This is a genomic window from Embleya scabrispora (assembly GCF_002024165.1).
Taxonomy (GTDB): Bacteria; Actinomycetota; Actinomycetes; order Streptomycetales; family Streptomycetaceae; genus Embleya; species Embleya scabrispora_A.
In genome coordinates, this window is the sequence record NZ_MWQN01000001.1 from 6,644,169 (window position 1) to 6,699,267 (window position 55,099).

General features: G+C 72.1%; 53 protein-coding genes and 3 pseudogenes (1 of these 56 running past the window's edge). 20 read left to right on the forward strand and 36 right to left on the reverse strand.

Annotated elements, in window-relative coordinates:
- Nucleotides 1-632, reverse strand: a pseudogene (locus tag B4N89_RS51730) (histidine kinase) (its annotated part extends 889 nt beyond the left edge of the window); the annotation flags it as partial.
- Nucleotides 633-878: 246 nt separating this feature from the next.
- Here B4N89_RS51730 and B4N89_RS29190 point away from each other — a divergent pair.
- Nucleotides 879-3,014, forward strand: a complete 2,136-nt coding sequence (locus B4N89_RS29190) for an MMPL family transporter (protein WP_078978750.1) — start codon at nucleotides 879-881, stop codon at nucleotides 3,012-3,014.
- A gap of 51 nt (nucleotides 3,015-3,065) precedes the next feature.
- On the opposite strand, the gene B4N89_RS29195 is transcribed toward B4N89_RS29190, so the two are convergent.
- The 7 genes from B4N89_RS29195 to B4N89_RS29225 form a co-directional block, all read right to left on the reverse strand.
- Nucleotides 3,066-4,526, reverse strand: coding sequence for a sensor histidine kinase (locus tag B4N89_RS29195; RefSeq protein WP_078978751.1), 1,461 nt, complete (start codon nucleotides 4,524-4,526; stop codon nucleotides 3,066-3,068).
- A gap of 10 nt (nucleotides 4,527-4,536) precedes the next feature.
- Nucleotides 4,537-5,265, reverse strand: coding sequence for a response regulator transcription factor (locus B4N89_RS29200; protein WP_078978752.1), 729 nt, complete (start codon nucleotides 5,263-5,265; stop codon nucleotides 4,537-4,539).
- The gene (locus B4N89_RS29205) at nucleotides 5,266-6,045 is read right to left on the reverse strand and encodes a hypothetical protein (RefSeq protein WP_078978753.1); all 780 of its coding nucleotides are present in this window, start codon (nucleotides 6,043-6,045) and stop codon (nucleotides 5,266-5,268) included.
- Between the two features lie 39 nt (nucleotides 6,046-6,084).
- Nucleotides 6,085-7,305, reverse strand: a complete 1,221-nt coding sequence (locus tag B4N89_RS29210; RefSeq protein WP_078978754.1) for an ABC transporter permease — start codon at nucleotides 7,303-7,305, stop codon at nucleotides 6,085-6,087.
- The gene (locus B4N89_RS29215; protein WP_078978755.1) at nucleotides 7,302-8,078 is read right to left on the reverse strand and encodes an ABC transporter ATP-binding protein; all 777 of its coding nucleotides are present in this window, start codon (nucleotides 8,076-8,078) and stop codon (nucleotides 7,302-7,304) included. Before B4N89_RS29215 ends, B4N89_RS29210 begins: the two co-directional genes overlap by 4 nt.
- Entirely contained in the window at nucleotides 8,075-9,619 is a 1,545-nt protein-coding gene (locus B4N89_RS29220; protein WP_161500853.1) for an efflux RND transporter periplasmic adaptor subunit, read from the reverse strand. The genes B4N89_RS29215 and B4N89_RS29220 overlap by 4 nt, the downstream gene beginning before the upstream one ends.
- A 913-nt stretch (nucleotides 9,620-10,532) precedes the next feature.
- Nucleotides 10,533-11,678 (reverse strand): epoxide hydrolase family protein, encoded by a 1,146-nt coding sequence (locus B4N89_RS29225; RefSeq protein WP_078978757.1) that lies wholly within the window; start codon nucleotides 11,676-11,678, stop codon nucleotides 10,533-10,535.
- Nucleotides 11,679-11,959: 281 nt separating this feature from the next.
- Here B4N89_RS29225 and B4N89_RS29230 point away from each other — a divergent pair, with 281 nt between their 5' ends.
- The 4 genes from B4N89_RS29230 (at nucleotide 11,960) to B4N89_RS29245 (ending at nucleotide 15,449) form a co-directional block, all read left to right on the forward strand.
- On the forward strand, nucleotides 11,960-12,571 hold the full coding sequence (locus B4N89_RS29230; RefSeq protein WP_078978758.1) for a hypothetical protein: 612 nt from the start codon (nucleotides 11,960-11,962) through the stop codon (nucleotides 12,569-12,571).
- Nucleotides 12,572-12,639: 68 nt separating this feature from the next.
- Nucleotides 12,640-13,155, forward strand: coding sequence for a pyridoxamine 5'-phosphate oxidase family protein (locus tag B4N89_RS29235; protein WP_078978759.1), 516 nt, complete (start codon nucleotides 12,640-12,642; stop codon nucleotides 13,153-13,155).
- A gap of 99 nt (nucleotides 13,156-13,254) precedes the next feature.
- On the forward strand, nucleotides 13,255-13,812 hold the full coding sequence (locus B4N89_RS29240; protein ID WP_078978760.1) for a TetR/AcrR family transcriptional regulator: 558 nt from the start codon (nucleotides 13,255-13,257) through the stop codon (nucleotides 13,810-13,812).
- 71 nt (nucleotides 13,813-13,883) lie between these two features.
- On the forward strand, nucleotides 13,884-15,449 hold the full coding sequence (locus B4N89_RS29245) for an MFS transporter (RefSeq protein WP_235618841.1): 1,566 nt from the start codon (nucleotides 13,884-13,886) through the stop codon (nucleotides 15,447-15,449).
- 121 nt (nucleotides 15,450-15,570) lie between these two features.
- On the opposite strand, the gene B4N89_RS29250 is transcribed toward B4N89_RS29245, so the two are convergent.
- The 3 genes from B4N89_RS29250 to B4N89_RS29260 form a co-directional block, all read right to left on the reverse strand.
- A complete protein-coding gene (locus B4N89_RS29250) occupies nucleotides 15,571-16,047 on the reverse strand; it encodes a GNAT family N-acetyltransferase (protein WP_078978761.1) in 477 nt (158 codons plus the stop codon).
- An 89-nt stretch (nucleotides 16,048-16,136) separates the two neighbouring features.
- The gene (locus B4N89_RS29255; RefSeq protein ID WP_078978762.1) at nucleotides 16,137-16,544 is read right to left on the reverse strand and encodes a VOC family protein; all 408 of its coding nucleotides are present in this window, start codon (nucleotides 16,542-16,544) and stop codon (nucleotides 16,137-16,139) included.
- 136 nt (nucleotides 16,545-16,680) lie between these two features.
- Nucleotides 16,681-17,541 (reverse strand): helix-turn-helix domain-containing protein, encoded by an 861-nt coding sequence (locus B4N89_RS29260; protein WP_078978763.1) that lies wholly within the window; start codon nucleotides 17,539-17,541, stop codon nucleotides 16,681-16,683.
- A 73-nt stretch (nucleotides 17,542-17,614) separates the two neighbouring features.
- Between B4N89_RS29260 and B4N89_RS29265 the strand changes: the two genes are divergently transcribed.
- Entirely contained in the window at nucleotides 17,615-18,067 is a 453-nt protein-coding gene (locus B4N89_RS29265) for an RpiB/LacA/LacB family sugar-phosphate isomerase (RefSeq protein ID WP_078978764.1), read from the forward strand.
- Here the strand turns inward: B4N89_RS29265 and B4N89_RS29270 are convergent.
- Complete coding sequence (locus B4N89_RS29270) at nucleotides 18,033-18,779, reverse strand: HAD family hydrolase (protein ID WP_143658123.1); 747 nt, start codon at nucleotides 18,777-18,779, stop codon at nucleotides 18,033-18,035. The two genes, B4N89_RS29265 and B4N89_RS29270, sit on opposite strands and share 35 nt — an antisense overlap.
- 107 nt (nucleotides 18,780-18,886) lie before the next feature.
- Here B4N89_RS29270 and B4N89_RS29275 point away from each other — a divergent pair, with 107 nt between their 5' ends.
- The gene (locus B4N89_RS29275; protein ID WP_078978766.1) at nucleotides 18,887-19,648 is read left to right on the forward strand and encodes an AraC family transcriptional regulator; all 762 of its coding nucleotides are present in this window, start codon (nucleotides 18,887-18,889) and stop codon (nucleotides 19,646-19,648) included.
- 18 nt (nucleotides 19,649-19,666) lie between these two features.
- Here the strand turns inward: B4N89_RS29275 and B4N89_RS29280 are convergent, their stop codons facing one another.
- The 3 genes from B4N89_RS29280 to B4N89_RS29290 all read right to left on the reverse strand — a co-directional run bounded on the left by B4N89_RS29280 (nucleotide 19,667) and on the right by B4N89_RS29290 (nucleotide 22,947).
- On the reverse strand, nucleotides 19,667-20,353 hold the full coding sequence (locus tag B4N89_RS29280; protein WP_078978767.1) for a TIGR00266 family protein: 687 nt from the start codon (nucleotides 20,351-20,353) through the stop codon (nucleotides 19,667-19,669).
- 93 nt (nucleotides 20,354-20,446) lie between these two features.
- Nucleotides 20,447-21,514, reverse strand: a complete 1,068-nt coding sequence (locus tag B4N89_RS29285; RefSeq protein ID WP_078978768.1) for a CNNM domain-containing protein — start codon at nucleotides 21,512-21,514, stop codon at nucleotides 20,447-20,449.
- Nucleotides 21,511-22,947: a hemolysin family protein gene (locus tag B4N89_RS29290; RefSeq protein ID WP_078978769.1), complete on the reverse strand. Its 1,437-nt coding sequence runs from the start codon at nucleotides 22,945-22,947 to the stop codon at nucleotides 21,511-21,513. The genes B4N89_RS29285 and B4N89_RS29290 overlap by 4 nt, the downstream gene beginning before the upstream one ends.
- A 546-nt stretch (nucleotides 22,948-23,493) precedes the next feature.
- Here B4N89_RS29290 and B4N89_RS29295 point away from each other — a divergent pair.
- Complete coding sequence (locus B4N89_RS29295; protein WP_126640583.1) at nucleotides 23,494-23,697, forward strand: hypothetical protein; 204 nt, start codon at nucleotides 23,494-23,496, stop codon at nucleotides 23,695-23,697.
- Nucleotides 23,698-23,864: 167 nt separating this feature from the next.
- Here the strand turns inward: B4N89_RS29295 and B4N89_RS29300 are convergent, their stop codons facing one another.
- From B4N89_RS29300 to B4N89_RS29335, 8 genes are all read right to left on the reverse strand, one after another.
- Nucleotides 23,865-24,515 (reverse strand): response regulator transcription factor, encoded by a 651-nt coding sequence (locus tag B4N89_RS29300; protein ID WP_078978771.1) that lies wholly within the window; start codon nucleotides 24,513-24,515, stop codon nucleotides 23,865-23,867.
- Nucleotides 24,479-25,795: a sensor histidine kinase gene (locus tag B4N89_RS29305; RefSeq protein ID WP_078978772.1), complete on the reverse strand. Its 1,317-nt coding sequence runs from the start codon at nucleotides 25,793-25,795 to the stop codon at nucleotides 24,479-24,481. The genes B4N89_RS29300 and B4N89_RS29305 overlap by 37 nt, the downstream gene beginning before the upstream one ends.
- A 128-nt stretch (nucleotides 25,796-25,923) precedes the next feature.
- Nucleotides 25,924-26,664 carry an alpha/beta fold hydrolase gene (locus tag B4N89_RS29310; RefSeq protein WP_078978773.1) on the reverse strand — a complete coding sequence of 247 codons (741 nt, stop codon included), beginning with the start codon at nucleotides 26,662-26,664 and terminating at the stop codon, nucleotides 25,924-25,926.
- A 120-nt stretch (nucleotides 26,665-26,784) separates the two neighbouring features.
- Nucleotides 26,785-27,915, reverse strand: a complete 1,131-nt coding sequence (locus tag B4N89_RS29315; protein WP_078978774.1) for a magnesium and cobalt transport protein CorA — start codon at nucleotides 27,913-27,915, stop codon at nucleotides 26,785-26,787.
- A 235-nt stretch (nucleotides 27,916-28,150) separates the two neighbouring features.
- Nucleotides 28,151-29,083, reverse strand: coding sequence for an SDR family oxidoreductase (locus B4N89_RS29320; protein ID WP_235618842.1), 933 nt, complete (start codon nucleotides 29,081-29,083; stop codon nucleotides 28,151-28,153).
- A gap of 3 nt (nucleotides 29,084-29,086) precedes the next feature.
- Nucleotides 29,087-29,866 (reverse strand): enoyl-CoA hydratase/isomerase family protein, encoded by a 780-nt coding sequence (locus tag B4N89_RS29325; RefSeq protein ID WP_078978775.1) that lies wholly within the window; start codon nucleotides 29,864-29,866, stop codon nucleotides 29,087-29,089.
- 168 nt (nucleotides 29,867-30,034) lie between these two features.
- Nucleotides 30,035-30,421 (reverse strand): VOC family protein, encoded by a 387-nt coding sequence (locus B4N89_RS29330; RefSeq protein ID WP_078978776.1) that lies wholly within the window; start codon nucleotides 30,419-30,421, stop codon nucleotides 30,035-30,037.
- Nucleotides 30,422-30,463: 42 nt separating this feature from the next.
- Nucleotides 30,464-31,237: an acyl-CoA thioesterase gene (locus tag B4N89_RS29335; protein WP_161500854.1), complete on the reverse strand. Its 774-nt coding sequence runs from the start codon at nucleotides 31,235-31,237 to the stop codon at nucleotides 30,464-30,466.
- A 246-nt stretch (nucleotides 31,238-31,483) separates the two neighbouring features.
- Between B4N89_RS29335 and B4N89_RS29340 the strand changes: the two genes are divergently transcribed.
- The gene (locus B4N89_RS29340; protein ID WP_078978778.1) at nucleotides 31,484-32,725 is read left to right on the forward strand and encodes an MFS transporter; all 1,242 of its coding nucleotides are present in this window, start codon (nucleotides 31,484-31,486) and stop codon (nucleotides 32,723-32,725) included.
- A 49-nt stretch (nucleotides 32,726-32,774) separates the two neighbouring features.
- On the forward strand, nucleotides 32,775-33,029 hold the full coding sequence (locus B4N89_RS29345; RefSeq protein ID WP_078978779.1) for a hypothetical protein: 255 nt from the start codon (nucleotides 32,775-32,777) through the stop codon (nucleotides 33,027-33,029).
- A gap of 60 nt (nucleotides 33,030-33,089) precedes the next feature.
- On the opposite strand, the gene B4N89_RS29350 is transcribed toward B4N89_RS29345, so the two are convergent.
- The 7 genes and pseudogenes from B4N89_RS29350 to B4N89_RS53420 form a co-directional block, all read right to left on the reverse strand.
- Nucleotides 33,090-33,557 carry a GNAT family N-acetyltransferase gene (locus B4N89_RS29350; protein ID WP_078978780.1) on the reverse strand — a complete coding sequence of 156 codons (468 nt, stop codon included), beginning with the start codon at nucleotides 33,555-33,557 and terminating at the stop codon, nucleotides 33,090-33,092.
- Nucleotides 33,554-34,522, reverse strand: coding sequence for a DJ-1/PfpI family protein (locus tag B4N89_RS29355; protein ID WP_078978781.1), 969 nt, complete (start codon nucleotides 34,520-34,522; stop codon nucleotides 33,554-33,556). The genes B4N89_RS29350 and B4N89_RS29355 overlap by 4 nt, the downstream gene beginning before the upstream one ends.
- A 315-nt stretch (nucleotides 34,523-34,837) precedes the next feature.
- Nucleotides 34,838-35,206 carry a hypothetical protein gene (locus B4N89_RS29360; protein WP_078978782.1) on the reverse strand — a complete coding sequence of 123 codons (369 nt, stop codon included), beginning with the start codon at nucleotides 35,204-35,206 and terminating at the stop codon, nucleotides 34,838-34,840.
- Nucleotides 35,207-35,628: 422 nt separating this feature from the next.
- A complete protein-coding gene (locus tag B4N89_RS29365; protein ID WP_235618843.1) occupies nucleotides 35,629-35,877 on the reverse strand; it encodes a hypothetical protein in 249 nt (82 codons plus the stop codon).
- The gene (locus tag B4N89_RS29370; protein WP_078978783.1) at nucleotides 35,874-36,146 is read right to left on the reverse strand and encodes a hypothetical protein; all 273 of its coding nucleotides are present in this window, start codon (nucleotides 36,144-36,146) and stop codon (nucleotides 35,874-35,876) included. Before B4N89_RS29370 ends, B4N89_RS29365 begins: the two co-directional genes overlap by 4 nt.
- A 101-nt stretch (nucleotides 36,147-36,247) precedes the next feature.
- The gene (locus B4N89_RS29375) at nucleotides 36,248-36,784 is read right to left on the reverse strand and encodes an NUDIX hydrolase (protein WP_078978784.1); all 537 of its coding nucleotides are present in this window, start codon (nucleotides 36,782-36,784) and stop codon (nucleotides 36,248-36,250) included.
- 32 nt (nucleotides 36,785-36,816) lie between these two features.
- Nucleotides 36,817-38,146, reverse strand: a pseudogene (locus B4N89_RS53420) (transcriptional regulator).
- 167 nt (nucleotides 38,147-38,313) lie between these two features.
- On the opposite strand from B4N89_RS53420, the gene B4N89_RS29385 reads away from it, so the two are divergent.
- Nucleotides 38,314-38,526 carry a hypothetical protein gene (locus B4N89_RS29385; RefSeq protein ID WP_078978785.1) on the forward strand — a complete coding sequence of 71 codons (213 nt, stop codon included), beginning with the start codon at nucleotides 38,314-38,316 and terminating at the stop codon, nucleotides 38,524-38,526.
- 183 nt (nucleotides 38,527-38,709) lie between these two features.
- Complete coding sequence (locus tag B4N89_RS29390) at nucleotides 38,710-39,042, forward strand: hypothetical protein (RefSeq protein ID WP_143658124.1); 333 nt, start codon at nucleotides 38,710-38,712, stop codon at nucleotides 39,040-39,042.
- Between the two features lie 84 nt (nucleotides 39,043-39,126).
- Here B4N89_RS29390 and hpnH read toward each other — a convergent pair whose 3' ends face one another.
- Nucleotides 39,127-40,131 carry an adenosyl-hopene transferase HpnH gene (hpnH, locus tag B4N89_RS29395; protein ID WP_078978787.1) on the reverse strand — a complete coding sequence of 335 codons (1,005 nt, stop codon included), beginning with the start codon at nucleotides 40,129-40,131 and terminating at the stop codon, nucleotides 39,127-39,129.
- A gap of 138 nt (nucleotides 40,132-40,269) precedes the next feature.
- On the opposite strand from hpnH, the gene B4N89_RS29400 reads away from it, so the two are divergent.
- Nucleotides 40,270-40,878: a TetR/AcrR family transcriptional regulator gene (locus B4N89_RS29400; RefSeq protein WP_078978788.1), complete on the forward strand. Its 609-nt coding sequence runs from the start codon at nucleotides 40,270-40,272 to the stop codon at nucleotides 40,876-40,878.
- A gap of 44 nt (nucleotides 40,879-40,922) precedes the next feature.
- Here the strand turns inward: B4N89_RS29400 and B4N89_RS29405 are convergent, their stop codons facing one another.
- The 4 genes from B4N89_RS29405 to B4N89_RS29420 form a co-directional block, all read right to left on the reverse strand.
- Complete coding sequence (locus B4N89_RS29405; protein WP_078978789.1) at nucleotides 40,923-42,392, reverse strand: peptidoglycan D,D-transpeptidase FtsI family protein; 1,470 nt, start codon at nucleotides 42,390-42,392, stop codon at nucleotides 40,923-40,925.
- Nucleotides 42,389-43,765 carry an FtsW/RodA/SpoVE family cell cycle protein gene (locus tag B4N89_RS29410; protein ID WP_078978790.1) on the reverse strand — a complete coding sequence of 459 codons (1,377 nt, stop codon included), beginning with the start codon at nucleotides 43,763-43,765 and terminating at the stop codon, nucleotides 42,389-42,391. Before B4N89_RS29410 ends, B4N89_RS29405 begins: the two co-directional genes overlap by 4 nt.
- A gap of 102 nt (nucleotides 43,766-43,867) precedes the next feature.
- The gene (locus tag B4N89_RS29415) at nucleotides 43,868-44,686 is read right to left on the reverse strand and encodes an ABC transporter permease (protein ID WP_078978791.1); all 819 of its coding nucleotides are present in this window, start codon (nucleotides 44,684-44,686) and stop codon (nucleotides 43,868-43,870) included.
- A complete protein-coding gene (locus B4N89_RS29420) occupies nucleotides 44,686-45,408 on the reverse strand; it encodes an ABC transporter ATP-binding protein (RefSeq protein ID WP_078978792.1) in 723 nt (240 codons plus the stop codon). The genes B4N89_RS29415 and B4N89_RS29420 overlap by 1 nt, the downstream gene beginning before the upstream one ends.
- 206 nt (nucleotides 45,409-45,614) lie before the next feature.
- Between B4N89_RS29420 and B4N89_RS29425 the strand changes: the two genes are divergently transcribed.
- The 7 genes from B4N89_RS29425 (at nucleotide 45,615) to B4N89_RS29460 (ending at nucleotide 54,527) form a co-directional block, all read left to right on the forward strand.
- A complete protein-coding gene (locus B4N89_RS29425; protein ID WP_235618844.1) occupies nucleotides 45,615-46,880 on the forward strand; it encodes a sensor histidine kinase in 1,266 nt (421 codons plus the stop codon).
- Complete coding sequence (locus tag B4N89_RS29430) at nucleotides 46,868-47,527, forward strand: response regulator transcription factor (RefSeq protein ID WP_414646399.1); 660 nt, start codon at nucleotides 46,868-46,870, stop codon at nucleotides 47,525-47,527. Before B4N89_RS29425 ends, B4N89_RS29430 begins: the two co-directional genes overlap by 13 nt.
- 202 nt (nucleotides 47,528-47,729) lie before the next feature.
- The gene (locus tag B4N89_RS29435; protein ID WP_078978793.1) at nucleotides 47,730-49,763 is read left to right on the forward strand and encodes a hypothetical protein; all 2,034 of its coding nucleotides are present in this window, start codon (nucleotides 47,730-47,732) and stop codon (nucleotides 49,761-49,763) included.
- A 1,678-nt stretch (nucleotides 49,764-51,441) separates the two neighbouring features.
- Nucleotides 51,442-52,332, forward strand: coding sequence for an SPFH domain-containing protein (locus tag B4N89_RS29445; protein WP_235618994.1), 891 nt, complete (start codon nucleotides 51,442-51,444; stop codon nucleotides 52,330-52,332).
- A 9-nt stretch (nucleotides 52,333-52,341) separates the two neighbouring features.
- A complete protein-coding gene (locus B4N89_RS29450; RefSeq protein WP_078978796.1) occupies nucleotides 52,342-52,695 on the forward strand; it encodes a hypothetical protein in 354 nt (117 codons plus the stop codon).
- A gap of 47 nt (nucleotides 52,696-52,742) precedes the next feature.
- A complete protein-coding gene (locus B4N89_RS29455; RefSeq protein ID WP_078978797.1) occupies nucleotides 52,743-53,390 on the forward strand; it encodes a GOLPH3/VPS74 family protein in 648 nt (215 codons plus the stop codon).
- A 30-nt stretch (nucleotides 53,391-53,420) separates the two neighbouring features.
- Nucleotides 53,421-54,527: an EamA family transporter gene (locus B4N89_RS29460; protein ID WP_078978798.1), complete on the forward strand. Its 1,107-nt coding sequence runs from the start codon at nucleotides 53,421-53,423 to the stop codon at nucleotides 54,525-54,527.
- 19 nt (nucleotides 54,528-54,546) lie between these two features.
- Here the strand turns inward: B4N89_RS29460 and B4N89_RS51735 are convergent.
- Nucleotides 54,547-54,945: pseudogene (locus B4N89_RS51735) on the reverse strand (class I SAM-dependent methyltransferase); the annotation flags it as partial.
- Nucleotides 54,946-55,099: the final 154 nt, after the last annotated feature.

Genomic DNA, 55,099 nt, shown 5'->3' on the forward strand with positions numbered 1-55,099 from the left:
CCGACCCCGTCGGTCAGGTGCCGGGTGAAGCGCAGCCGCTCGCGGGCCACCTCGGCGTCCGCGAGCGCGGTACGCGTCGCGGCCAGCGCGGCCACCAGATCGGTGAGCCCGGCCAGCGCGTACACCGCGAGCCCGACCAGCGCGGCCTGGCCGAAGACCAGATACAGCGCCTCGACCACGGTGGGCCGCACCGCGAGACCCACCGGCACCTGTACGGCCACCACCGCCGCGAACCCGGCCCAGCCCGCCCACGCGGGCCGCAGCAGCAGCAGCGCGGCGCCGGCCAGGAAGCCCGGATTGCCGTACCAGGTGTCGTGGAACCACCACATCGGCAGATAGGTGAGCACCGCCTGCGCGCCCAGCGTCCAGACCCAACCGCGCGGCCGGGAGCCGTCGGCCGGCCGTACGCAGTTGCGCATGTGCAGGGCGACCAGGGCGAGCAGCAAGGCCAGCGCGACGCCCTGGGCCGTCGTGGACAAGCGGGGCGACTGGACCAGGCCGACGAAGCCGCCGAAGAAGAAGCCGCAGGTCACGGTCGCTACCACGACGCGTGCGAGCAGCGGCGCCCACGCGGCGTCGTCCCGGGGACCGGCGGCGATCCGCGGCACGCTGCGGCGACCCCTCGACGCCATGACTCTCCCGTGCTGATACCGGTGCGCTCGACGGACGCGATGTCGGGCCGCCCGTACACCCGGCCGCTCCCGCAACGGCAGGGCAAACCGTACCGACCGGACATGCGACCGTCACCCCGGGGCCCGGTCACCGCACCGGTCACACGGCGTCACCCGCACGGATCACCCCGCCGGCGGGGCCGACCGGTCCGTTCGATGGTGACGAGAGGTGATCGGGATCCGGCACGAGCAGGAAGCGAGGCGCCCATGTTCGCGGCCCTGGGCGGATTTGTCGTACGCAGGCCCTGGTGGGTCATCCTGGCCTGGGTCATCGCCGCCGGTGTGGTGATCGGCCTGGCGCCGAAGCTGACCTCCTCCACCGACGAGAAGAGCTTCCTCCCCTCGTCCTACGAGTCGGTCCGCGCGTCCGATCTGCGCGAGCGGGCGTTCCCGCAGCAGGAGAACGTGGGCGCGGTGATCGTCTTCCAGCGGGCCGACGGCAATCCGCTGACCCCGGCGGACAGCGCCGCGGTGGCCCGGGTCGCCACGGCGGTGGAGGCGCGGAAGATCAAGGACGTGCTGGGGGTCACGCCCGGTCAGGTCTCCCCGAACGGGCTGGTGCAGACCGCGATGGTGGCCATGCCGGAGGTCAAGGACCCCAACGACGAGACCCCGCAGGACGCGGTCGAGACGATGCGCAAGGAGGTCAAGGCGCAGATCGCCGGGACCGACCTGACCGCCGGGATCACCGGCTCCGCCGCCCAGGCGCTGGACGAACGGGACTCGTCCGAGACCGCCGGCACCCTGGTCGCGGTGGGCACGATCGTGATCATCGTGCTGTTGTTGCTGATCATCTTCCGCAGCCCGATCATCGCGCTGCTTCCGGTGGTGATCATCGGATTGATCTCGCCGATGGCCACCGGGCTGATCGCGTCGGCCAACAAGGTCTTCGACATGAAGGCCGACAGCTCGATCGAACAGCTGCTCACCGTGGTGCTGTTCGGCGTCGGCACCGACTACGTGCTGTTCCTGCTGTTCCGCTATCGCGAGGTGCTGCGCGAGGGGGTCGATCCGAAGAACGGCATGGTGCGCGCGGTCTCCCGGGTGGGCGAGGCGATCGCCTCCGCCGCGGCGGCGGTGATCGTCGCGTTCGCCGCGCTGACCCTGTCCACCCTGGGGATGTTGCGCTCGATGGGGCCGGCCCTGGCGATCGCGGTGTTCGTGACGTTGCTGGCCGGTCTGACGCTGGTGCCGGCCGTGGTCTCGCTGCTCGGTACGCGCGTGTTCTGGCCGTCCAAGTCCTGGCGGGCGGCCCCGCACGGCACCGGCTTCGCCCGACTCGGGCGCGGCATCGGCCGGCGGCCGGTGGTGTTCGCGGTGGCGTCCGCGCTGGTGATGGGGGTGCTCGCGATCGGCGCGCTGGGCTACAAGGCCAACTTCGACCTCGCCGGCTCCTCGCTGCCGTCGAACAAGGAGTCGGTCAAGGCGATGAAGAACCTGGAGAAGGGCTTCCCGCCGGGGACCACCGACCCCACCGAGGTCTACCTCGAGTCCACCGCCGGCCGGCCGCTCACTCCGCAGGAGCGGGCCGCGTTCGAGGCGGAGCTGCGCGGGGTCGAGGGGGTCGGCTCGGTGGCCGAGCCGGTGCTCACCCCCGACCTGGCGACCGCGTTCTACTCGGTGGTGCTGTCCGACTCGCCGGCCACCGACACGGCGCTGTCCACCGTGAAGAACCGGCTGCGGCCGGCCATGCACCGGGCCGCGCCGGACGGCACCCGGGCGCTGGTGGGCGGGATCACCGCGGTCTACGTGGACATCAACCGCGCGGTGGACCGGGACTACTCGGTGGTCTTCCCGGTCGCGGCGGTGTGCATCATGATCATCCTGGGACTGCTGCTGCGCAGCCTGGTCGCGCCGTGGTACCTGATGGCCTCGGTGGCGCTCGGGTTCGGCGCCACCCTCGGGGCGACCTCGGTGTTGTTCCAAAAGATCGGGGACCAGCCCGGGCTGATGTTCATGCTGCCGGTGATCATGTATCTGTTCGTGGTCGCGCTGGGCACCGACTACAACATCCTGATGGTGTCCCGACTGCGCGAGGAGGCCCGCGAGGGGCACGACCCGCACGACGCGGCGGCCGTGGCGGTCAAGCACTCCGGGCCCACCATCGCCGCCGCCGGCGTGATCCTGGCGGGCACCTTCGCCACGCTGATGCTGGCGGGCAACTCGACGCTGTCCCAGATGGGCTTCGCGCTCTCCAGCGGGATCGCGATCGCGGCCTTCATCATGGCGTTGATCTTCACGCCGAGCCTGACCGCGCTGATCGGCCACACGGCGTGGTGGCCGGGGCACGGGGACACCAAGCCGGCGGGGGAGAAGGAGCGGGCGGGCACACCGGTGAGCTGAGGGGCGAGGTGGGCGGGGCGGTCGGGAGCGGGCGGCCCGCCCGCTCCCGGGTCAGGGCAGCAGCACCCGGAACGCCGCGCCCTCGCCGGGGGCCGTGCGTACCTCCACCCGGCCGCCGTGTGCGTTGACCAGGGCGGCGACGATGGCCAGGCCGAGGCCGGAACCGCCGCCGGCGGCGCGGCTGCGCGAGGAGTCGACCCGGTAGAAACGCTCGAACACGCGCTGGGCGTGGGCCGGGGTCAGGCCGGGGCCGGCGTCGGCGACCTCCAGGGCCGCGCACCGCTTTGGCGGCCCGGCCCGGCCCACCGCGATCCGGATCGTGGTTCCGGCCGGGGTGTGGGTCAGCGCGTTGGAGACCAGATTGGCCACCACCTGGCGCAGCCGGGACTCGTCGCCCAACACCGTCACCGGATGCGCCGGGCCGCCGTCCAGGCCGGTCAGCGTCACCGCGCGGTCCGGGGCCAGGGTCTTGATGTCGTGCACCGCGTCGGCGGCCAGGATGCGCAGGTCCACCGGCTCGTTGCACAGCGGCCGCTGCTCGTCCAGGCGGGCCAGTTGCAGCAGGTCCTCGACCAGGCCGCCCATCCGGATCGCCTCGTCCTCGATGCGCCGCATCGTGCGGGCCACCTCGGCCGGATCGGTGAGCGCGCCCATCCGGTACAACTCGGCGAAGCCGCGCACGCTGGCCAGCGGGGTGCGCAGCTCGTGCCCGGCGTCGGCGACGAACCGGCGCATCCGGGTCTCCGACTCGGCGCGGGCCGCGAACGCGGTCTCGATCTGCGCCAGCATGCCGTTGATCGACGTGGACAACCGGCCGATCTCGGTGCCGGGCGCGGGCACCGGGACCCGGTGGGACAGGTCGCCCGCCGCGATCGCCGCCGCCGTCTCCTCGATCCGGCGCAGCGGACGCAGCCCGCCGCGCAGCGCGAACCAGCCGGCCGCGGCCAGCACGGTCAGGCAGGTCAGGCCGATCAGCAGACACACCGTGCGCATCCGGTCGACCGCCGCCCGGACGTCGTTCAGCGGCTGGGCCAGCACCACGCTGCCCTCGCCGCCGGCGGTCGGCACCGCGAGCACCCGCCAGCGGGTGTCGCCGGACACCGAGTCGGTCTCGAACGGATGCCGGTCCAGCGCCGCCACGGTGAGCGCGTCCAGGCGGGGCAGCCGCGGGCCCAACTCCTCCTCGGCGCCCGGCGAGCGCACCCGCTGGCGGGTGGTGCCGTCGGGGTTCAGGTACTCGGCCACGATCCGGCTCGGCAACACGCCGAACGCCCGCCCGCGACCGCCGGGTGGCGGCCCGTTGCCGCGCGGCTCGCCGGGGGGCTCGGGCGGGCGGTACGCCATCCCCCGCGCCGCCTGGCCCAGTTGCCGGTCCACCTGGTCGGTGAGGTAGCCGCGCAGCGAGCCCACCACGACCGTCTGGCTGACCAGCAGGGCGACGGCGACCAGCGTCATCGTGATGATCAGTACGCGGATGCGCAGCGATGATCGGCTCGGGTGCGGGAGGCGCATCCCGGCGCCGTCAGGCCGACGGCTGCGGGCGCCGCAGCACGTATCCGACCCCGCGCACGGTGTGGATCAACTTGCCGCCGTCGACGTCGAGTTCGATCTTGCGGCGCAGGTAGCTGATGTACGACTCGACGATGCTCAGATCGCCGCCGAAGTCGTACTGCCAGACGTGGTCCAGGATCTGCGTCTTGGACACCACCCGGCCGGTGTTGAGCATCAGGTAGCGCAGCAGTTTGAACTCGGTGGGCGACAGCGACACCGGTCGTTTGCCGCGCAGCACCTCGTGACCGTCGGGGTCGAGTTCGAGATCGGCGACCACGATCCGGTTGGAGGAGGTCGGCGGTTCCTCGCCGCCGTGCACCCGGCGCAGCACCGCGTGGATCCGGGCGATCAACTCCTCGAGGCTGAACGGCTTGGTGACGTAGTCGTCCCCGCCCAGGGTCAATCCGGTGATCTTGTCCTTCGTGGTGTCCTTCGCGGTCAGGAACAACACCGGCAACCGGGTGCCGTCCGCGCGCAGTCGGCGGACCACCTCGAAGCCGTCCAGGTCGGGGAGCATCACGTCGAGCACGACCAGGTCCGGCCGACACCGCGCGACGGCGGCCAGCGCGTCGGCGCCGTCGGCCGCCGAGTCGACCTCGAATCCGGCGAAGCGCAGACTGGCGGAGAGCAGTTCGCGGATGTTGGGCTCGTCGTCGACCACGAGCAGGCGGGTACGGGCGCCCTCGGCGGGCGTGGCCACCTAGCCCGCCCCGCCGGTCGCGCCGCCGGCGCCGCCCGCCGTGCCCGGGTTGCCGGTCGTGCCCGCGCCGCCGCGGCCGACGGGAGCGGTGCCCTGGGCGACGGAGGTCGCGGTCACCGCGCCGTCGGCGCCGGTCGCGCCGCGCACCACGACGGTGTCGCCCGGCTTCAGGTCGACGGTGCGCCCGTCACGGGTCACCTGGATCTTCGTTCCGGCGTCGGTCTTCACCTTCACGATGTTGCCGGCCGAATCTGAGACGTAGATGAAAGAGTCGTCCACGACCTTGACCGTCCCGGTGGTCAGGTCCGAGCCGGAGCCCGCGCCCGCGCCGGATGTGGCGCCGCCGGGCGCGGCGGCCGCGCGGCCGCCGCCCGGCTGGGAGCCGCCGGCGGTGCGGGCGGTGAACGGGTTCGCGCCCTGCTGCGCCGCGCCCTGCCCGGTGCCGCCGCCGGCATGGTCCTTCTGTACCTCGACGCCGGCGAGGAAGCCCGCGGACAGGAGCACGCCCGCGCCCAGGGCCAGGGTCAGCGCGGGCAGTCGGCGGCGGGGCGGGGCGGCCAACTCGTCGGCGACGTCGCGGGCGGCGGGCGGTCGGGCGAGGATGTCCTCCGGCGACTCGTCCGGCGTGGCACCGGCGGCCGGTTCGGTGCGGAAACCGCCGACGAAGCCGGTCGGCTCGGGCGCGGTGGGCCGGGGCGCGTCAAAGTCGGGCGCCGGCTCGCCCGGGACGGGGTCGAGGGGGCGGGTGTCGTGCGGGTCGAGGCCGGGCTGCGGCGTCATGGTCGGGATTCTCCTCCGGAACGGCGGTGGGTGGTCGGGCTATTCGTGCCGCAGTGCTTCGATCGGCCGCAGCGCGGCGGCGCGCGCGGCCGGGTAGCCGCCGAAGAACAGGCCGATGGCGACCGATACGGCGAACGAGCCGACCACCGAACTCGGAACCACGACGGGCGTGATCCCGACCACCTCGAAGCGCGCCGCGAACAACCCCGCGGCCACCCCCAGTCCGCCGCCGACCACCGACAACAGCGTGGACTCGGCGAGGAATTGGCCCAGGATCGCCCCGCGCGGCGCGCCGATCGCCTTGCGGATGCCGATTTCGCGGGTGCGTTCGGCGACCGTCACCAGCATGATGTTGGTGATGCCGATCCCGCCGACCAGGAGCGAGATCGCGGCCACCGCGGCGAGCAGCACGGTGAAGGTCTTGTTGGTCTCGTCGTTGGCGCTCAGCAGCGACTGCTGGTTGGTGATCCGGAAGTCGCTCTGCGCCGCATCGGCGATCCGGTGTCGGTTGTTCAGGATCGAGGTGACCTCGTCCTGGGCGAGCGCGGTGTCGTCGGAGGAGGTGGCCTGTACGGCGATCGCGGACAACGAACCGTAGCCGGTCAGGCTGTCGCGCATGGTGGTCACCGGGAGCACGATGGTGTCGTCGGAGTCCGCCGCGCCGTTGCCGCCCTTGGTGCGCAGGACGCCCGCGACGCGGAACGGCACGCCGCCGACCAGGATTTCCTTGTCGATCGGGTTCTCCGTGCCGAACACGTTCTCCACCGTGGTGCTGCCGAGGATCGCCACCCTGCGCCGGGAGTTCACGTCGTCGGTGCCGAACAGCGCGCCCTGGCCCAGGTCGTGGTTGGTGGTGGCGAACCAGTCCGGCGTGGTGCCGACGATCTGGGACACGGTGACCGACTGGCCGGCGTAGGTGACGCTCTGGGACGTGGTCTGCACGGGGGCGGCCGACTTCACGTGCGGGGCCAGGGTCTTGTCGACCAGGGCCTGTGCGTCGTCGGGGGTGAGGTCCTTGAGCGTGCCGCCCTGTCCGGCGGCGCCGAATCGGCCGCCGCCCGCGGTGTGCGAGACGGTGAGCAGGTTGGTGCCGAGGCGCTGGATGGAGGCCTGTACCGACTTGGACGAGCCGTTTCCGACGGCCACCAGCAGGATCACCGCGCCGACCCCGATCAGTACGCCGAGCATGGTCAGCGCGGTCCGGATCTTGTTCGCGGCCAGGCCCAGGACGGCGAACCGAAGCACTTCGACGGGGTTCACCGACGCGGCCCTTCCACGAGCGGGCCGGCCGCGACGGGTTCGGGGACGGTCGGCGCGGATGCGGGGGACCGCCGGCGGTCGGACACCACGAGGCCGTCGACCAGGCGCAGGACCCGTTCGGCGCGGGCGGCGACCTCGTCCTCGTGGGTGATGATCACGATCGTGCGGCCGGCCTCGTGCAGCCGGTCCAGGATGCCCAGCACCTCGCGGGTGCTGTGGCTGTCCAGGTTGCCGGTGGGCTCGTCGGCGAGCAGCAGGGCCGGGGCGGTGACCAGGGCCCGGGCCAGCGCGACCCGTTGCTGCTGGCCGCCGGAGAGTTCGTTGGGCGCGTGGTCGGCGCGGTCGGACAGGCCGACCAGATCGAGCGCGGCGCGGGCGCGGCGGCGGCGTTCCCGGGCGCGCACCCCCGCGTAGGAGAGCGGGAGTTCGACCTGGGCGAGTGCGGTGGTGCGCGGGATCAGGTTGAACGACTGGAAGACGAAGCCGATGCGGCGGTTGCGCACCAGGGCGAGTTGGTGCTCGTCGAGCCGGCCGACGTCGAGGCCGTCGAGGAGGTAGCGGCCCGAGGACGGGATGTCCAGGCAGCCCAGGACGTTCATGAGGGTGGATTTGCCCGAGCCCGAACTGCCCATGACGGCCACGTATTCGCCGACCTCGATGGTCAGGTCGACGCCGCGCAGCGCCTGTACGGCGGCGGGGCCGCGGCCGTACGACTTGGTCACCGCGCGGACGTCGATCACCGGCGCGGGGCGGCCCGCGTGCGGCCCGCTCATCGTGAGCCGCCGCGCGGGAAGCCGCCACCGGTCGCGCCGCCGTTGCCGGCGCTGCCGCCGGGGAAGACCGCGCCGCCGCCCGGGATTCCGCCGCCACCGGTGCCGCCGCGGGTGGATGAGCCGGAGCGGCCCGACGTGGAGCCGGTGCCGCTGCCGGCGGCGACGGTGCCGATCACGATCTCGTCGCCCTCGGCCAGGCCGGAAAGGATCTGCGTGGTCTGGTCGCCCACCACGCCGAGGGTCACCGTGCGGCGCTGTTCGACGCCGTCGACGAGGACGCGTACGGAGGCGCCGGCGCCGGCGCCGCTCGTGCCGCCGCCGGTCACGGCCGCCGAGGGCACCTGGAGCGCGTTGTCCGCCTGGGCGACGACCACCGAGATGTTCGCGGTCTGACCGGTGCGCAGCGTGGACACGTCGCCCTGGAGTGCGATGGTGGCGCCGTACTTGACCGAACCGGCCGATCCGCCGCTGTCCGGGAGCGGATTGACGCTCACCACCTTGGCGTTCAGCCGGATCGCGGAGTTCACGTTGAGGGTGACCGTGGCCGGCTGTCCCGCCTTCACCTTGGCCGCGTCGGCCTCCGAGAAGGACACCCGGCTCTCCATGCCGGTCGGATTCGCGAGCACCACGAACCCGCTCGCCGTGCTGTTCGAGGTCGCGGCCGAGCCGCCCTGGCCGCCGCCGGAACCGCCCGAGCCGGTGGTATTGCCGGTACCGCCCGAGCCGCCGGCGGTCACGCTGTCGCCGACCTTGCCCGACACCGAGGCCACCACGCCGTCGGAGGGGGCGATCAGCGTGCAGCCGTCCAGGGCCCGTTGTGCGTCGGCGACCTTGTTGTTCGCCGCGACCAGGGCCGATTCGGCCTGGGTGACCGCCGCGGCGTCCACCGTCGTGCTCGGCGACGGGGTGGCCGTCGCGGTTTTGGTGACGGTGACGGTGACGGTCGGGTGCGGCTGGGCGACAGGGGTGGACGCGGACCCGGGCGGCGCCGTCGTGGGCGTGGCGGCGGGCACATCGCGGGAGCCGGTGGCGCCGGTGCCGCCGCGTACGGCCGTGTCCTCGATGCCGGAATTCTGGTTGCCACTGCCCTGGTTGCCGCCGCCACCGCCGTTGCTGCCGCCTCCGTTGCCGCCCCCGCCCTGCTGGACCGGGGTGCCCGCGCGGGCCTTGGTCAGATTCGCCTGGGCCACGGTCACGGCCGACTTCGCCGCGTCCAGCGCCTCCTGGGCCTGGGCCGGATCGATCCGGGCCAATACCTGGCCGGCGGTGACCCGGTCGCCCACCTTGACCGCGACCGCGGTGACCTTGCCCGCGGCGGAAAAGGCCACCCCCGTATCGGAGGGCGAACTCAACGACCCGGACGCGGACACCGTGGCCATCACCGTGCCCTTGGTGACCTTGCCGGTACGCACCCGGCCGGCGCGCGTCGATCCGCCCCCGTCGTCCACCGCCGCGTAGGCGAAGCCGGCGCCGGTGACCAACGCGGCGGCCAGGGTCAGGTTGAGCAGGACCGACTTGCGTCGTAGTCGTACACGCCTCATGGCGGCCAAGACTGACCCGGACACGTACCGGAAGGCTGTCGGCGGCCTGGGAGTTGGCCGGCAACGCGACGGCTGATCGAGGCGGCGGACCGAACGTATACCGGATGAAATCCTGGTCATCGCGACAAGTCGTCCCCCCGATGCGGCCCGGGCTCCCAGCGAACTCCCAGGCGGCGCGCGGCCAACCACCATCCCGCCGTGCTTGAGTCCGGGGCGGATGGGCGGTGCGCCGTCCGGCGGCCGTTCCCGAGTCGCGTGGGAAGGACGTCATGACGAGGTACCCGGGTCGACCGGCGTGGACCACGGCGGTGGTGCCGGTCGCCGCCTCGGCACTCGTGTTGCTGCTGGCCGGCTGTGGGGGAACGGCGGCAAGAGCACGGGCGTCGCGGGTCCGTCGAGCGCGCCGAGCGCCGGTGCCGACGCCGCGAAGGCGTACACCGACTGTCTGCGCGCGAACGGGGTCACGGTGCCGACCGGACGGCCGGGTGGGGGAGCCCGCCCGTCGGGTCGGCCCGATGGCACCGCCCGCCCCTCCGATCGCCCGAGCCGCCCGGCCGGCGAACACCCCTCGGGCTTCCCCGGCCGCCCCCGCGCAACCGATCCCGCCCTCCGCAAGGCCGAGGAGACCTGCGCGACGCTGCGCCCCTCACGCACACCGGGCAGCCGAGGCACAGCCGCCCCGAACGGCGGCCCGAACGACTCCGGCACCCGGGCATTCGCGAGTTGCCTCCACGACCACAAGGTCGAGGTGCCCCCGGGCGGCCCGTCTGCCCTCGACCGCACGGACCCCGCGACAGCCGAAGCCCTGAAGATCTGCGAGGCACTCCTGCCGACACCACACCCGAGCCCGGCGGCTTCGTCGTAGACGACACCCGACGGGCGAGGCGAAGCCCGCGCCCGCACCGTCACACGGCTAGCGCAGCAGGCGGAAGAAGCGGCGGACCTCCGCCACGAACAGCTCCGGTTGTTCGAACGCGGCGAAGTGGCCGCCCCGGGGGAGTTCGTTCCAGTAGCGCAGATCGCGGAAGCGGTTGGCGGCCCAGCGGCGTGAGGCGCGGATGATCTCGTGCGGGAAGACCGAGCATCCGGTCGGCACGTCGACCTCGGCCAGGTCCGGGTCCCGATAGCTCTCCCAGTACAGGCGGGCCGAGGACGTGGCGGTGCCGGTCAGCCAGTACAGCATCACGTTGTCGAGCATGTGGTCGCGCGACAGCGCGTTCTCCGGGTGCCCGTCGCAGTCGGTCCACTGCCGGAACTTCTCCACGATCCAGGCGAGTTGTCCCACCGGGGAGTCGGTCAGGCCGTAGCCGAGGGTCTGCGGCCGGGTGGACTGGATCTTGCTGTAGCCCGAGTCCCATTCGGAGTGCGTGGCCAGGTCGGCCAGCGCTTGGCGCTCCTCGGGCGTCGGGTCCCGCATCGCCTCGGCGTCCGGCATCGCCACCGGCATGTTCAGGTGGATCCCGAGCACGTGCTCCGGGTCCTGGCGACCGATCGACGCGGTGACCATCGAGCCCCAGTCGCCGCCCTGCGCGCCGTAGCGTTCGTAGCCCAGGTCGGCCATCAGGCGCGCCCAGGTCCGGGCGATGCGGTCGACCCCCCACCCGGTTTCGGTCGGGCGATCGCTGAAGCCGTAGCCGGGCAGCGAGGGCAGCACCACGTGGAACGCGTCCGCCGCGTCCCCGCCGTGTGCGACGGGATCGGTCAACGGGCCGATCACGTCCAGGAATTCGATGATCGAGCCGGGCCAGCCGTGGGTCAGGATCAGCGGCACCGCGTCCGCGTGCGGCGAGCGCACGTGCAGGAAGTGGATGCCCAAGCCGTCGAGTTCGGCCCTGAACTGCGGATGGGCGTTCAGCGCGGCCTCGGTCTCGCGCCAGTCGTAGGTGGTGCGCCAGTACTCGGCCAACTCCCGCGTGTACCCGAGCGGGACGCCCTGCGACCAGTCGGCCACGGGCTCCGCCTCGGGCCATCGGGTGCGCGCCAGGCGCTCCCGCAGATCGACCAGGTCGGCCTCGGGTATGTCGATCCGGAACGGCGTGAAATGCGACGGGGTGGACATCGGCCGGCAACTCCATCCATGTGGACGTCAGGGCGAATCCCCGGGACGAACCCCCGGATCGGGTCTCCGGAGCGGGTCTCCAGGGCGGTACTCAACCCGAACACCCGAGCGCATACCAGAGCCGGCCGCCCCCGTTCGGCTCGAAACTCGAACACCGCCGGCGGTGCGCCGCGCCGTGCTCCGTATGGGTGAAGTCCGGGTCCGACGTGCCCGATCGGCTTTCGTCGGGGTCGCCGAAGCCGCCACGTTGGTGATTTCGTCCCGCTCCCGGAAGGCCCCTGATGAACCGTCACCTCCGCGGCGGAGTCGGCGTCGTCGCCGCGCTCCTGTCCGCCTGCTCGCTCGCCGCCGGCGCCCCCGTGGCCGCCGACGCCCGGCCCCCGCTGCCGCAGCCGAAGGCGTCGACCAACGCCGAGTTGCCGCCCTGGCCGGTGCCCGCCGACAGCGCGCGGCGAGGGGCCGACGCGGGGCTGGCCCTGGACACGATGGAGGGCGCGAAACAGCACTTCCATGTGCATCTGGACATCTTCGTCGGCCTGGAGCGCGTCGAGGTCGCCCCCGATCTGGGCATCGACCACGGGTCCGGGCTGCTGGCCGACCTGCACACCCACGACAACAGCGGCGTACTGCACGTGGAGAGCCACGACGCGAACGCCCGCTTCGTCCTGGGGCAGTTGTTCGCGATGTGGAACGTCAGATTCGACGACACCCACCTGGGCGCGCTCACCCCCGACGCCACGCACACCTACCGCACCTACCTCAACGGCGCGTTGGTGACCGGCGATCCGGCCCGGATCGAGCTGCGTCCGCACGACCAGATCTCGGTGATGTTCCAGGGCGATCAGGTGCGGATCAAGCCGCCGGCCTCGTACGACTTCCCGATGGGCCTTTAGGGTCGCGCTCGTTCACGACAGTATGGGGGTGGGTGTCGGACCGTCACGACGAGACAGGGGTTGCCGCCATGACCGATCTGGAAACCGCGGCCCCGGCCTTCGTCGCCATGGCCCACTCGATCGTGTGGGCCTCCATCGCCACCGTGGACAGCGCCGGTCGCCCTCGCACCCGGATCCTGCACCCCTACTGGGTGTGGGAGCACGGCCGACTCACCGGTTGGGTCGCCACCGCGCCGACCGCGACCAAGCGCGCGCACATCGCCCGCAACCCGTTCGTGTCCTGCAACTACTGGTCGCCCACGCACGACACGTGCGCCGCCGAATGCCGCGCGGACCTGCTCTTCGACGAGGAGGTCCGCGAGCGGGTGTGGCACCTGTTCCGGGACACCCCGGAGCCGCTGGGCTACGACCCGGCCGGGGTGCCCGGGTGGGAGAAACCCTCCTCGCCCGACTTCGCGGTGATGCGCCTGTCGCCGTGGCGACTGCGGGTGTTCCCCGGCGCCGGCCTCAAGGCCGGGCTCGGGAGCGCGGTGCTGACCTGGCAGGAGCCCCGCCCGGAGCTGACCCCCCAGGGCGCGGGCTGACCCGACGCCGCGGCGTGCCACCCGATGTCGCGGTGTGCCGACTGAGCCCGCTATGTAATCCCTGAGACAAAGCTGTCTCATCCGGGCTAGAATCGATCCATGCCCACCGACAACGAGCAGGTGCTGCGCGCCGCCGTCACCCTGCTGCTCCGGCGCCCCGCCTCGTCCATGGACGAGATCGCCCGCGCCGCCGGGATCAGCCGGGCCACGCTGCACCGGATGTTCCCCGGCCGCCCGGCGCTGATCACCGCGCTCGGCGCGGAGGCCTCCGCCCGGATCGGGCACGCGATCGACGCCGCCGACCTGAGCGCCGACGACGTCCCCCGGGCGCTGCGCGACCTGGTCGAGCAGTTGATGCCCTGCGCCGACTACCTGGCGTTCCTGTACGGCGAGAGCTCGCTGGTCGGCGACCCGGACCTGGAGCGGGCCTGGAGCGTGATGGACGAGCAGGTGGCCGCCGTGGTCCGGCGTGGCCAGGAGAACGGCTCGATGCGGGTCGACCTCACCGCCCAGTGGGTCACCGAGGCGCTGTTCGCGTTCGTCGCCGCCGCCGGCTGGGCCGTGCACGAGGGCCGACTCGCCGGCCGCGACGCGGCCCGCTCGGTCACCGAACTCCTGCTCGGCGGCGCCCGGCGTACCCCGGGCAACCCCGACTGACCCCCCGGGGCGACGCGACACCCGATGCGTCGCCCCACCCCTGGTTCCATCTCTTTTTTGGACTTTCGATCATGGCCGCTCCCCCTTCCCCGACCCCCGCTCATACCGGCACCGGCAGCCCCGCCAAGGGCGCGCCGGGCCGCTGGATCGCGCTCGGCGTACTGACACTGTCGGTGCTGCTCGTGGCGATCGACGCCACCGTGCTCGGCCTGGCCATCCCGTTCCTCAGCGAGGACCTGGAGCCGACCGGCACCCAACTGTTGTGGATCGGCGACGTCTACTCCTTCGTCATCGCCGGTCTGCTGGTCACCGCCGGCACCCTCGGCGACCGGATCGGCCGCAAGAAGCTGCTGCTCTTCGGCTCGGCCGCGTTCGGCGCACTGTCCGTGGCCGCCGCCTACGCACCCAGCGCCGAGGCGCTGATCGCGGCCCGGGTCGCGATGGGCGTCGCCGGCGCGTCGCTGATGCCCTCCACGCTCGCCCTGGTCCGCAACATCTTCCCCGACGCGCGCGAACGCAGCTTCGCGATCGGCGTGTGGGGCGCGATGTCGATGGCCGGCGCCGCGTTCGGCCCGGTCGTCGGCGGCTTCCTGCTCGAACACTTCTGGTGGGGCTCGGTCTTCCTGATCAACCTGCCGGTGATGGCCGTACTGATCGCCGTCGGCATCAAGATGCTCCCCGAGTCGCGCAACCCCGATCCGGGCCCGTGGGACATGCTCAGTGCCGCGCTGTCCCTGGTCGGCATGATCGCGACCGTATACGCCGTCAAGGAGGCCGCGACCCACGGCCTGCTGCGCCCCGACGTGTGGGTGGCGGCGGCGATCGGGGTGAGCGCGCTGGTGTGGTTCGGTCGTCGGCAGTTGTCGCTGCCGGTGCCGCTGCTCGACATGCGCCTGTTCCGCAACCGGGCGTTCTCCGGATCGGTACTGGCCGACCTGCTCACCGTGCTCGGCATGTCCGGGCTGATCTTCTTCCTGTCCCAGTTCCTCCAACTGGTCCAGGGGCGCAGCCCGTTGCAGGCGGGCCTGGCCGAGCTGCCGGCCACCGTCGGGGCGATCGTGTCGGGTCTGCTCGCGGGCGCGGCGGCGCGCCGGCTCACCCCGCGCGTGGTGGTGACGTCGGGCCTGACCGCGATCGGGCTGGCCCTGGGCGCGCTCACCGTGCTGGCCGAGGACACGCCGTACCTCTACCTGGGTGGCGTGCTGCTCCTGGTCGGTGTCGGCGCGGGCTTCTCGTTCACGGTCACCGCGGACCTGATCCTGGGCAGCGCGCCGAAGGAGAACGCGGGCGCGGCCTCGGCGGTCTCGGAGACCGCGTACGAACTGGGCGCGGCGCTGGGCATCGCGCTGCTCGGTTCGGTCGTCACCGGGATCTATCGGGGCCATCTGACCGTGCCGGAGGGGGTGTCCGGCTCGGCGGCCGACGGTGCGCGCGAGTCCCTCGCCGGCGCCGCCGAGGCGGCCGACACGGTGTCCGGACAGGTCGCCGCCGACCTCACCCACTCGGCGAACGACGCGTTTTTGGAGGGACTGCGGATCGCGGCCGGCGCGGGCGCGGTGGTGCTGCTCGCCGCCGCCGTCGCGGCCTGGTTCATGCTGCGCGGCGCGCAGACCGCAGGCTCCGACGTGGAGCACTGACGACCGGGCCGCCGGCGGGGGTGACCCCGTCGGCGGCCCGGCTCGGCGCTCCCCCCGCCGACGAGCGCCGATCCTCGCCACCGGCCGCGACGACACCCCCGGAGGATCCTCGGGAACGCCCTCAGAGCGCCTTCGCGAAACACATGCTGCTCGGGTAGTCCCGGTAGTAGCCGAACCCGGGGATGCGCTCGTATCCGGAGGACCGGTACAGCGCGACCGCCTCCGGCTGCTTGGCCCCGGTCTCCAGGACCACCCGCAGCCGACCCGCCGCGCGGGCGGTCTCCTCCAGGTGCGCGAGGATCACCCGGGACAGCCCGCGGCCGCGGGCGTGCGGCACCACGTACATCCGCTTGAGCTCGGCGTCGCCGTCGTTCAGGCTCGGGTCCTCCGGTGACGCGCGGCGGGCCCGCCAGCCCCCGCAGGCGATCGGGGCGCCGTTGTCGTACGCCACGCAGAACAGGCCCTCGGGCGGCAGGAATTCGGCCGGGTCGACCGCCGTCTCGTCGGGGCCGCCGTAGCGGTGCACGTATTCCTGCTGCACATCCGCCACCAGCTTGCGCACGTCGGGGTGGTCGTACCCCAGAGTCTTGATCTCCACGGGAGGACGCTACCCGTGTGAGTGACGCGATCATCGGCGGGCCCGATCCCCGGCCCGGGACCGCACCGGCCCGCCGACGCACGCGGGTCTCAGACCTTCGGGCGGTAGCCGCCGAAGCTCCAGAGGTTGCCCTCGGGGTCGCGGACGGTGTAGCCGCGACCGCCGTAGTCCTGGTCCTTCGGCTCCAGCACCACCGTCGCGCCCGCCGCCACCGCCCGCGCGCAGTGCGCGTCCACGTCGCCGTCGATCACGCCGTAGAGCGCGGAGCCGCCGACGGGCCACCGCAACCGGTCGCCACCCCCCTCCGGCAGGTTGCTGCCGAGCATCACCATGGCGTTGCCGAAGGTCAGCTCGGCGTGTGCGACGGTGTCGCCGTCGCCCGGGACCACCATGACGGCGGTCATCCCGAACGCCTCCCGGAGAAAGGTGATCGCCGCCGTCGCGTCGTTGTAGCGCAGGGTCGGGACGAGGTCGGCGATCAGCGGGTTGTCGCTCATGGTGCGCTCCTTGCGGCCGGATGCGGCGGCCTGTTCCGGTGGGCCCGACGTGTGCCGGGTGGGTCGAGACCAGCTTCCGGCGGGTGACCCCTCGCGGTATTGGATAAACGGGAACGAGCGCCGCCGGCCGTGCGGCTCAGCCCGCGAAGCCGCCGCCGGCGGGCAGCCGGGAGCGCACATGGGCACCGGGCGTGCAGCCCGCGAGCACCTTGAAATCCCGATTGAAGTGCGCCTGGTCGTAGTAGCCGGCCTCCGCCGCGACCTCCGCCCACGAGCGCGGCGAACCGTCGAGCAGCGTGATCGCGTGCCGGAAGCGCAACACCCGGGCCACCGTCTTGGGCGGCAGGCCGACGGTCTCCCGGAAGCGGGCGCCGAGGTGGCGCCGGCTCCATCCGGTCTCCCGGGCGAGCGCGGTGACGTCGATCCGGCCGGCGCTCGCCGTCAGCAGGTCCCAGGAGCGGATCACCTCGGGCCGCGGCTCGGGGCCGATCGCCAGGCGGCGGAGCAGGATCTCGTCGAGGTGGGCGAAGCGGGTCGACCAGTCGGGCGCGGACACCAGCCGGTCGACCAGCGCGTCGCCGTCCCATCCGGGCAGGTCGTCGAGGTGCACCACCCGGTCGGCGATCTCGGCCAGGGGCAGGCCGAGCAGCGTGTAGGCGCCGAGCGGGGTCAGGTCGAGTTGCACGCCCGCCTGTCGGCCGTCGTGCTCGACGATCGCCGGCCCGTCGTGCAGCCCGGCCACGAACGAGCGGGTGCTGCCCGGCGTGTGCAGCCCCGCGTGCGGGGCGTGGACCCGGATCGGCACGAATCCGATGATCACGGTGATCGAGTCGGTGGCCACCTCACGGCGGCGCAGCGGCGCGTGGGTGTGCTCGTCGTAGCCGAGGTAGGAGGCGAGCAGGGGCGCGAGCGCGGGATGCGCGGATGCGGACACCATCTCCATGGACCCGAGCGCGGAGGTGTGTCGGGTCACGTGCAGAGTGTCCGTGGGGACCATGCTGTCCAGTCTCACACCCGGTGCCGACAAGGTGCCGACCCGACCAGACGAAGTACCGACCAGGGAGTATCCGATGCGCATCGCGATCTCGGCCGACCAGATCAAGGGCTGCGGCCTGTACCTCGCCGACGAACTGCGCAAGCGCGGCCACGAAGTACTGCCGTACGGCGCCTTCGACCCGGCGCACACACCCGAGTTCGCCGACGACTGGGCACCGGTGAGCGCCGCGGCCGCGCGCGAGGTGGCGGCGGGGCGGGCCGATCAGGCGATCGTGTGTTGCTGGACCGGTACCGGTGCGTCGATCGCGGCGAACAAGGTGGACGGGATTCGGGCGGCGCTGTGCTCGGACGCGGAGACGGCGGCCGGCGCGCGGCGCTGGAACCACGCGAACGTGCTGGCGCTGAGCATGCGGCTGACCTCGGGGCCGGTGCTGATGGAGATCCTGGACGCGTGGTTCGCGACCGCGCCGAGCCGCGAGGTCGCGGACGTACTCAACGTGGAGCACGTGGCGGAGATCCGCCGCTGAGCGTCGGCCGGTCGGCGGCGGCGCGATCGAGGTGGTCGGGCAGATCGGCGAAGTGCCCGATCACCCCGATCGTGTCGGCCAGACCCCTCGGGCGCCCGGTCGGTGCGACCAGCACGGCGCGCATCCCGTACAGGTGCGGCGCGGTGGCGTCCTTGCTCGGGGTGTTGCCGACGAACACGATCTCCTCGCGCGGGACGCCGCAGGCGCGTTCGACCTCGGCGTAGAAGTCCGGGTGCGGTTTGCGCAGGCCGATCGCGCAGGAGAGCACGAGGGCGTCGAAGCAGTCCTCGATGCCCGCCTCGACCAGGGTGCGCCGGCGTACCGACTCGGGTCGCTGGGTGTCGCACGCGAGGACGCAGACCAGATCGCCGCGAGCCCGGATGCGCAGCAGCGCCTCGGCGGCCCGGCGGATCACCCGGGAGTCCGGGACCCGCTCGAAAACCGGTTCGAGGGCCGCCTCGGGGTCCGGGATCCGCGCCCCGCACAACTGTGCGGCCCAGTGGATCTCGGTGGCGAAGGAGGTGTGCGTGTCCCGGACGCGGTCGCCCTCGCGGGTGATCCGGTGCACGTGGTCGTACGCGGCCACGAAGGTGTCCGGGACGTGCGTGCCCGGCAACTCGCGCAGCACCTCCAGGACGACGCGGCCGTCGGGATTGGGTCCGGGTACCGCCAGGGTGTCCCCGAAGTCGACGGCCAGCGCGCGTACGTCCATGCCCGGCCGGTCCCCGGTCCGCGAGCCGCCTACACCGTCCCGCACACCGTCGCGGCCGGGTCGGTGCGGGCGGCGCCGTCGGCGGGCCTGCGATAACCTGCCGGGCGATGCCGATCTCCCGCCAACCGCTCGCCGAGCCGCCCACCGGCTTGAGTACGAACACCCGTCACCTGCCCGCCGGGGGCGGGGTGACGGCGCACCGGCACGAGGTGCACCAGGTCGTCTACGCGGGTCGGGGCGTGTTGTCGGTGAGCACCGACGCCGGCACCTGGGTCGCGCCCGCCACCCGCGCGTTGTGGATCCCGGCCGGCACCCCGCACCGGCATCGCGCGCACGGGCGGACCGTGCTGCACGCGGTGGGCATCCCCGCCGGCGCCGAACCGTTGGATCCGGCCCGCCCCGCGGTGCTCGCGGTCGGTCCGCTGCTGCGCGAGTTGATCATCGCCTACAGCCGCCCCGATTTCGTGGACGCCGACGAGCGGCAACGCCTCCTCGCGGTCCTGCTGGACCGGCTCCGGCACAGCCCCCGGCAGGCGCTGCACCTGCCCACCGGCCGGGATCCGCGCCTGGTGGCGGTCTGCGCGCTGCTGCGGGCCGATCCCGCCGACCAGCGCACCCTGGCCGCCCTGGGCGCGGCGGTGGGGGCGGGCGAGCGCACGCTGACCCGGCTGTTCGCGGCCGAGACGGGCATGACGTTCCCGCAGTGGCGCACCCAGGCCCGCCTGCACCACGCCCTGGTCCTGCTCGCCGAGGACGTACCCGTGACCACGGTGGCGCACCGCTGCGGGTGGTCCTCGGCGAGCGCGTTCATCGACGTCTTCCGGCGCGCCTTCGGCCACACTCCGGGGGCGCACCGCGCGTGGGGATGAGCCGCCGGTCGCCGTCGTTCAGTTGCGTACGCCCGGCAGACCGGCGACGAACGACGCGAACGCGGACGGGTTGCGGGTCTGGGTGAGCACCCGGCCCGGCCCGGTGAAGTCGAAGACCAGACCCTCGCCGGAGGCGACCGAGGCGATCGTGCGCCCGCGCGCGGCCCGACGGGTGGTGAAGGTGATGGTCGGCGCGTAGGCCACCACATGGCCCGTGTCGATCACGACCTGCTCGCCCGCCTCCAGATCCAGCACGTCCAGCGCGCCGTAGCAGCCCAGGATCACCTCGCCCTGCCCGGACGCGTGCACGAGGAACCCGCCCTCGCCGCCGACCAGGTTGCGCAGCCCGCCCCACCGGGTGTCGATCTGCACCCCGGCCGAGTTGGCCAGCCAACTGGTGCGGGTGAGCAGGAACTCGGGCACCTCGGGGGTGAGCGTGACGTTGGCGATGTCGCCGGGCAGGGCGGTGGCCACGTCGACCCACCCGCCCCGCGCGGGCGCGGTGAACGTGGTCTGGAAGAACGACTCCCCGCCCAGCACGCTGCGTTTGAGGCCGCGCATGAGGCCGCCCTCGACCTTGGCGGAGATCTCCACGCCCGCGCTGTGCGCCATCATCGCGCCGGATTCGGCCCGCATCGCCTCGCCCGGATCGAGCAGGCAGCGCGCGGCGGCGAAGGCGGGACCGTGTCTGACTTCGACTCTCATGCGGCGAACGTGACACGCCCCGCCCCCGGCGCCCGACCAAAGCAACCCGACCGGCCGACCGGCATCACCCGATCGGGTCCGGCCGGGGCGCGCTCACGCGGCTCTGGCGCCCAGCACGCTGCCGAGGAGGTCGTCCAGGCCGACCAGGCCCAGGAGGGTGCCGTCGGCGGCGTGCACCAGGGCCAGCGACGCGCGGCGTTCCTGGAGGGCGGCCACGGCGCGCTGGATCGGGGTGTCCACGGTGAGGGTGAGCACCGCGGTGGCCAGTTCGCCGGCGGTGTTCCCGGACGCCTGGGTGCGCGAGGTGAGCACCTTGCGGATGTGCACCACCCCGAACAGCGTGCCGTCCCCGCTCCGCACGAGCAGCCGGTTGCGACCGTTGCGGCGGGAGACCGCGGCGATCTCCTCCGGCCCCGCGTCGGCCGGCACCGAGTCGATCTCGGCGGTCGGCACGATCAGCCGGGCCAGCGGCTCGGTGTGCGTGCGCAGCGTGCCCGAGAGCACGTCGTGCGAGGCGTTGTCGATCAGGCCGAGCCGGCGGGACTCGCCCACCAGGCGGCGCAGCCCCTCGGCGTCCTTGGGGTGCGACAACTCGTCCTTGGGGTCGATCCGGGCCAGCCGCAGGATCGCGTTGCTGACCCCGTTCATCGCGCGCAGCAGCGGCCGCACCACGCGCGTGTAGCCGCGGAAGGACGGGGCCAGGACCAGCGCCACCTTCTCGGGGCCGGCGATCGCCCACGACTTGGGCGCCATCTCGCCCAGCACCATGTGCAGGATCACCACGACCACCAGCGCGATCGCGAACGCCACCGCGTGCCCCGCCGCGGCCGGCATGCCGACGGCGTCGAAGAGCGGGTCGAGCATGGTGGCGATGGCCGGCTCGGACACGATGCCCAGGCCCAGCGAACACATGGTGATGCCCAACTGGGCACCGGCCAGCATCAGGGACAACTCCCGTACGCCCGCCAGCGCCGACTTGGCGCCGCGCTTGCGCTCGGCGGCCAGCGCCTCCAGGCGGTGCCGCCGCGCGGCGACCATCGCGAACTCGGCGGCGACGAAGAAGGCGTTGCCCACGAGCAGCGCGACCGTGACGGCCAGGGCCGGCCACAGGCCCAGCTCCATCGAGCCCAGGCCGCCACCGGAGGCCAGGGACGGGGTCATGCGGTCACCTCTGTGGTGCGTGTGTCGTGTCCGGAGCGCCGATCGGCGCTCCATTCGGGGATCTCGCGGGGGAACGCGGGCTCGGAGGTCAGCACTCGGAGCCGGACCAGGGCCGGCACGTGCCGCTCGACCGCCAGCACCTCGATCTCGGTGTAGCGGATCGGCTCGTCGTCCTCCTCGGCCGAGCGCCCGGCGCGGACCTCGTCGGGGTCGGGGACCCGGATCCGGTCGCCCACCTCGGGCAGCCGACCCAGGTGCGCGATGACCAGACCGCCGAGGGTGTCGTACGGCCCGTCGGGCAACTCGGCGCCGACGATCCGCTCGGTCTCGTCCACCCGCAGTCCGGCGTCCAGGCGCCACCAGCCGTCCTCCGGCTCGGTGTCGACGGGGTCCTCGTCGTCGCTCTCGTCGGCGATCTCGCCGACCAGTTCCTCGGCCACGTCCTCGTAGGTGACGATCCCGGCGAGTCCGCCGTGCTCGTCCAGGACGACCGCGAACTCCTCGTTGGCGGCCCGCAGTTGTTCGAGCAGCGAGGCCAGCCCGGCGGTGTCGGGGACGAGCAGCGCGGGTCGGGCGATGGATCCGGCGGTGACGTGCGCGGCGTCCTCGGGGGCCACCTCGAGCAGGCAGGCCACGCCGACCACGCCCAGAACGTCGTCGACCCGCTCGCCGACCACGGGGTAGTGCGAGTGGCCGCACTCGGCGACCAATTCGATCAGCTCGGCGGCGGTGGTCTCGGCGCGCACCCGGACCACGTCCGGTCGCGGCACCATCACCTGGTCCACGGTCAGGTCGCCGAACGCGATCGCGCGGCGCAGGATCCCGGACAGACCGGGGTCGAGGTCGCCGTCGCGGCCGGCCTCGTCGACGATGTGCGCCAATTCCTCGGTGGTGGCCCCGCCGTGCAACTCCTCGACCGGTTCGATGCCGATCGAGCGCACGATGCGGTTGGCCAGGGTGTCGAACAGCCGGATCAGCGGGCCGGCGACCTTCAGGTACACCAGGGTGGGCCGGCCCAGCAGGACGGCGACGCGCTCCGGTTCGGCGATGCCCCAGTTCTTCGGGACCAGCTCGCCCAGCACCATCTGGATGGCGGTGGCGACCGCGAAGCCGAGGACGAGGGAGATCACCGGGACGGCGCCGTCGGGCACCGAGACCAGTTCGAGGAGGGGGGAGATCACGGCGGCCAGCGCGGGCTCGGCGATGAAACCGACCAGCAGGGCCGTCACGGTGATGCCCAGCTGGGCACCCGACAACATGAACGACAGTCGCCCCATCACGGTCATCGCCCGGGCCGCGGCCTTGTCACCGGCCTCCGCGCGACGGCGCAGCAGGCTCCGGTCGGCCGCCACGTAGGCGAATTCCTGGGCGACGAAGAAACCGGTACCGAGGGTCAGCACGACGATCGCGGCTATGCCCAGTGCCGCGGTCATGAGACCGCCTCCCGGACGTCGCGGCTTCGATCACAGTCTCGGGAGGGACCGGTACTAGGGGGGTCCGTCTCTTGGGCGGACACGCACGCTCCTTGCTCAACGGGCAATTCGGGGTCAAACACTTACCACGCCGAACGTATCATCGCGCGCCCTTGTTCCCCTGGGGCGGGCGTTGATGCGGGCGGGAGGGGTCTGATTCGAACCAGTATCAAAAGATGCTTGGCTTTCCACCCCGCGTCATGACAATCTGTGCGTCCTCGAACACCGTGAGGTGATGAGGGCCCGTCCGGTGCGTGCGACGCACACACTGCGGCGGGGGAAGTAGCGAAAACCCGCGCCTCCTGCCACAGGCGTCGCGAAGTTCATCCGTACGGGGGAGCGACCCACGCCCTCCCGTCCGGAAGATTGGTACCGGGAACCCGCACCGCCGCAATGACGTTGACAACATCAGACGGGGGCAGCGTGTACGACAGCAGCCCTGATCCGGCCGACGCCGGCTCGCCCGAGGCGCCCGGATCGGACCTCTCAGCGCGCGAGAAGGAGACCATGCCTCGCACACTCGACGACTACGCCGTGTCGCTCGCCGCGTTGAAGGCCTACGACATCACCGGCGTTCGTCCACGCGACCTCCGCCGATTCCGCGACTTCGGCGAGCTGCCGGAAGGGGTGCCCGAGGCCGTCGTCCTCCGGGCCCAACGCATCGTCGAGGAGGAGCGGGACCGCCTGCTGCGCCTGACCACCGGCTCGTGACCATCGGCTCCCGACGCGCCGAGTGAGCCGGGACGAAGGCGCCGGCTCCCCGCCCGCACGGCTGGGGTGAGTCGCCCCTGCGCCGTCCGGGCCGAGCGGGTGCGACCACCGCGATGTGATCGCCCGCTCGTGATGTCCGGCCGGGTCCGCGGTCGGTGGCGGTTCGCCTAGTTGGTTCCGTTGAGGTAGGCCAGAACCGCCAGGACACGACGGTTCGTTTCGTCCGATGTGTCGATCGACAGCTTGGCGAAGATGTTCGTGGTGTGCTTGCTCACCGCGCCCTCCGAGACGAACAGGCGGCCCGCGATGGCCGCGTTGGAGCATCCCTCCGCCATCAGCTCCAGGACTTCGCGCTCGCGCGGCGTCAGCTGGGCCAGCGGTTTGTCCCGCACGTTGCGGGCGAGCAGCTTCGAGATCACTTCGGGGTCCATCGCGGTGCCTCCCGACGCGACCCGGCGGACCGCGTCCACGAACTCGTCGGTGTTGAACACGCGGTCCTTGAGCAGATATCCCACCGCGCCGGTGCCGTCCGCGAGCAACTCGCGGGCGTAGAGCTGTTCGACGTACTGCGACAACACCAGGATCGGCAGGCCCGGGACCTGGCGACGGGCCTCCAGGGCGGCCTGGAGGCCCTCGTCGGTGAAGGTCGGCGGGAGCCGGACGTCGACCACCGCGACGTCGGGCCTGTGCTGCACCAGGGCCCGGAGCAGTTCGGGCCCGTTGTCCACGGCCGCCACGATCTCGAAGCCGTGCGCCTGGAGCAGGCGGACCAACCCGTCCCTCAAAAGGGCGAGGTCTTCCGCGAGGACAAGTCGCACGGCAGCTCCATGATCACAGTCGTCGGGCCGCCCACCGGGGAGTGCAGGGCGAGCGTCCCGTCGAATGTATCGAGTCGGCGCTGGATGCCGCGCAGTCCCGTGCCCTTCATCAGATCGGCGCCGCCTTCGCCGTCGTCGGTGACCGTGATCCGCAACGTGCCGTCCGTGTACGTGAGATCGATCTCCACGTGCCGGCCGCCGGAGTGTTTGGCCGCGTTGGTCAGCACCTCGGTGACCGCGAAGTAGGCGGCGGACTCCAGCGGGAGTTCGGGCCGGCCCGGCAGCGAGACGTTGACGTTGACGTCGAGCGGACTCTCCAGGGCCACCGCGCGCACCGCGTCGGCCAGGCCCCGGTCGGACAACACCGGCGGGTGGATGCCCCGGACCAGGTCGCGCAGTTCGTGCAGTGCCTTCGCGGACGCCTCGCGGGTCTCGGCGAGCAACACGCGGGCCGCGTCGGGGTCGGTCTTCATCAGCGCCTCGGCGGCGCCCAGGTTCATCCCCATCGCGACCAGGCGGGCCTGTGCGCCGTCGTGCAGGTCACGCTCGATCCGACGCAGCTCGGCCGCCGAGGCGTCCACCGCGTCGGTCCGACTCTCGGTCAGGTGCTGGACCCGCAGCGCCAACTCGGCCTGCTTGGTGGGGGCGAGCAGGGACCGGTTCCACAGTCCGTTGACCCGGGCGAACCAGGGCGCGAGGGCGAGGCCGGCGGCCACCTGGACCAGGCCCCACGGCACCGCGAGGCCGGCCCGCTGCACGCTGTTCACCTTGATGAACGTGTACCACTGCGCGTCGTCGACGTGCCGGTAGGCCACCTCCCACAGGAACGGCATCAGCACGCCGTGCAGACCGTTGACGATCAGCAACATCGGGAAGCACGCGATCAGCAGGCTCGACGGCAGGTAGAGCAGCGCCCACAGCAGGTCCCGCCAGGTGGCCGCCTCGGTGATCATGCGCTTGGTGCGTGCCCACAGCCCGGTCACGCCGCCGCCCGCGGGCAGTCGCCGGTAGGGGGTTCCGATCGGGACGTGCGCCCAGGAGGCCATGGCGCTTCGGGTCACGTTGGCGGTGGCGCGCAGCAGCAACATCAGGGGGAAGAAGAACAGCAGGCCGACGCCTATCGGCAGCAGCGCCATGAACACCACGCAGGTGATGAACAGCGCGAGGGCGGGGATCGAGAGGAAGACCAGAGCGAAGCCGCGCCAGGCGCACAGCAGCGCCCAGCCGAGCCGCCACCGGGTGGCCGGCGGGTCGGCTCTGTGTGGCGTGAGCGTGCTCATGGGGTCCTCCCGTGGATCTGCTGTGACCTTCGATGTTCTCTGCCATCAGTGTGTCGGGCGCCGACCGGGCAGGTCACGGGGGAGGCACCCCGAACCGGGGTGGGCCTGGGCCCACCCCGGAGCCGGGGTCAGCCGGCGATGTCCGACAACAATTCGGCGAGGTCCTTCGGGCGCGAGAACATCGGCCAGTGACCGGTCGGCAGGCCGTGCACCGTGCGCTGCTCGGCCGCGGCGAACTCGGCCATGAACGGGTGCCCGGCGGCGATCATGGCCTCGACCTGCTCGGCCGGGAACAGGCAGGTGATCAGGTGGGCCGGCACCCGCAGCCGGGCCGGGTCGGCGACCTGCTGCGCGCTCGCGGCCACGGCGTACGGCTGGGGCATCGCACGGGCGCGCAGTTCGGCCAGGTCGGTGCCGGACAGTCCGTCGAGCATCGCCGGGTCGGCGGCCGGGTCCCAGGGGTAGACGTAGCGGCCGTCGCCGCGGGCGGCGACCTCCGCCTCGATCCGGGCCCGCTCCTCGGGCTCCTGGAGGTCGAGGAGCGAGATGCCGGCGGCCACCGGGCCGGCGTCCACGTAGACGATCCGGGCGATCCGCTCCGGGATCCGGTCCAGCGCCTCGTACGCGGCGAACGCGCCGCCGGAGTGGGCGGCCAGGACCACGTCGGTGAGGTCGCGCGTGGTGATCTCGTCGATCAGGGCCCGGGACTGCGCGGCCAGGTCGACGCCCGTCCCGTCGGTGCGGTCGGGCTCCAGGCCGGGCAGGGTGACCGCGACGACCTCGTGGCCGGCGGCCCGCAGCGATTCGGCGACCCGGTCCCAGGCCCACGCGCCGAGCCAGTAGCCGGGCACGAGAACGATGTTCGCCATGGTGATGCTCCTCGATCGTGGTTCGGTGTTCGTCCTGCGATCAAGATCCTTCCGGGTGTACCTGACAGATCGCGACAGGTTTGATGCCGGGAACGGGACGCGTCGACGGTTCCCGGCGCCTCAGAGCCAGTTCCGGCGCTTGAAGACCAGGTAGAGGACGGCGCAGACCACGAGCATCAGGCCGATCGCGTACGGGTAGCCGTACGCCCAGTGCAGTTCGGGCATGTGGTCGAAGTTCATCCCGTACACGGTGCCGATCAGGGTCGGCGCGAAGAGGATGGCCGCCCATGCGGAGATCTTCTTGACCTCCTCGTTCTGCGCGTTGCTGGCCGCGGTGAGCTGCTTCATCTCCTCGTTCTGGGCCTGGGTCACCACCACCGCGTTGACCCGCATGATGCCTTCGAGCAGTTGTCGGAAGCCGACCACGCGCTCCACCGCGATCGTCGCGTGGTCCTGGACGTCGCGCAGGTAGCGGCGCAGCTCCTCGTCCACGTGGTACTTGTCGAAGCCGGTCGACAGGTCGGCGAGCATGTGCAGCAGCGGGCGGGTCGCGCGCTGGAACTCGATCACCTCACGGGAGAGTTCGTAGATGCGCCGGGAGACGTTCGGGGCGCCGAGGAAGGCCTCCGCCTCGATCTCGTCGAGGTCGTTCTGCAGCCCGCCGACGACCGGGGCGTAGGCGTCCACGACGCTGTCCAGGATCGCGTAGAGCACCGCCTCCGGGCCCTGGCGCAGGAGTTCGGGCCGCTCCTCCGCCCAGCGGCGCACGGCGGACAGGTCGGGGGACTCGGAGTGCCGGACGGTGACCACGAAGTTGCGGCCGAGGAAGACGTGCAACTCGCCGAAGTCGACCTCCTCGACGTCGTCGAGATAGCGGGCGGCCCGCAGGACGACGAACAGGGTCTCGCCGTAGCGTTCGAGCTTGGGGCGCTGGTGGGCCACGATCGCGTCCTCGACGGCCAGCGCGTGCAGGTCGAACTCCTGGGCGGCGGAGAGGAGTTGGCTTTCGGTGGGGCGGTACAGGCCGATCCAGGCCATGGCGCCCGGGCGGGCGTGCAGTTCGCGGTAGGTGTCGGCGAGGGTGGTCGGCGAGGCGACTCGTACCCCCTCGACGTAGATCGCCGTGTCGATCAGGCTGCGCTCGACGGGCGGGGGCTCGGGGGTGTCCGCCGCGCGGGGGTCCATCGAGCGTTCGGGCGGTTCGGGCGTGCCGTGCCTGCGGGCGCGGAAGGGCAGACGCCGATCGGACATGCGGGGCTCCGGGACACTGGGCGGCGACGAGCACGGACACCACATCGGGCCGATCGCGCCGGGGGGCGCGGTCGGCCCACCTTCGTATTGTCCATATTTCCGCGCAGATATCGCGTATGTATGCCATTCAGGGCATCGCCCGGCGCGGGCCCGTCGAGGTCCGCCGGATCGGGGCCCGGGTCGACCCCGGCCGGGTCGGGGCGGATCGAGGCGTCCCGATCCGGCCGGGGTCGGGCTACGGCAGGACGAACGGTCCCTTGCCCATCTGCTGCCGCACGGTGACCACCGGCGGGTTGACCAGGCCGCGGCGCTGCCAGTTGGCGCCGTCCACGACCAGGGTGTGCCCGGAGACGAAGCGGGCGTAGGGCGAGGCCAGGAACGTCGCGGCCCAGCCGAGTTCGCGCAGCCGGCCGACGCGCATGGCGGGTTGGCACGGGTCCTTGTCGTGGGTGCCGGCGAGGTTGCCCTTTATGTCGGCGGTCATGTCCTCGTGCGGGAACAGGCCCGGGACCAGGCCGTTGACCTGGATCCCGTACGGGCCCCACTCCACCGCCAGGGTCTCGACCATGTTCTTCACCCCCGCCTTGGCCGCCGCGCTGTGCGCGAAGCCGGGGCCACCGGTCCAGGCGTAGGACGCGCCGATGTTGACGATCGAGCCGGGGGTGCCCGCCGCCAGGTGTCGGCGGGCGAATTCGCGCGCGCAGAAGTAGGTGCCGTTGAGGGTGATGTCCACGACCGTGCGCCAGGCGTTGGGCGACATCTCCTCGGCGGGCACGGGGAAGTTGGCCGCGGCGTTGTTGATCAGCACGTCGGGCGGCCCGAACGACTCGACCGCCGCGTCGAAGGCGGCGGTGATCTGCTCGGGCTCGCGGATGTCGCAGCTCACGGTGCGGACCTTCGCGCCGGTCTCGGCCAGCGTCTCGCGGGCCGCCGCCAGGTGTTCCTCCTTGCGACTGGCGACGACCAGGTTCGCGCCGAGGCGGGCGAACTCGAGGGCGATCGCCCGGCCCAGGCCGGTGCCGCCGCCGGTGACGAAGACCGTACGGCCCGCGTAGGTGCCCGCGGGCAGCGCGCTCGCGCCGAGGGCGGGTGGTTCGGGCAGGCCGATGATGCCGTCGGACGCCCCGCTCGTTTCGCTCGTCCCGCTCGTCCCGGTCGTCTCGGTCATGGGTCAGCTCCCCGTGTAGTGGGCGGGCCGCCGTTCGGCGCGCGCGGCGCGGAACTCGGCGTAGTCGTCCGACTTGTTGACGAACGTCTGGGCGATCAACTCGTCCGCCATCGATGCGCGTACGGCGGGTTCGGCGAGCCGGCCGAGCATTCGGCGGGCGGTCTTGATCGTCACGGCCGGCGCGGCGGCGATGCGCTCGGCCATCTCGCGCACGGTGGCGTCCAACGCGTCGGCGGGCACCACGCGCGAGACGATGCCGTGCGCGTACGCCTCGGCGGCGTCCATCGGCCGCCCGGTCAGCACCAGGTCGGCCGCGACCCCGTGGCCGCAGATCTGGAACAGGCGGGCCACCCCGCCGGTGTCCGGGATCACCCCGTGGGTGGTCTCGGGGAGCATGAACCGGGCGCCCTCGGCGGCGACCCGGATGTCGCATAGCAGCGCACGCTGGAAGGACGCGCCGATCGACCAGCCCCGGCAGGCGACCAGTACCGGCGCGTCCAGGTCGAACAGCTGCTGGATGCCGCGATGGCCGCGCGTCATCAACTCGTGGTGCGTGTCCTCGACCCGGTGACCGCCGATCGAGGACACGTCGCGGCCGGAGGAGAAGGACTTGCCCTCCCCGCGCCAGATCACCGCCCGGATCTCGGGGCGTTGCCGCAGTTCGCCGAGGATGCGCCAGAGCAGCGCGTCCATCTCGTCGTCGAACGCGTTGTGCCGGTCCGGGTTGTTGTTGGTGATCGTCGCGATCGGACCGTCGTAGTCGAGGAGCAGCTTGTCCGCCATGACACCCTGGGATATCCCAACGGTGCACAGGAATCGAGAGGCGTGGGCCCGGGGGGCGCGCAAGCGGCCAAGATCACAGTCGGCCGCGCGCGGGGCGACCGGCCGTGGCCGGTCGCGGGGTCGGCCGTGTGCGGTTCGGCGCCGCGCCGGGTGGGCGGCGGGGCCCGGTCAGGGGTTGCGCTGGGTCAGGCCGTAGAAGTTGCCCTCGTTGTCGCGGAAGGTGGCCCACCACCCCCATTCCTGCTGTGCGGGCTTGTCCGGGAAGTCGATGCCCCTCGCGCTCAGCTCGGCGTAGGTGCGCTGCACGTCGTCGCAGGTGAACAGGACGTTGTTCAGGCTGCCGACCTTCTCCATGTCGAAGCGCTGACTGAACAGGATCAGCGTGATGCCGTCGCCCGGAGCGCGGACCTCGATCCAGCGCGGGCTGCCGGCCTCGCCCATGGGGGTGTCCAGCACCTCCTCGAAGCCCATCTTCTCCACCCAGAAACGTTTGGCCGCGTCCTGGTCGCTGACGTTGAGCGAGACCTTGCCGACCTGCAATGCGACCTGCGACATGCGAACTCCCTCGGCTGGGGCCACCGGCCGTCGGCGGCCCGGCTACCGGTGATCGACCGGCTCGCCGAACAGTGCCTCCTGACCGACCGTCGCAAACAGCCTTCCCGCCGCGTCGAACAGCCGGCCGTGCACGGTGCCGTGCGTGCCGTGCAGCGTGGTGCCCTCCTGGTCGAACAACCACCATCGGTCGGCGCGGAACGGGCGGTGGAAGCGGATCGTGTGGTCCAGGCTGGCCCGCGGCATCCAGCGCCCGGCCAGGGTGTCCGCGTGCGGCAGCACCAGCGTGTCGAGGAAGGTCAGGTCGGTCGCGTAGGCGACGGCGCACGCGTGCAGCAGCGGGTCGTCCGGGAGTTCGCCGTCGGTGCGGCACCACAGCGCGTTGTGCGGCGGGCGGGCGGTGAACGTCTCGTCCGCCCACGTCGGCGGGTCGACGAAGCGCATGTCGATCGGGTTGTACCGGACCAGGCCCGGTCGACGCAGCGGACCGCGCAGCGTGTCCAGGAGTTGCCCCAGGGTGGCCAGCGTGTCCGGGGCGGGTGCCGCGGGAGCGCTCGGCGCGTGGTCGAACGGGCTCTCGGGGCGGGTCACCCGGAAGGACGCGACCAGGTGCACGACGATCCTGTCGCCCTGGAGCACGTCGACCCGGCGGTGGCTGAGCGTGCGTCCCTGGAGGGTCCGGGTGACCCGGTAGGTCAGCGGCAACGTCGCGTCGGCCGGCCGCAGGAACGAGGCGTGCAGCGAATGCGGTACCCGGTCCGCGTCGACCGTGGCCCCGGCGGCGGCCAGCGCCTGGGCCACGAGCCAACCGCCGAACACTCGGAAGGCGTCCGGATCGGGACTTTTCCCCTCGAAAAGATCGAACTTGAGTCCACTGGGCTCAAGTTTCTCGGGATTGAGTGTGGAAGGCTCAACTTCGATGGCCCCCGGTCCACTACGCTCGACCTCCTCGGGCCTGAGTCTGGTGGGCTCAACTTCTGCGACGAATCGGTCGACGGCGCTGCTCATGGCTGCAAGTAGAGCAATGACGGGCGCGACACCGACGACGAGGGGCGTGGTGAAGGCGTGGCGTGGAGTGGGGTAGCGGTGTTCCGGGACCGCAACGCGGGCCTGTACCTGAGCGGGGTGGTGATCTCCGGTTTCGGCAGCAGCGCGATGACCCTGGTCGCGGGGGTCTGGGCCAAGTCGCTCACCGGATCGGACAGCATCGCCGCACTGATGGCACTCGGCGTGTTCGCGCCGACCCTGCTCGGCCCGCTGCTCGGCGCGTTCGCGGACCGATGGCCGGCCAAACGGCTGCTCGTGGCGGTCAACACGATGCTCGCCGTACTGCTCACCGCCACCCTCACCGTGCGGTCCGAGGCGCAGGTGTGGATCCTGTTCGCGGTGATGCTCGGCTACGGCTTCGGCTTCGTGCTGATCGACGCGGCGGAGTCGACCGCGCTTTCCGCGGCGGTCGCGCCGGGCATCCTCGGCGATCTGAACGGGCTGCGGCTCAGCGCCTCCGAGGGCATGAAACTGATCGCCCCGCTCGCGGGCGCGGGCCTGTTCGCGTGGTCGGGCGGACACACCGTCGCACTGCTCGACGCCGGCACGTTCGTGCTCGCGGCAGGGGTGTTCACGCTGATGCGCTTCGAACAGCCCGTGCGGGAACGGACGGCGAACGGATGGGTCGCGGAGACCTCGGAAGGGGTGCGCCACCTGTGGGCGAACCGTCCGCTGCGCCGCCTGGTGGTCGCCGGCGGGCTGGCGATGGTGGTGTCGGGGATCAGTGGCGGGGCGATCTACGCCGTGGTCGACGAGGGGCTCGGCCGCTCGCCCGAGTTCGCCGGGGTCCTGTACATGGCCCAGGGCGCGGGCTCGGTGGCGGCGGGGTTGGCGGCCGGCGCGCTGATCCGACGGCTGGGCGCGAAGGGGTTCGCGGTGCTCGGCCTGGTGTTGTTCGCCATCGCGGTGGGGCTGCGGGCGCTGCCGTGGCTGCCCGCGGTGGTGACCGGCAGTGTGCTGAACGGGTTCGGGTTGCCGGCGGTGCACGTGGCGGCGATGACCGTGCTGCAGCGGGAGACGCCGGCACATCTGGTGGGCCGGGTCGCGGCGACGGCCGGGACGATCATGTTCGCGCCCACCGCGTTCGCCGTGCTCGGCGTGGCGGGTCTGTTGATCGTGGTGGACTATCGGCTCATCCTGCTCGGGGCCGCGGCGCTGGGTGTGCTGGTCGCGCTGTACTGCGCGGCGGGACGCGGGGAGGCGGGGCCGGTGGAGGAGGCGACGCCGGCGACCGCGCCGGAGGATTCGCGGCATATGTGACGTACGCATGTCCTAGGTGTCGGGCATTCCGCCACCTACGATGATCCGCATGTATGAAGCGGCGGAAATCCCGGCGGAGCTGATTGCCCTTCAGCGGGACCGCGACCACGCGGCCGAGGTGGTCACCACCTTCGCGCGCGAGAACCCGGGGCGGTTGGACGCCGAACTGACCCGGCAGTGGTCGGCGGCGGTGCGTGCGGAACGCAACGCCATACACGCGCTGCACGCGCACCCGATGATGGTGCTGGGGCCGAACCGGTTCAAGGTCATGCGCGCGCTGCGGGCGGCGGCCCGGCTGTCCTGACGACGGTCCGGGCCGGACAGGGGCAAGAGGGTGCCGGACCGGACCGTCGAACCCCGAAGGCTACGCGCCCGGTCCGACATCCAGACTCCGCTCGAACCGCATCCGGTCCCGACCGGGGCCGTCCAGGTCCGTGACCGGGCCGTGCACGGTGAAGCCCATCGCCGTGTGGAAGCGGATCGAACCGGTGTTGCCCGGCCCGGTGATCGCCCGCACCCGGACCCGCCCGGCCGCCCGCGCGAGCGCGAGGAAGCGCTCGTACAACGCGGCCGCCAGGCCCGATCGGCGCAGGTCCGGGCGGATGCCGACGAAGTGGATGTACGCCTCGTCGACGCGCGCGGGCGAGAGCAGGCCGATCAGGAAGCCGCCGAGCCCGTCGACGTCCTCGGCGAGCAGGCTCGTGGTGTGGAAGTGGTCCAGGAACAGGCGGGGCAGGGCGGCGGTCATCGGCCGGCCCCACCAGTCGTCGACGACCGCGACGATGGCGTCGTAGTCGTCGGCGCGGGCGCTGCGGATCGTCGGAGCGGTCATGCGGTGGCGCTCCCGGGGCAGAAGGTCCGGCGATAGTTCTGCGGTGTGGTGCCGCGGCGGCGGAGGAAGTGGTGGCGCAGGGTCGCCGCGCTGCCGAAACCGGAGCGCTCCGCGACCGCGTCGATCGACAGTGCGGTCTCCTCCAGCAACTCCTGGGCGAGCAGCACCCGTTGCGCGATGAGCCAGTCGTAGGGCGTGGTGCCGGTCTCCTGCTGGAATCGGCGGGCGAAGGTGCGCGGGGACATCAGCGCGTGCTCGGCCATGCGCTCGACGGTCAGGTCCCGGGCCAGGCGCTCCGTCATCCAGGCGAGCGTGGCCTGCAGCGGGCTGGCGGTCGGCCCGGGCAGCGGGCGGGCGATGTATTGCGCCTGGCCGCCCTCGCGGTGCGGCGGTACGACCATGCGGCGGGCGATCGCGTTGGCGACCCGGCTGCCGTCCTCCAGGCGGACCAGGTGCAGGCAGGCGTCGATCCCGGCGGCGGTGCCGGCGCTGGTGATCACCCGGCGGTCCTCGACGTAGAGCACGTCGGGCTCGACGATGGCCCGGGGGAACAGCCGGGCCAGGCGGTCGGTGTACTTCCAGTGCGAGGTGCAGCGGCGGCCGTCGAGCAGGCCCGCCCGGGCCAGGGTGAACGCGCCGGTGCACACGCTCATGATCCACGCGCCCCGGGCCTCGGCCGCCCGCAGCGTGTCCAGGAGCACCGGGTCGGAGGCCACCTGTTCGTCGTGCTCGACGCCGGCCGGGATGGCGATCAGGTCGGCGTCGGCGACCCGGTCGAGGCCGTGTTCGGCGTACAGGTCGTAGCCGGCCTTGGCGCGCACCCGGCCGGGGGTGGCCGCGCAGACCGCGAAGTCGTAGACCGGGCAGCCCTCCTCGCTTCGGTCGATGCCGAACACCTCGCACAGCACCCCGAGTTCGAAGGGTGCGACCCCGTCCTGGACGATCACGACCACGTTGCGCAGCATGCGTCCAGGATGCCGGCGCGATGATCGCGGGGACAGAGGGTCGATGGCAGGATGTTGCGGTAATCAGGCAGTCCGGCCACTCGATGCATGTGCAAGCAAATGGCATGCTCGGGGTATGACAGTTCTGGCGATTTTCCTGGTGATCACGGTGATTCTCGGTGTGCTGTCCGCCCTGGGGCGGTCGGCCGATACGCGCGACGGGGGCAAGACCCGGTCGTGGCACCACTGATGCGGTCCGGCGCGGGGCCGGACATGCGAAACGCGCGCCCGGACGGGGGGACCCGGCCGGGCGCGCGTGGTGTTTCGCGCGCTCGATCAGCTGCGGCGCTTGAGGGCGCGCCAGACGAAGTAGAGGATGATCGCGAGCACGATGATGCCGATGATCGCGAAGATGAACTTCCCGGCCTTCTTGAAGAAGCCCTTCTTCTTTTTCTTGGTCTTCTTGGTCGGGTGCAGCTGCGGGACGGAGGCCGGCTGGGCGGCGGTTCGAGCGGAGGTGTCCGCGACCGTGTGCACACCGGTCGACACCCCGGTCGAGGCGAGCGAGGTCTGCGTCGAGGCGGACGAGACCTGACGCACCTGAGCCCGGTCGGGCGCGGCCTGTGCGGGCGCCGCGGTCAGGACCGCCGCGAACACGGCGAGCAGGATCGGACCGGCGAGACGCCGAAGAAAACGTTGAACCATCTGACAAGCCCCCATTTCGAACCCCGCGGAACACGCGCCTCGCGGTGTCGCCCCGGCCCCGTGGTGGGCCGATGGCGGGACGAAGCTACCCGACGCGCCAATGTTCACGTACGAAAAAGGGTCAAGATTTGGTTTGGGCGCCCCCCATGCGACACGTGTCAACGCGGCTTCCGCTACGCTCACGCCTCATCAGGTTGTGGTGGCCCGTTCGCCGGTGAGGGGTGAACGGGCCTCCCAATTCCTCTGCCCGGGGCGACTTTTGCCTTGCCGGCGTTGTGCTCGTGGCGTTGATAAAGCCCCAGGTCGGGCCGGTGCCACCGAAGGAATCCGCTGCCTGCACCCCACTCGTTGTGCGTCCGTGCGATGCCACCCGCCGGGTCCGACAGTGCGGCGGTGGGCGCGGCCGGCGATCGGGTGGCCTGCTACCAGGCGATGGCGCGGGTGACGGAGACGGCGAGGACCGATCCGCTGACGTCGTAACGGATCACGACGCCGGCGATGGTGGCGTCCCGGCGGTCGCGGTCGGAGCCGACCTGGGAGGAGCCGTGCCCGTAGGGATCGTTGCCGATGGTCGAGTCGACCGTCGATTTGAAGGCGCGGATCCGCGCGGCGGACAGGGGCTTGAGGCCGTCTTCCGCCTCGTCGGAGTACTGGACGTAGTATCGGCTCATCGGGGGACCGCGTTTCCGTCGCTGTCGGTCCACTGGGCGAAGCCGAAGTCACCGGCCTTGATGCGGCGGGACGCCTCGTCGTCGTCCTCGTGGGCTTCGGGCGGGAGGGCCCAGTCGATGAGCGCCCGGCGTTCGAGCTGGTCGAGGGGTGTTTCGTAGATGACCTTGTCGAACTCCGCGCGCCGTTCCTCGGGGAGTGCGGCCCGGATCTCGGCGAGTGTGTTCGGCAGTTCGATGCGCTCGCCGCGGACGACGGTGGTTCTGGGCATGGACGCCTCCTCGGGTGTCGGGGTTCCGAGGGTGGCATCGTTGCCCGCGTGATCGGTAGCCGGCGCACTCGGGTGGAGCACGCGCCGGGCGGGGATCTGCGTCAGAGCCCTCGGAGCCGGTGCAGCATCAGGAGCGCGGCTACCGCGTTCGCGGAGCGCACCTCCCCGCGAGCGACCAGGTCCGGCACTTCCTTCAGTGGCACCCACTCGACCCGGGACGACTCGAACGCGTCCTCGGGCTCGCCGACGTGCTCGCCGCTGTCCGACCAGTAGACGTGGTGGACCGCGTCCGAGAGGCCGTTCGAGGGCTCGACGCTGAGCAGGTGCCGCAGCGGGCCCGGCCGCCAACCGGTCTCCTCCAGCATCTCCCGCGCCGCGGCGTCCTCGACCGTCTCACCCGCCTGTTCCTCGACGACACCGGCGGCAAGCTCCCAGCCCCACGTGTCGGTGATGAAGCGATGCCGCCACAGCAGGAGTACACGGTCCTGGTCGTCGACGATGGTCGCGAGGGCGACGGGCCTCTGCCGGATGAGGTAGTGGTCGAGGTGCCGCCCGTCGGGCAGCTCGACATCAGCGAGTCGGATGGTGAACCACTTGTTGCCGTAGACGTCGGTCTCGCTGTGCTTGATCCACTTGATGCGTGGTCTCCTTGCGGGCGGGGTGCTGCTCGTCAGTAGGGCATCGCCAGGACAGTCTTGACCTTCTGGGTGACCTCGCGCACCGCCGGTACGCCCGTGTGGGGTGCGAGCTTGCGGTGCATACCGTGGAGGCGGTCCGTGAGGCGCCGGGATTCCATTCCCTGTGCGGCGTCCAGGGTGGCCGCTGCGGATACCGAGGCCCGGTCGAGGTCGCGGCAGGCTACCGCCACGGAGGTGAGGGTGGCGAGGCGGTGCACCCTGCCGCGGGCATGGGTCTGCGCGTCGACAGCCTCCTCGGCGTACCGCAGCGCAGGCCGATGATCGCCGAGGCTGAGCAGGGTCTTGGCGCCCTGCGCTTCCACCAGGCCAGGCTGGACGTAGCCGGTCTCCGGCGGCTCCTCCGCGCGTCGGAGCTTCCCGTATGCCTGCTCGGCGCGGTTGAGGCTGTCGCGAGCGGCGCTGGAGTGTCGCATGCGTGCGAACGCCTTGGCCTGCATGGCGTGCAGGTCGGCGGCCAAGCCCGGGGAGATATGGGGGCCGGCTGTGCGGAGCCCGGCTTCGGCGAACGCGGTGGCCTGTCGGTAGTCACGCAGGTAGATGGCCTGGTTGACGAGCAGGGCGATGACGTAGCCGCCGAACGCGTATTCGCCGCTGGCTTTGGCCATGCGCAACGCCTGGTGGAAATACCTCTGCGCGAGGCCCTGTTGGTCGGAGTCGTAGGAGCAGATACCCGCGACGGCCACCAAGCCGCCTGCCGCCCGGAACAGCTCGCGGCCGACGCGGTCGGGGTAGCTGCCGCGCATGGCCGGGGTTACCTGCTCGGCAAGGAACCGGATCCTCCGCGGCCGGGCCGCCGACCTGCTGGTACATGGGCACGTAGTGACTACGGGCGCCGCGCAGCATCTCCAGGTCCTCGGCTCCGACGCGGGCCGTCCCGCGATGGGAGGCGTCGGCGTCGTGGGGCGGGTTCTCCCACTCCCAGACCGGGGCGATCGCGGCCATGCCGGTGACGGCGGTCTCCTGTGCGGTGGGGGCATTGCGGTGGTCGGACGTCCACAGCGCGGGCGCGCGCTCGACGAACACCGGCAGGGTCGTGCCGGTGGGTCCGTCCACGGAGGTGTCGAGGTCGATGTCCTGGGGCGTGATTTCGCGGCCGAGCCGCTCGCCCAGGACAGTGCAAACCAGCTCGATCGAACGGCCCCGCGGGCGTTGCCCTTTCAGCCATCTACCGACGGAGGTGTGGTCGTAGCGAAGGCGGAGGCCTGATGCCGCGCCGAGGTCGTTGACACGTTGCGCGAGTCCGGCGCGGGACATCCCGGCGTCGTCGAGTGCGGCGGCGAGCAGGTGGTTCGTCGGGCTCATGAGTCCCCCGGGGTACGGCTTGTCAAGCCCTGGTCATCGAGCCTGACGACTCGGCGTTCACACCCGTGTGAATCGTGCACTTGCGCGGCCGGTTCTCACACCTCCCGCAGTCGGTGGTGAACACGGGAGGCTGTCCATACAGCAGTCGACCAGGCGAGGAGATCTCGGTGACGTACAGGCCGCTCATGGTCCAGGTGCTCGCGTCGGGTGATCCGGGGCGCCCTATTCGGGTCATGCTCGACGTCGGTGACGAGGGCGATGCCCAGGCCTACGACCTCGACCGCGATCAAGCGCGCTTCCTCGTACACCAGTTGCAGGTCGAGCCGGCGGAGACGTCCCGGCTCCCTCCTGCCGGCCGGTTCTCGAACTCGGGCGGCTGACGAGCCGCCTTCCTGCCGCTGCGGCTCGGGACCGCACGCGGCCTCCGGCCCGGCCCGCGACTCCCACCGCGCCGCCGGGCCGGCTTCAGCGGGCCGACCGGCCGTAGCCAACCCCCCCCGACGGCGGCCGGGCGGGACACCTCATGCAGCACCGCGAGCCCCCAACCCATCGCCGGAGTCATCGTGACCGAGACGTTCGTGCGTCTCTCTGCGGCCGTTGCCGCGCACCGGCGCCTGCACGCGACGTGTCCGGACCCGACATCGGCTGTGCACACGCCTCGCGACCGCTGTCGTGCCGCCGCGGCGGAGGTGCGGATTGCCGTCGCCAACGCCGCCCGCGACCGTGTGCCGGTCCTCCTCGCTCGCGTCGATCAGAACCTGCGCGTTGACATCCTGCGGGACGAGGTGCGTAAGGACCGTGGCGTTCGCATCCGACGTGCCGAGGTCATGGGGCAGAGGCTCGACGCGAACCACCCGCTCACCGCGTCCATCCTCGCCATGGACGATGGGGACTGACGCCCCTTCGGGGAGCAGTCCTCCGACTGGGCCTTTGCGGGCTCGCACGCTTGCCGGTGAGGGGTGCCGGGTGTTGGTGGGGGGTCAGCCCGAGACCACCGCGCGCAGGCTTTCCTTGAGGGAGCCCATCGTGGCCAGGACGGCTGTGGGCTCGTAGCCGCAGTGCGCCATGCAGTTGTCGCAGCGCGGGTCCTTGCCCCGGCCGTAGTTCTCCCACTCGGTGTCGGTGAGCAGCTCCTTGTAGCTCTGCACGTAGCCGTCGCCCATCAGGTAGCACGGCTGTTGCCAGCCGAGCAGCGAGTAGGACGGGATCGCCCACGGCGTGCACTCGAAATCGCGCTTGCCTTCGAGGAAGTCGAGGAACAGCGCGGAGTGGTTGAGTCGCCACTTCTTGCGGTTGCCGCCGGAGAAGGCCGACTTGAACAGCGCGCGGGTCTGCTCGACGCCGAGGAAGCGGTTCTGCACCGGCGCCTTCTCGTAGGCGTATCCGGGGGAGATCTGGATCCGGTCGACCTTGAGGTCGTCGTTGAGGAAGTCCAGCACGTCGACGATGGTCTCGGGGGAGTCCGTGTTGAAGAACGTGCTGTTCGTGTAGACCTGGAATCCGGCCGCCTTGGCCATCCTGATCGCGGCCACGGCCTCGTCGAAGACGCCGTCCTTGGCCACCGCCTGGTCGTGCTTCTCGCGCAGGCCGTCGATGTGCACCATCCACGCGAAGTTCTTGTTCGGCTTGAACTTGTGCAGGTGCTTGGGCAGCAGTACCGCGTTGGTGCAGATGATCACGAACTTCTTGCGCTTGAGCAGTTCCTCGACGATCAGGTCGATCTGCTTGTGCATCAGGGGTTCGCCGCCGGCCAGGGAGACCATCGGGGCGCCGCACTCCTCGACCGCCGCCACCGCCTGCTCCACCGACATGCGCTTGCGCAGCACGTCGTGCGGCTGCTGGATCTTGCCGCATCCGCCGCACTTGAGGTTGCACGCGAAAAGCGGTTCGACCTCCACGATCATCGCGAACTTGTCCACGCGCTTGATCTTCTGCTTGACCAGATGCGTGCCGATTTTCACTGCCAGGTTCAGCGGCAGGCCCATGACCGTCGCACCTCTCTATCCCCGTACCCGGGGGCGTCGGCGTCCGCTGAAACCGTGCTCGGCGTGGCGTCGTTGCCCGGGGGCGCCCGATGATGACAACATCTTCAACATACAGGCTGTACGTCACGTGGGGGTTGTATGGCGGTCACGCGTCGGGCACAACATGTCGCAGACACCCGTGCGGCCCTGCTGGCCGCCGCCCGCGAGCTGTTCGCGACCCGGGGCTACGCCCAGACCGGTACCGAGGAGATCGTGGCGCAGGCCCGGGTGACCCGGGGTGCGCTCTATCACCACTTCAAGGACAAGGCCGACCTGTTCCGCGCCGTGATGGAGACCGTCGCGGCCGAGGCGGCCCAGGCTCTCGTGGCCCACGAGATGAGTCATGCCCAGGACCATCCGAGTGAACCTTGGGATCAGTTGCGACACGGATTCCAGTCGTTCCTGGATGTGTGTACGACCGGGGACTTCCAGCGGATCGTGCTGGTGGACGGCCCGGCGGTGCTGGGGCCCGGATCGTGGGACGCGCTGGTGGACGAGCACGGGCACGGGTTGCTGGCGGCGTGGTTGCGGCAGGCGATGGACAACGGCGAGATCGACGAGCTGCCGGTGCCGCCGCTGGCCCGGTTGCTGGCCTCGTTGATCTCGGAGGCGAGCCTGTACACCGCGCGCGCCGCCGATCCGGCGGTGGCGCGGCGCGAGGTGGGGGAGGTCGTCGATCGGGTGTTGGCGGGGTTGCGGAAGAGCTGAGCGGGGGCGGGTCCGTCGCGGCCGGGGCACCTGGCGCGGCGCGGTCAGCGGGACAGGGTGGCGGTCATGACCGCCTTGGCGATCGGGGCGGCGAGGCCGCCGCCGGTGATGTCGGCGCGGTCGGCCGCGCCGTCCTCCACGACGACCGCGACGGCGACGGTGGGCTTCGCGTCGGGGCTCGGCTTGGCGTACGCGATGAACCACGCGTAGGGGACGGCGCGGTTGTGCTCGCCGTGCTGGGCGGTGCCGGTCTTGCCGCCGACGATCGCGCCGTCGATCCGGGCGTTGCCGCCGGTGCCGGTGGTGACCACGTCCTGCATCATGCGCTGGAGTCGGCGGGCCACCGGCGCGGGGACGGCGCGGGCCAGGGACTGCCGTTCGGTGCCGCGCACGGTGCTGCCGTCGTGGCGGGTGAGCCGTTCGACCAGGTACGGGCGCATCACCTCGCCGTCATTGGCGATGCCGGCGGCGACCATCGCCATCTGGAGCGGGGTGGCGCGGGTGTCGAACTGGCCGATCGAGGACAGCGCGGTCTGCGGTCGGTCGGGGCTCTTGGGGAACACGCTGGGGGTGACCGCGACCGGGACGCGCAACTTCGGATCGTCGAAGCCGAACGCGGTGGCCTGGCGGCGCATCACCTCGGCGCCCATGTCCACCCCGAGCTTGGCGAAGACCGTGTTGCAGGAGACGGTGAGCGCGTAGCGCAGCGAGGCGTTGCGGCAACCGTCGGCCTCGTTGCCGAGCAGGGTGTGGGTCTCCGGCAGCGGATAGGGGTCGGGGGTGGTGGTCGGCTGGTCGGGATCGGCGACCGTGCCGGAGGCGAGCGCGGCGGCGGCGGTGACCACCTTGAACGTGGACCCGGGCGGATAGGTCTCGCGCAGCGCGCGGTTGAGCATCGGCCGGTCGGGGTCGCCGTCGAGCGCGGCCCACGCGGCGCGGGCGCCCTTGTTCGCGCCGGCCACCGCGCCCGGATCGTAGGACGGCGTGCTGACCAGGGCCAGGATCGCGCCGGTGGTGGGGTCGAGGGCGACCACCGCGCCCTTGTTGCCGGTGCTCGCGAGGCCGTTGAACGCGGCCTGTTGGGCGGCGGGCAGGATGGTGGTGGCCACGTTGCCGGCGGCGGCGCGCCTGCGGGTGACGGCGGTGATCACCGGCCAGGCGCCCAGGCGCGGATCGGTGCCCGCCAGGATGTCGTCCTCGACGCCCTCCAAGAGGGAGGTGCCGTAGAGCTGGGATGCGTAGCCGGTGACCGGGGCGTAGAGCGGGCCGTCGGTGTAGCTGCGTCCGTAGGCCAGGTCGAAGGATTCGGCCGTATGGGGCGATCCGGTGATCGGCGCGTCGGCCACCAGGATGTCGCCGCGCGGTTGTTGGTAACGGACGATCTGCGGACGGCGGTTGCCGCTCATGTGGTCGTAGGTGTCGGCCCTGTAGGCCTGCACCCAGGTCGCGTTGCCGAGCAGCGCGAGGAGCAGCAGCAGGCAGAATCCGGCGGCGCGTCGGGCGGTGACGATCACGCGTGCACCTCCTCGGGCAGCGGGACGGGTTCCTCGATCGGCGCGAGGGGGCGGCGGCCCCGGTCGCTGATCTTCATCAGCAGGGCGATCAGGGCCCAGTTGGTGACCACGGAGGAGCCGCCCTGGGCGAGGAACGGCATCGTCATGCCGGTCAGCGGGATCAGTGCGGTCACCCCGCCGGCGACCACGAACACCTGGATCGCCAGCACGGCGGACAGCCCGTAGGCCAGCAGCGAGCCGAACGTGTCCGGCGCGGTCAGCCCGGCCCGGAAGCCGCGGGCGACCAGGAGCGCGTAGAGCACCAACAGCGCGGCGATGCCGGTGAGTCCCAACTCCTCGCCGACGGTGGCGAGGATGAAGTCGCTCTTGGCGGCGAACCCGACCAGGATCGAGTGGCCCAGGCCGAGCCCGGCGCCGAGCAGGCCGCCGGCGGCGAAACAGAACAGCGACTGGGCGAGTTGCCCCGGGCCCAGGCCCGCGTGGATGCTCGCGAACGGGTCCAGCCAGTTCTGGACGCGGCTGTGCACGTGGGGTTCGGCGGAGCCGACCACGAACGCGCCCACGCTGATCAGGATCAGGCCGACCACGATCCAGCCGATCCGGGCGGTGGCCACGTAGAGCATCACCACGAACGCGCCGAAGTAGAGGAAGGACGTGCCCAGATCCCGTTCCAGGACCAGGATGCCGACCGAGGCCAACCACACGGCGAGCACCGGTCCCAGGTCGCGGCCGCGGGGCAGGTTCACACCGCAGAACCGGTGCCCGATCATCATCAGCGTCTCGCGAGTGCGGGCAAGGTAGGACGCGAAGAAGACGACCAGGATGATCTTGGCGAACTCGCCGGGCTGCAACGAGAACGCGCCCGCCCGGATCCACACCTTCGCGCCGTTGATGGCGGGGAAGAAGACGGGAACGATCATCAGGAACAGCGCGACGGCGGCGGCAAGATAGGCGTATTTGCCCACAGAGCGATGATCGCGCACGGCGATCATCACGGCCGCGAACAGGATCACCCCGATGGCCGACCACATCAGTTGCGAGGACGCGGCCTGCGCCTTCGGCGTCTCCAGGTCGAGCCGGTAGATCAGCACCAACCCCAGACCGTTCAGCAGGGCGGCGATCGGCAGCAGTACCGGATCGGCGTAGGGCGCGAAGAAGCGGACCAGGATGTGCGCGATCAGGACCAGCAGGCCCAGCCCCAGGCCGTATTTGGCGGTGTCCGGGGGGATCGAGCCGTGTCGGGCCAGGCCGACGTTCGCGTAGGCGAAGACCGGGACCAGGACCGCGAACACGAGCAGCAGGAATTCAGTGTTGCGCCGCGTCGGCGGCAGGGGCTCGCCTGCCGCCGTCGTGCGCCGCCGCCATCTGGACATGCGCTCTGGAGTTCCCACAAGTGACCGTGGGTAACCGGAGTGTCGCGGTGCATACGGCGTCGTGGTGGTGACGGCGATGTGATGGCTACGGCGTTGCGTTGCTTACACGTCGCGCCGGCGGAACACCGCCACCGCCGCGACCACCGCGGCGATCGCCCACAGCGCCATCACCGCGACGCCCGGCCACGGGGCGAGCTCGTAGGCGCTGAACTCGCGCAGCCGCATGACGCGTTGCCCGGCCTTGTCCGGCAGGAACCTGGCCACCTCGCGCACCCCGGGTATCGCGGTGAGCGCGGCCGTGCCGAGGAAGATCAGCGGGATCAGCAGGCCCATCGACGCCATCGGCGTGCGCAGTACGAAGGTGACACCCGCGCAGATCACCGCGAGCAGCACCAGATAGACCACCTGACCGAATGCCGTACGCCAGGTGGCCGCGGCGGTCAACGAGATGTCGCCGGCGGGCAGCAGCAACCTGGCCGCCAGGGTGCAGGTCAGACTCGAGACGATCGCCGTGACCAGGGCCACGGCGGTGATCACGATCAGCTTGGCGGCGACGAAGAGCCGCCGGTCGGGCACCGCGGCCAGCGAGGCACGGATGGTGCCCGCGCCGTATTCGCCGGCCACCGCCAGCACCGCGAAGGCCACCAGGGCCAGTTGGCCGAAGTTGACGCCGTAGTGCACGAGGGTGAACGCGTCGTATTCGGCACCGTCCTCGCGGCGTTGGCCCTCGGCGACGAACGCGTCGACCAGGGCGCTCACCCCGGCGATCGAGAGCACCGTGGCCAGGGGCAGCCAGCGCGTCGACGGCACCGAGCGGAGCTTGATCCACTCGGCCTCCAGAGCCGCCGCGAAGCCGGTTTTGGGCACCCGTGTCGCCCCGGTTTCCCGCGTGGTCGTGGTCTTTCGCATCGCCGTGGTCATCACCGGCCACCTCCCGCGTATTGCTCGTGTCCGGCGGTCAGCCGGAGATAGACGTCTTCCAGGGACGGGCCGTCGCCGACGAAGTCGGTCAGCGTGGTGTCGGCCAGCAGGCGCCCGCCGGCGATCACCACCAGGTGGTCGGCGGTCAGTGCCATCTCGCTCATCAGATGGCTGGACACGAACACCGTGCGGCCCTCGGCGGCCAGCGAGCGGATCAGCTCGCGAATCCACCGGATGCCCTCCGGATCCAGGCCGTTGACCGGCTCGTCGAAGATCAGCACGCCGGGGTCGCCGAGCAGCGCGGCGGCGATGCCCAGGCGCTGGCGCATCCCCAGCGAGTAGGTGCCGGCGCGGCGGTGGGCCGCGTCGGTCATCCCCACCTGCGCCAACACCTCCTCGACCCGCGACCTCGGTATGCGGTTGGACCGGGCCAGGAACAACAGGTGGTCGTAGCCGCGCCGGCGTCGGTGTACCGCCCCCGCGTCCAGCAGGGCGCCCACCTGGCGCAGTGGATCGGGCAGTTCGCCGTAGGCCCGGTCGTCGATGGTGATCCCGCCCGAGGTCGGGCGGTCCAGGCCCAGGGCGATCCGCATGGTGGTCGACTTGCCCGAGCCGTTGGGGCCGAGGAAGCCGGTCACGGTGCCGGGCGCGATCTCGACGTCGAGGTCGTCGACGGCCAGGACGTCGCCGTAGCGCTTCGTCAGATTTCGGATGCGGATCATCTGTGCTGCTCCCCGGGCCGGTTCGGCCGAGTCGATGCGGAGGGTGTCGGGCCCGAGGACCTCGTCGACACCCGGTGGTCGCCGCCCGGTTGCTGCGGTGCCTCAAGACTGCGATCCGAGGACCCCCGGCCGGATCCCCCAACCGTGGGGACGGTCTCCCCCGGGCGGGGGAGGTCGCCGGCGGCGCGACCATGCAGGATGGCGGGGTGTTCCGCATCGTTTCGTCCCGCAGTTCGCCGCGCGCCCGGCTCCGTCGCCTCGCCGGGCCCCTGGTCACGGCCGCCACCTACACGCGTGGCTTCCACCTGTTCACCGGCCTGCTCCTGGGCGTCGCGATCGCCATGGTCTATCCCGGCCTGGAGGGCGACGGCGGGCTCGGCTACCGCGTCGCGCTGCTGGCCGTGCCCGTCCCGATCCTGACCGCGTTCGGGCTGATCGCCGAGGCGCGCCGGTTCGAGGGCTTCCAGGCCCGGCTGCTGCTGCGCCCCGGCGACGAGAGCGACATCGCGGTCACCCGATCGCAGACCTGGCCCGACCGCTGGCGCACGGCACTGTGGCTGGTGTTGCGGGTCGAACTGGGCTGGCTCGGGCTCGCGCCGGCGGCGTCCGCGATCTTCACCGCCGTGGCGATGATCGGGTCGCCCGCCACCGATGACGGTCTGGTGTTCGACGGGGCGAGCTTCCCGGGCGGCGCCGCGCACTGGTGGCTGGTCCCGCTGGGCCTGGCCGTCATCCTCGCGGCGTTGTCCTACCTGGTCGGCGCGGGTCTGCTGCTCACCGTGCTGGCCAAGCGGCTGCTCGGGCCGTCCGCGAGCGAGAAGCTGGCCGCCCTGGAACGGCGCACCGAGCAACTGCTCGAACACAACCGGCTCGCGCGCGAGTTGCACGACTCGATCGGCCACGCGCTGTCGGTGACCGTGCTCCAGGCGGGCGCGGCACGGCAACTGCTCGACACCGACCCGGCCTTCGCCGACCGCGCACTGGACGCGATCGAGGTGACCGGGCGGCAGGCCCTGGAGGACCTGGAGCGCATGCTGCTGCTGTTGCGCGACGCGCCGGAGCCGGCCGCGCCCCGACCGGGGCTGGCCGAGCTGAAGGTGCTCGCCGACACCACGCGTGGCGCGGGTGCCTCGGTCGAGGTGCGCGTGCTGGGCTCGCTCGACGCGGTGCCGGCGGTGATCTCGCGCGAGGGCTACCGGATCGTGCAGGAATCGCTGACCAACGTGCTGCGGCACGCGGGTCCGGTGCCGGTCGAGGTCACCGTCGCGGTGCACGACCACGAGGTCGAGCTGACCGTGCGCAACGACACATCCTCGGCGGAGGCGGGGCGGAGGGGGACCGGCGGGGGCAGCGGCAGCGGGCTGCGGGGCATACGGGAGCGGGCCGCGCTGCTCGGCGGCGAGGCCACCGCGGGGCCGCACGACGGCTACTGGCGGGTGCATGCCCGGCTGCCCCTACGGTGGGCGTCGTGACGATCCGGATCCTGCTGGTGGACGACAACGAATTGGTGCGGGCCGGCCTGCGGGCCGTTTTGGACGCGCAGCCCGACTTCGAGGTGGTGGGCGAGGCGGACGACGGCGCGGGGGTGCTCGCGCTGGTCCGGTCGCTGCGCCCGGACGTGGTCGCGATGGACGTACGGATGCCCCGGGTGGACGGCATCCAGGCCACCCGCGACCTCCTCGCGCACCTCGATCAGCCGCCCAAAATCCTGATCGTCACCACGTTCGAGAACGACGAATACGTCTACGAGGCGCTTCGGGTCGGCGCGCACGGCTTCCTGCTCAAGCGGGCCCGACCGGCGGAGATCACCGACGCGGTGCGGACGCTGGCGACGGGGGATTCGCTGCTGTTCCCGGCGAAGCTGCGCGCGCTGGCCGAGCGTTTCGGGAAGACCGCGCGCAGCGACGCGGTGGCCCGGGCCAAGCTGACCGATCGTGAGGCCGACGTGTTGCGGGCGATGGCGCGCGGATTGAACAACGCCGAGATCGCGGCGGAGTTGTACCTGGGCACCGAGACGGTCAAGAGCCATGTGAGCGCGCTGCTGGCCAAGTTGAGCGCGCGTGACCGCACCCAGGCGGTGATCGCGGCCTACGAGTCGGGATTCGTCGCGCCGGGCTGACCCCGGGAGGCGCCGGCGGGCGACGGGTCGGGCAGTTGCCGATCGCCGCGCGGGAGGCGGGCGAGCCGATCGATCGCGTTACACAAGAGAGATTTTCGTACCATGTGTGACCCCTTCGGACGGCGCTCGTTGGCCATCGTGCGCACGGCCCCGCACCCAGTCGCGGGTGCCGACCACGGCGCGGCGAGAGGGGACCCATCACATGCCAAGCGGCGGTCACGAGAGCGCGTCCGAACCGGCGGCCGAGCCCGTCCGGGACCTCGGGAGCGACCCGGGCATCGGGGGCCGGGCGCGACGAGCCCGAGCGGGCCTGGCCGACCTGTGTCGACGGCGGCTCGACGGGCGCGCGGTGCGCCGTACCGAGGCCTTGGTGGTCGGCCGATACCCCGAACTGGTACGGCTCGCCTACCTGATCCTGCCGCCCGGCCTGGAGCGGCATCGCCGGGTGCTCACGGCCCACGCCCTGGTCCAGGGCGCGTTGCCCGGTCGCCGGCGCGACCTGGGGCGTCGACCGGGCGCGGCGGGCATGGACGACGCGGAACTCGTCCGGCTGCGGATCGTGCGCGGCGCGCTGCTGCGATGTCGGTCCACCGGGCGGTGGGCGACCCGACCGGCGGTGTTGCCGCAGGTCTGGGGGCTGCGCCTGTTCCCGCCGACCGGCGGCGTCGACGAGCCGGCGATCGAGCAGGCGCTGGGCCGACTGTCCGGGCCGGGGCGGGCCGCCTACGTGTTGCGAGTGCTCGAACGCCTCGATCCGGTCGGGGTGGCCGAACTGCTGCTGATCGCCGGCGTCGAGGACATCGCGAGCGCCGAGGCCGAGGCCGACGCGCTCGCGGCCGACCCGGTGGGGCTCGCCGACGGGCCCGGATCGGCGGCGGGCCGACTGCTGCACGCCGCCCACTTCGACCCGTGCACGCTCCGGGCCACCCCGTCGGACCTGCTGCGCCGACGGCGCCGCAGGCGTACCGCGCTGGTGGCGGTCGCGGTCGCGGCGGTGCTGGCCGCCCTCGTCCCCTATGCCGGCGACGCGACCGAGTCCGGCGCCCCCGCCGCACCCGCCGCCCGGGCCGTGGTCGAGCCGCCCCGGGTGGTCCCGGCCGACGCCTGGACCACCACCACCCGGCTGGACTTCGACGTCTGGTCCACCCGGGGGGCGCGGGCCGGCGACCAGGCGCTGACCCGGCGCGCGGTCCGGGCCTGGGTCGAGCCCGAGCCCGGCACCACCGTCGCGCTCGGCCCGGGCGCCGCCGCCGGCCCACCGGTCGGCCTGCCGCGCCTGCTGTACGCGGGCGACGTCGCGGGGGCCGCGGTGGTCCTGCTCACCGACGGCACGCGCCTGGCCCGCTACACCGAGGAGCAGGGCGGCCGCCGTCTCGACGTGGCCGCGGCCGACGACTCGGACGCCCGCTCCGCCTCGGCCGTGGTGCTGCACCGGGGCGTGGCGGGTGTGCGGATGTTGCTCGCGCCGTGGGTGGACGAGGCGGCGACGCGGGATCTGCGCCGGCCCGACGACAAGAGCAGGCCGCTGCCGGTCACCGACGGAACGACCGCGCCGATGCCGGATCCGGGCACGGTGGCCAAGGGCTGCGCGACGGTACCGGTGCTCGAACTGGTGTCCAGGCGCGCCGCCGACGGTCACCCGTACCTGCTCGCGGACCTGGGCGAGGTGTCCGCGACCCACCTCACCTACATGCCGCCGCCGGAGTTCGCGCACACCGGCCGGCCGGCGGAGGCGGCCTCGACCGAGCGCGCGCTGACCGTCTGGTCGCGCACGGCCTGTGTGCTGGAGACGCTGCGCGGTCGGGGGCTGCGACTGGTGGACAACTGGGAGTTCGCGCACTTCGACCTGCCGGAGGCGGCCGGGGAGGGCATGTGGTCGTGCGTGCACGCGTTCGACCGCCGGGGTGGCGGTGACGTCGTGGTCCAGTTCCTGCCGCCCGGGGCCAACGCGACCGGGGCGCAGACCGTCGAGCGGCTGGCCGATTCGCCCGCGTGCAGCCGTTCGGCCAACGACATCGTCACCGCCACGTGGTGGCGCGCCCGATCCGGCGCCTGGTATCTGGTCGCGGCCGGTAGCCGGGACGTGGTCAGGCTGACCACCTCCGCCCCCGTGACCGGCTCGGCGGACGCCCGCCAACTGATCCTCAAGTCCCCCGGCACCACCCCGAACACCACGGCCCGCCCCCAGTTGGTGGCCACCCTCAAGTCCGGCAGCACCATCAAACCCCTCACCTGACCGGAAGGCGGCACCCCCGACACCCAACCGCCGGTCGCTGCCGGGCCGCCGCGCACAAGGGCCGCGCGGCGGCGGCCGAGTGCCGAGCGGGCGCGGTGCGGTGTGGCCGTGGGCCGCCACCGAGGAGGACGCCACAGTCGCGCGCTCGGCCCAGGCCCTGTCCGGCGGACCCTGGCGGCCTCGCGCCGCCCGGTTTCGCGCCGCGAGGTATGGCGCTGCCCGGTTTCGCGTCGCCCGGCGCGGTGCTGCCGGTTTCGCGCCGTGCGGCACCGCGTTGCCCGGTATCGCGTCGCCCGGTTTTGCGCCGCGAGGTATGGCGCTGCCGGGTATCGCGTCGCCCGGCACTGTGTTGCCAGGTTTCGCGTCGTGCGGCATCGTGCCGCCCGGTTTCGCGTCGTCGGGTTTCGTGCCGCGAGGTGTTGCGCCGCCCGGTTTCGCGTCGTGCGGCGCCGTGCCGCCCGGTTTCGCGCCGCGCGGTGTCGCGTCGCCCGGTCTCGCGTCGCGAGGTGTTGCGTCGCCCGGTCTCGTGCCGCACGGTGTCGCCCTCGGGCATCGCGTCGTGCGGCACCGCGTTGCATCGCGTTGTCCGGTACGCGCCGCCCAGCACCGCGCCGCGACGTATGGCGCTGCCGGGTATCGCGTCGCCCGGCACCGTGCTGCCAGGTTTCGCGTCGTGCGGCGCCGTGCCGCCCGGTATCGCGTCGTGCGGCGCCGTGCCGCCCGGTATCGCGTCGCCGGTGTTGCGTCGCCTGGTCTCGTGCCGCGCGGTGTTGCGTCGCCTGGTCTCGTGCCGCGCGGTGTTGCGTCGCCTGGTCTCGTGCCGCGCGGTGTTGCGTCGCCTGGTCTCGTGCCGCGCGGTGTTGCGTCGCCTGGTCTCGTGCCGCGCGGTGTCGCGCCGCGCGGTGTTGCGTCGTCCGGTCTCGTGCCGCGCGGTGTTGCGCCGCGCGGTCTCGTGCCGCGCGGTGTCGTGCCGCGCGGTCTCGTGCCGCGCGGTGTTGCGTCGCGCGGTGTCGCGCTCTCGGGCATCGCGTCGTGCGGCACCGCGTTGCATCGCGTTGTCCGGTACGCGCCGCCCGGTTTCGCGCCGCGAGGTATGGCGCTGCCCGGTATCGCGTCGTGCGGCACCGTGCTGCCAGGTTTCGCGTCGTGCGGCGCCGCGTTGCCCGGTATTGCGCCGTTCGGTTTCGCGCCGCGAGGTATCGCGTTGCGCGGAGCCGCGTTGCCCGGAATCGCATCGCGTTGTGCGGCACCGCGTTGCCCGGTATCGCGCCGCCCGGCAGCGCGTCGTGCGGTACCGGAGAAGCGGCCGGAGGGGACCCCTTTGCGGTTGTTTTTCCGGTGCGCCGCGGCACGGCACTGGACGGCGCGGCCCGATCCACCGGGGGCCGCCGGACGGGGTCTGGGTCGCAGTCGACCCCCGGGCCACGCTCCCGTCTTCCGCGTGTCCGGCCCGTTCAGGGGGATGCCCGCCGGCGGCGGGGGCCCGCCGACCGGGGGGCGGCTCGCGGGTGTGGCTCCGGGGGTGTTCGCGCGTGCGTGTCGTCCGTCGGTGTTCTCGGCCGGGTCGGGCGTTTGGGGGTTGCGGAAAAGTGATATCACTTTGCTATGGTGTTGATGCCAGGTTGGTCGAGTGAGGAGTGGCGTTGTGAGTGATTTCGGGTCCGCGGCCGTTGTGGAGATGCCGGCGCCGCAGGTGCGGGAGCGAGTGGTGACGGGGGCGGCCGGGCTGCCTGCGTTGGTCGTGGGGGTGGCTTTGGTTGCCGGGGGAATCGTGTTGACCGTGGTCGGCTCGCTCCTGGACGACGGGCAGAAGGTGGCCGCCATCGCGAGTGGGATCGTGATCATCGTCCTGGCGCTGTTCGGGCTGTGCGGGCTGACCACCGTCGCGCCCGGCGAGGCGCGGGTGCTCCAGCTGTTCGGGCACTACAAGGGCACGTTGCGCAAGGACGGGCTGCGGTGGGTGAACCCGTTCACCGACCGCACCAAGGTCTCCACCCGGATCCGCAACCACGAGACGCAGACCGCCAAGGTCAACGACAACGACGGCAATCCGATCGAGATCGCCGCGGTCGTGGTCTGGCAGGTCGAGGACACCGCGCAGGCCAAGTTCGAGGTGGACGACTTCGAGGAGTTCGTCGCCATCCAGACCGAGACCGCCGTGCGGCACATCGCCAACAGCTACCCGTACGACGACCACGGCCAGGGCGGCATGTCCCTGCGCGACAACGCCGACGAGATCACCGGCAAGTTGTCCGCCGAGATCGGTGCCCGGGTCGCCTCGGCCGGGGTCAGCGTGGTCGAATCGCGGATCACCCGGCTCGCCTATGCGCCGGAGATCGCCCAGGCGATGTTGCGTCGCCAGCAGGCGGGTGCGGTGGTCGCGGCCCGGCAGCGGATCGTCGAGGGCGCGGTGGGCATGGTCGAACTGGCGCTGAACCGGCTGGAGGAAGGCGACCTGGTGGAACTCGACGACGACCGCCGGGCGGCCATGGTGAGCAACCTGCTCGTCGTCCTGTGCAGCGAACAGGCCACGCAGCCCGTGGTCAACACGGGCTCCCTCTACGCATAGTCGGTCCCCGTGACCGAACGGAAGAAGATCCTGCTCCGACTGGATCCGGCCGTGCACGACGCGATCGCCAAGTGGGCGGCCGACGAACTGCGCAGCACCAACGCCCAGATCGAGTTCCTGCTGCGCCGTGCGCTCGGCGACGCCGGTCGGATGCCGGGCAATGCCGGGCGACCGGCCCGACGGGGCCGACCGCCCAAGCCGACTCCGACGGCGGGCCCGGCTCTCGATCCCGACAACGGCCCCGAGACCGATTCCGATGCCGAGCCCGGGGGAGGCGCCGGTGGCGATCGAGGCGACCCTGGCGGTTCTGGTCGGCGTCGTCGCGACCGTGGCGACGGTGGCGACCTCGAGGCCGCGCCGTGACGACAAACCCGAAGACGACGTGACGCCCTGGCGCCGAGGAGGTCGACGTGAACCCGTCCCTACCCCAACGATTGTTCCTGCTCGCCTACAGTCCCGAGCGGCAGCGCCTGGTCAGCCGGACCCACCTGGGCGCGACGCTCCAGGCGGCGGCGCTGTACGAGCTCCGCGAACAGGGCCTGATCCACGACGAGGGCGGCAAGGTCCGGGTGACCGCGACCCGCAGGGGCGGCCCGCACCCCGGCGCGACTCCCCGGTGTGAGCTGGCCGCCGACCTGCTGGCCAGGATCGGCGAGACCGAACGGGCGCGCCGCTGGCGCCACTGGGTCAACAAGCGCGACCGGCAGGCCGTCGACCGGGTCGGCGCGGCGTTGGAGCGGGCGCGGGTGATCCGGTACGAGCAGCACCGGGTCCTCGGCCTGCTCCCGCTCCGACGGATCGTGCTGCGGCAGACGTCGCTGCGCGGCGCGGCAACGAAGGCGATGTGGGGCGCGCTCAAGGACCGGGCGGCCGAGGTGCCCGACCAGGACGCGGCGCTGGCCGTACTCGCCTACCACGGCGAACTGCGCGGAGTGCTCGGAGGGCGGGAACGCCGGGCGGCGAAGGGCCGGATCGACGATTTGTCGACCCGTCTCGGCCCGGTCCCGGGCGCGCTGCGCGAGGCGGTACGAAACGCCAAATCCTCAGCTGCCGGCTGACCGGCTTGACGATGTCCGTAGTGTCGGGGAATGACCTCCCGCACCACCACCGACGCGCCCGCGCGCGCACCGCACGCCCTCGCCGACCGGTTGTTGCCGGGACCGCGCGGGCGTGCGGTGTTGTTGGTGTTGGCGAGCGCGTGTTCGATCCAGTTCGGCGCCGCGTTCGCGGCCCGGCTCTTCCCCCAGGTGGGGCCGGCGGGGGCGGTCACGCTGCGCCTGGTGATCGCCGCCGCGCTGCTGCTTGCCTTCTCCCGGCCCCGGGTGCGCGGGCGTTCGCGGGGCGACTGGCTGGTGGTGGGCGGCCTGGGCGTGATGTTCGCGGGCATGAACATGTGCTTCTACGAGGCCATCGACCGGCTCCCGCTGGGACCCGCGGTCACGCTGGAGTTCCTGGGCCCGCTCGGCCTGGCGGTGGTGTTGTCCCGTCGACTGCGCGACATGGTGTGGATCGTGCTCGCGGCCGGCGGCGTGCTGCTCCTGGGCGGCGGGGGGTTCGGCGGCCTCGACCCGGTCGGGGTGGTGTTCATCCTGGCCGCGGCGGCTTGCTGGGCGGGCTACATCGTGGTCGCCTCGAAGATCTCCGCGCGCTTCGACGGCATCGAGGGCCTGGCCCTGGGTTTCGTGGTGGCCGCGGTGCTGGTGACGCCGCTGGGTGTGGCGACGGCCGGCTCCGCGCTGGTCGAGCCGAAGATGCTGGGGCTGGGCGCGTGTGTCGCGCTGCTGTCCTCGGCGCTGCCGTACAGCCTCGAGATGCTGGCGATGAAGCACCTGCCGCCGGCCACGTTCGGGTTGCTGGCCAGTCTGGAACCGGCGGTGGCCGGGATGGCCGGCTTCCTGGTGCTGCACCAGTCGTTGGCGCTTGTGCAGATCGCGGGCATCGCGCTGGTGGTGATCGCCAGCGCGGGTGTCACCCTCGCCCAGTCACCCCGCGAGCCCCGGCGGACTCGGCAGACTCGGCAGATTCGGCGGACTTGGCAGATCCGGCGACCCCGGCGGCCTCGGTCGATTCCGGGAACGTGCGGTACACCCGGGCCCGGGCCCGATCCACGAGCAACTCCCGATGCAGGTGCCACCCCCACTCCGGCCGCAACACCGGACGCTTGTGCGGAGTCACCACAACGAACGCCGTCGTGACCTCGGTCAGCGCGTAGGCCAGCGCCGGCAGCCGCGACTCGGCGAGCAGATGCAGCGCGTAGCTGCACACCACGAGCGAATACGTGCGCCCGGCCAGCGCGCCCGCCGCGATCTGCTCGAACCGCAACGGCTCGGCCGGCCGCCCGGTCCGCTCCAGGTAGGCGTCGCCCGTGTACGGATCGACGCCCGTCACCTCCCGCGCGCCCAGGTCACGCAGCGCCAAGGTGGCCTCGCCGCTGCCGCAGGCCAGGTCCAGCACCGAGGCCGACAATCCGGGCTCGGCCGCGAACGGCCCGGTCAGCACCTCGGCCAGCACCGCCCGCACCCGCGGCTCGTGCGGGTTGCGGTACTCCGCCCCATGGCGGGCGTAGAAACCCTCGGCGCCCAGTTCCTCGTAGGCGGGCCGAATCTTGTCCATGCCGTCGATTGTCCCCTTGCCGCCATCCGCGCCATCGGGCGCCTCGGTGGGCAGGGGCGTCGGCGGCGCGGCGCGTACATGATCGGCGCCACGCCGCGCGACGCGGCCGAACACTCGACACACGCGCACCGGCCCGCCGGACGTGCCCGATCGT

Excerpts from the sequence above, each read along its gene's own strand:
- B4N89_RS29240 (WP_078978760.1), top strand. The coding sequence starts at position 13,255 with ATGCCCACCGACAACGAGCAGGTGCTGCGCGCCGCCGTCACCCTGCTG.
- B4N89_RS29220 (WP_161500853.1), bottom strand. The coding sequence starts at position 9,619 with ATGAGGCGTGTACGACTACGACGCAAGTCGGTCCTGCTCAACCTGACC.
- B4N89_RS29360 (WP_078978782.1), bottom strand. The coding sequence starts at position 35,206 with ATGGTTCAACGTTTTCTTCGGCGTCTCGCCGGTCCGATCCTGCTCGCC.
- B4N89_RS29420 (WP_078978792.1), bottom strand. The coding sequence starts at position 45,408 with ATGATCCGCATCCGAAATCTGACGAAGCGCTACGGCGACGTCCTGGCC.
- B4N89_RS29345 (WP_078978779.1), top strand. The coding sequence starts at position 32,775 with ATGTATGAAGCGGCGGAAATCCCGGCGGAGCTGATTGCCCTTCAGCGG.
- B4N89_RS29410 (WP_078978790.1), bottom strand. The coding sequence starts at position 43,765 with ATGTCCAGATGGCGGCGGCGCACGACGGCGGCAGGCGAGCCCCTGCCG.
- B4N89_RS29190 (WP_078978750.1), top strand. The coding sequence starts at position 879 with ATGTTCGCGGCCCTGGGCGGATTTGTCGTACGCAGGCCCTGGTGGGTC.
- B4N89_RS29270 (WP_143658123.1), bottom strand. The coding sequence starts at position 18,779 with ATGGACGTACGCGCGCTGGCCGTCGACTTCGGGGACACCCTGGCGGTA.
- B4N89_RS29435 (WP_078978793.1), top strand. The coding sequence starts at position 47,730 with ATGCCAAGCGGCGGTCACGAGAGCGCGTCCGAACCGGCGGCCGAGCCC.
- B4N89_RS29305 (WP_078978772.1), bottom strand. The coding sequence starts at position 25,795 with ATGAGCACGCTCACGCCACACAGAGCCGACCCGCCGGCCACCCGGTGG.
- B4N89_RS29280 (WP_078978767.1), bottom strand. The coding sequence starts at position 20,353 with ATGAGAGTCGAAGTCAGACACGGTCCCGCCTTCGCCGCCGCGCGCTGC.
- B4N89_RS29355 (WP_078978781.1), bottom strand. The coding sequence starts at position 34,522 with ATGCTGCGCAACGTGGTCGTGATCGTCCAGGACGGGGTCGCACCCTTC.
- hpnH (WP_078978787.1), bottom strand. The coding sequence starts at position 40,131 with ATGGGCCTGCCGCTGAACCTGGCAGTGAAAATCGGCACGCATCTGGTC.
- B4N89_RS29445 (WP_235618994.1), top strand. The coding sequence starts at position 51,442 with ATGCCGGCGCCGCAGGTGCGGGAGCGAGTGGTGACGGGGGCGGCCGGG.
- B4N89_RS29230 (WP_078978758.1), top strand. The coding sequence starts at position 11,960 with ATGAACCGTCACCTCCGCGGCGGAGTCGGCGTCGTCGCCGCGCTCCTG.
- B4N89_RS29370 (WP_078978783.1), bottom strand. The coding sequence starts at position 36,146 with ATGCCCAGAACCACCGTCGTCCGCGGCGAGCGCATCGAACTGCCGAAC.
- B4N89_RS29320 (WP_235618842.1), bottom strand. The coding sequence starts at position 29,083 with ATGACCGAGACGACCGGGACGAGCGGGACGAGCGAAACGAGCGGGGCG.
- B4N89_RS29215 (WP_078978755.1), bottom strand. The coding sequence starts at position 8,078 with ATGAGCGGGCCGCACGCGGGCCGCCCCGCGCCGGTGATCGACGTCCGC.
- B4N89_RS29415 (WP_078978791.1), bottom strand. The coding sequence starts at position 44,686 with ATGACCACGGCGATGCGAAAGACCACGACCACGCGGGAAACCGGGGCG.
- B4N89_RS29275 (WP_078978766.1), top strand. The coding sequence starts at position 18,887 with ATGCCGATCTCCCGCCAACCGCTCGCCGAGCCGCCCACCGGCTTGAGT.
- B4N89_RS29350 (WP_078978780.1), bottom strand. The coding sequence starts at position 33,557 with ATGACCGCTCCGACGATCCGCAGCGCCCGCGCCGACGACTACGACGCC.
- B4N89_RS29310 (WP_078978773.1), bottom strand. The coding sequence starts at position 26,664 with ATGGCGAACATCGTTCTCGTGCCCGGCTACTGGCTCGGCGCGTGGGCC.
- B4N89_RS29235 (WP_078978759.1), top strand. The coding sequence starts at position 12,640 with ATGACCGATCTGGAAACCGCGGCCCCGGCCTTCGTCGCCATGGCCCAC.
- B4N89_RS29265 (WP_078978764.1), top strand. The coding sequence starts at position 17,615 with ATGCGCATCGCGATCTCGGCCGACCAGATCAAGGGCTGCGGCCTGTAC.
- B4N89_RS29255 (WP_078978762.1), bottom strand. The coding sequence starts at position 16,544 with ATGAGCGACAACCCGCTGATCGCCGACCTCGTCCCGACCCTGCGCTAC.
- B4N89_RS29225 (WP_078978757.1), bottom strand. The coding sequence starts at position 11,678 with ATGTCCACCCCGTCGCATTTCACGCCGTTCCGGATCGACATACCCGAG.
- B4N89_RS29325 (WP_078978775.1), bottom strand. The coding sequence starts at position 29,866 with ATGGCGGACAAGCTGCTCCTCGACTACGACGGTCCGATCGCGACGATC.
- B4N89_RS29245 (WP_235618841.1), top strand. The coding sequence starts at position 13,884 with ATGGCCGCTCCCCCTTCCCCGACCCCCGCTCATACCGGCACCGGCAGC.
- B4N89_RS29330 (WP_078978776.1), bottom strand. The coding sequence starts at position 30,421 with ATGTCGCAGGTCGCATTGCAGGTCGGCAAGGTCTCGCTCAACGTCAGC.
- B4N89_RS29315 (WP_078978774.1), bottom strand. The coding sequence starts at position 27,915 with ATGTCCGATCGGCGTCTGCCCTTCCGCGCCCGCAGGCACGGCACGCCC.
- B4N89_RS29365 (WP_235618843.1), bottom strand. The coding sequence starts at position 35,877 with ATGAGCCGATACTACGTCCAGTACTCCGACGAGGCGGAAGACGGCCTC.
- B4N89_RS29290 (WP_078978769.1), bottom strand. The coding sequence starts at position 22,947 with ATGACCGCGGCACTGGGCATAGCCGCGATCGTCGTGCTGACCCTCGGT.
- B4N89_RS29260 (WP_078978763.1), bottom strand. The coding sequence starts at position 17,541 with ATGGTCCCCACGGACACTCTGCACGTGACCCGACACACCTCCGCGCTC.
- B4N89_RS29195 (WP_078978751.1), bottom strand. The coding sequence starts at position 4,526 with ATGCGCCTCCCGCACCCGAGCCGATCATCGCTGCGCATCCGCGTACTG.
- B4N89_RS29285 (WP_078978768.1), bottom strand. The coding sequence starts at position 21,514 with ATGACCCCGTCCCTGGCCTCCGGTGGCGGCCTGGGCTCGATGGAGCTG.
- B4N89_RS29295 (WP_126640583.1), top strand. The coding sequence starts at position 23,494 with ATGCCTCGCACACTCGACGACTACGCCGTGTCGCTCGCCGCGTTGAAG.
- B4N89_RS29460 (WP_078978798.1), top strand. The coding sequence starts at position 53,421 with ATGACCTCCCGCACCACCACCGACGCGCCCGCGCGCGCACCGCACGCC.
- B4N89_RS29400 (WP_078978788.1), top strand. The coding sequence starts at position 40,270 with ATGGCGGTCACGCGTCGGGCACAACATGTCGCAGACACCCGTGCGGCC.
- B4N89_RS29205 (WP_078978753.1), bottom strand. The coding sequence starts at position 6,045 with ATGACGCCGCAGCCCGGCCTCGACCCGCACGACACCCGCCCCCTCGAC.